Genomic DNA, 57,549 nt, shown 5'->3' with positions numbered 1-57,549 from the left:
GGCAGCTCGCGCTCGCCGCTCTTGCGCAGGTCGTTGACGACTTCGCGCACCGCCGCGTCCACCGCATCGCTGGCCACCGGCCGCTTCTGCAGCGCGCGTTCGAAGCTCACGCGCAGCTTGCGTTCGTCGAAACTCTCGCGCCGCTCGCCGCTCTTCACGATGGCCGGCAGTTTCAGCTCCGCCGTCTCGAAGGTGTTGAAGCGCTCGTTGCACCGCGGGCATTCGCGCCGGCGGCGCACGGTGGAGCCGTCTTCCGTCAGGCGAGAGTCGATCACGCGGGTGTCTTCGTGCTGGCAGAAGGGGCAATGCATGGTTAAAGCGTATAAGGCAGGCACGCCTTCGGTCGGTACTCGTTATCCAAGGTTCCACCGTCGCACGACCAATGACTGGCGGAATTCTCCTGTCGCGGTTTGAGAACCAGCGTTTTACCAGCAAGGCGCCCCTGATCCGCGCCGAACTGCAGAGTCAGTTGTCCGCCCGAAAAATCCACGTCAAACGCCACAGCACCGGCAACCACGTGCGGCTCCACGTGCATGTCGTAGACACTATCGGGCCAAGCCTTGTTGTCCTCGTGATAGTCCACGGCCTTCTGCTCGACCGCGGTGGCGGCGTTGATGGCCAGCTCGACATGCACTTTCGCCTGCGCCGTGACCGCCATCCGGTGCATAAAGTAAATCAGCAGCCCGCCGCAAAGCGCGGCCACAACCAGCATTTCGAAGCTCGAGTGTCCACGCATCCCCTGACGCCTGTTCATGAATCGCAAATCCTTTTATGGGTTCAGCCGTAGACGGGATATTTCCTGCACTGCGCCTCGACCTTGGCGCGCACGGCGGCGATCACCGCCTCGTCGTTCGGGGCGTCGAGCACGTCGCAGATCCAGCCGGCCAGTTCGATGCAATCGGCTTCCAGGTAGCCGCGGGTGGTGACGGCGGGGGTGCCCACGCGCAGGCCGGAGGTGACGAAGGGCTTCTGCGGGTCGTTCGGCACGGCGTTCTTGTTGACCGTGATGTGCGCCTTGCCCAGCGCGGCCTCGGCGGCCTTGCCGGTGATCGGCTTGCCGATCATGTCGACCAGCATCAAGTGGTTCTCGGTGCCGCCGGAGACGATCTTGTAGCCGCGCGCGATGATGGTCCTGGCCATCGCCTTGGCGTTCTTCACCACCTGCGACTGGTAGGCCTTGAAGGCCGGCTCCAGCGCTTCCTTGAAGGCCACCGCCTTGGCCGCGATCACGTGCATCAGCGGGCCACCCTGGATGCCAGGGAACACGATGGACTGCAGCTTCTTCTCGATCTCCTCGCCGGCCGGCCCCATTCCAGCATGGCTGGCGAGGATGATGCCGCCGCGCGGGCCGCGCAGGGTCTTGTGGGTGGTGGAGGTGACCACGTGCGCGTGCGGCAGCGGGCTGGGGTACACGCCGGCGGCAACCAGCCCGGCGACGTGCGCCATGTCCACGAACAGGTAGGCACCGACCTTGTCGGCGATGGCGCGGAAACGCGCCCAGTCCAGCACCTGCGAGTAGGCGGAAAAGCCCGCCACGATCATCTTCGGCTGGTGCTCCACGGCGAGGCGCTCGACCTCGTCCATGTCGACGATGCCGTTGTCGTTCACCCCGTACTGCACGGCGTGGAACAGCTTGCCCGAGACGTTCACCGCGGCGCCGTGGGTAAGGTGGCCGCCGTGCGCCAGGCTCATGCCCAGGATGGTGTCGCCGGGCTGCAGCAGGGCGAGATACACCGCCTGGTTCGCCTGCGAGCCGGAGTGCGGCTGCACGTTGGCGTAGTCGCAGTCGAACAGCTGTTTGACGCGCTCGATAGCCAGCTTCTCGGCCACGTCCACGTACTCGCACCCGCCGTAGTAGCGCTTGGCCGGGTAACCCTCGGCGTACTTGTTGGTGAGCTTGGAGCCCTGCGCTTCCATCACGCGCGGGCTGGCGTAGTTCTCCGAGGCGATCAGTTCGACGTGGTCTTCCTGGCGGCGACCCTCGTCGGCGATGGCCTGGGCCAGCTCGGAGTCGTAACCGGCAATCGTGCAGTCCTTGGGGAACATTCTGGCCTCGACGGGTAATGAGCGGATTGAGCCCGAAAGTGTAGCGCTGCCGGGCGTTTGCGGCCACCGTCGCCCACCACGGCAGCACCCCTGCCGCAGGCGGCGGCCACCGCTGCCGAGCGGTAGCCGCAACCGGCTACAATACGCGGTTTGACGATTCCCATACCGTGGCCGCCATGCCGGCGGCACGGTGCACGCCTTCGGAGGTTGCATGAGCTCGCAGTACATCTACACCATGAACGGGGTCAGCAAGATCGTCCCGCCGAAGCGGCAGATCATCAAGGACATCTCGCTCAGCTTCTTCCCCGGCGCCAAGATCGGCCTGCTCGGCGTCAACGGCGCGGGCAAGTCCACCGTGCTGAAGATCATGGCCGGCGTGGACACCGACTTCCAGGGCGAGGCGCGCGCGCAACCGGGCACCAAGGTCGGCTACCTGGCGCAGGAACCGAACCTGGACCCGGCAAAGACCGTGCGCGAAGCGGTGGAGGAAGGCGTCTCCGTGGTGCTTGACGCGCAGAAGCGCCTGGAAGAGGTGTATGCCGCCTACGCGGAGGAAGGCGCCGACTTCGACGCGCTGGCCAAGGAGCAGGAGAAGCTGGAAGGCATCCTTGCCGTCAACGACGCGCACGCGCTGGAGCGCCAGCTGGAAGTGGCCGCCGACGCGCTGCGCCTGCCGCCGTGGGACGCGGTCATCGGACCGCTGTCCGGTGGCGAGAAACGCCGCGTGGCGCTGTGCCGCCTGCTGCTGTCCAAGCCGGACATGCTGCTGCTGGACGAACCGACCAACCACCTGGATGCCGAGTCGGTGGACTGGCTGGAAAAATTCCTGCATGACTACCCCGGCACCGTGGTGGCGGTCACCCACGACCGCTACTTCCTCGACAACGCCGCCGAGTGGATTCTGGAACTCGACCGCGGCCGCGGCATCCCTTGGAAGGGCAACTACACCGAATGGCTGGAGCAGAAAGACGCTCGCCTGAAGCAGGAAGCCAACACCGAGAAGTCGCGCCAGAAAGCCATCGCGAAGGAACTGGAGTGGGTGCGCTCGGCCGCCAAGGGCCGCCAGTCCAAGGGCAAGGCCCGCCTGGCCCGCTTCGAGGAGCTGAACTCGGTCGACTATCAGCATCGCAACGAGACGAATGAAATCTTCATCCCGCCGGGCGAGCGCCTGGGCCAGGAGGTGATCGAGTTCAAGAACGTCACCAAGTCCTTCGGCGACCGCGTGCTGATCGAGGACCTGTCGTTCAAGGTGCCGCCGGGCGCGATCATCGGCGTGATCGGCCCCAACGGCGCCGGCAAGTCCACCCTGATGAAGATGATCATGGGCAAGGAGACGCCGGACACCGGCGAGGTCAAGCTGGGCCTCACCACCAAGCTGGCCTACGTCGACCAGTCGCGCGACGCGCTCGACCCGAAGAACAACGTGTGGCAGGAAGTGTCCGGCGGTTCGGACATCCTCACCATCGGCAACTTCGAGATCCAGTCGCGCGCTTACATCGGCCGCTTCAACTTCAAGGGCACCGACCAGCAGAAGATCGTCGGCAGCCTGTCCGGCGGCGAACGCGGCCGCCTGCACATGGCCAAGACCCTGCTGCAGGGCGGCAACGTGCTGCTGCTCGACGAGCCGTCCAACGACCTCGACGTGGAAACCCTGCGCGCACTGGAAGACGCGCTGCTGGAATTCCCCGGCTGCGCCATCGTGATCTCGCATGACCGCTGGTTCCTCGACCGCATCGCCACCCACATCCTCGCCTTCGAGGGTGACTCGCACGTGGAGTTTTTCCCCGGCAACTACAACGAGTACGAAGCCGACAAGAAGCGCCGCCTGGGCGACGAGGCTGGCCCGAAGCGGGTGAAATACAAGAAGCTGGCCTGAAGCTCCTGAGCCCCTCTCCCTCCGGGAGAGGGGTTGGGGAGGGGGCTCGGCTTCGCACAAACATCAGCGCAGGCCTCGCACCCTCATCCGCCCCTTCGGGGCACCTTCTCACCCACAAGGGGACTCCCAAGGTCGCCGAAGGGAGAAGGGAATCCCTTTACGGAGACCCCAATGCACTTCATGCCATCCCTGCAAGCCGCATGGAACCGCAACCACTCGCTGGTCTGTGTCGGCCTCGATCCGGAACCCGCAAAATTCCCGGCGCACCTGAAAGGCACGCCCGACGCGGTGTTCGACTTCTGCGCCGCGATCGTCGACGCCACCGCGGATCTCGCCTGCGCCTTCAAGCCGCAGATCGCCCACTTCGCCGCCTTGCGCGCCGAAGCGACCCTCGAACGGCTGATCGCGCACATCCACGACAAGCACCCTGGCGTACCGGTGATCCTCGACGCCAAGCGCGGTGACATCGGCTCCACCGCGCAGCACTACGCCACCGAGGCATTCGAGCGCTACCGCGCCGACGCGGTGACGCTGAACCCCTACCTCGGCCGCGACTCGATCCAGCCCTTTCTCGACCGCGCCGACAGGGGCGTGATCCTGCTCTGCCGCACCTCCAACCCCGGCGGCGCGGATTTCCAGGCGCTGGACTGCGGCGGCATGCCGCTGTACCTGCGAGTGGCCGAAACCGTCGCCCGCGACTGGAACGGCAACGGCAATTGCGCGCTGGTCACCGGCGCCACCTGGCCGGAGGAACTGGGTCGGGTGCGCGGTCTGGTCGGCGACATGCCACTGCTGGTGCCCGGCATCGGCGCGCAGGGCGGCGACGTGGAGGCCGTGCTCAAGCACGGCCTCACCACCGGCGGCACGGGCCTGCTGATCTCCTCCTCGCGCGCGATTCTCTACGCCGGCAGCGGCGAGGATTTCGCCCAGGCCGCACGTGCCGCCGCGCAGGAACTGCGCGATACCATCAACCGCCACCGCGCCGCCTGACGCGCCGGGGCGCCCCGTGCCCACACCGCCAAACACGCAGCTCGATCACAGCGCGCACCACGCCGCCCCCGGCAAGCGCACGCTGTGCCTGCTGGCGCACGACGTATACCGGCCCGCGAACGTGGGCAGCCTGTTCCGCCTGGCCGACGCCTTCGGCATCGAACAGATCTGGCTCACCGGCCACAGTTGCCTGCCGCCGCATCCGAAACTGCACCAGGCTGCGCGTTCCACCGAGCGCCGCGTGCCCTACGCCCACGCCGACGATCCCTTGCCCGTGGTGACCGCGCTGCGCAGGGGCGGCTACCGCATCCTCAGCCTGGAGCTGACCTCGTCCAGCATCGATCTGGCCAGCCTGCGCGTGGCGCCAGGCGAGCGGCTCTGCCTGATCCTCGGCGGTGAACGGGCCGGCGTCCCCCAATCCCTGCTGGACACCGCGGACGCGAGCGTGCACATCCCGATGCACGGCGCGAACTCCTCGATGAACGTGGCCAGCGCCTGCGCCATCGCTGTCTACGCCATCGCGCGCCAGTTGGGCTGATCCGCCGCTTTTTGGCGCACCGCGCCGGCGCCCTTACAATGGCCGTTTCGCCACCCGAACCGTGCGCCGCCAGCGGCGCGCCATCGCGAGTCCCCATGGAAAAGAGCTTCGAACCCGCCCAGATCGAATCCACCTGGTACGCCCGCTGGGAGGCCAGCGGCGCCTTCGGGCCATCCGGCACGGGCGAGCCCTACTGCATCCTGCTACCGCCGCCCAACGTCACCGGCACGCTGCACATGGGCCATGCGTTCCAGCAGACCGTGATGGACATGCTGGTGCGCCACCAGCACATGCGCGGCATGAACGTGCTGTGGCAGGTAGGCACCGACCACGCCGGCATCGCCACCCAGAAGATCGTGGAGAACCAGCTCGCCGCCGAAGGCAAGACCCGCCACGACCTGGGCCGTGAGCCGTTCGTGGAACGCGTGTGGCAGTGGAAGGAGGAATCCGGCTCCACCATCACCAACCAGATGCGCCGCATCGGCGCCGCCGCCGACTGGTCGCGCGAACGCTTCACCATGGATGAAGGCTTGTCGGCCGCGGTGCGCAAGGTGTTCATCGACTGGTATCGCGCCGGCCTGATCTACCGCGGCAACCGGCTGGTGAACTGGGATCCGGTGCTGGGCACCGCCGTCTCCGACCTGGAAGTGAACAACGTCGAGCGCGACGGCCACATGTGGTCGATCCGCTACCACGTCACGAACAGCGACGAATCGCTGGTGGTCGCCACCACGCGACCGGAAACCATGCTCGGCGACGTGGCCGTGGCCGTGCATCCGGAGGACGAGCGCTACGCGCACCTGGTCGGCAAGACGCTGACGCTGCCGCTCACGGGTCGCCAGATCCCGGTGATCGCGGATGACTACGTGGATCGCGATTTCGGTACCGGCTGCGTCAAGATCACCCCGGCGCACGACTTCAACGACTACGCGATCGGCCTGCGCCACCGGCTCGCGCCAATCACCATCTTCACGCTGGACGCGAAGGTCAACGGCAATGCGCCGGAGGCCTATCGCGGCCTCGACCGCTACGACGCACGCAAACGCGTGCTGGCCGACCTCGAAGCCGCCGGCCTGCTGGTCGAAACCAAGAACCACAAACTGCAGGTGCCGGTGAGCCAGCGCTCCGACGCGGTGATCGAGCCGATGCTCACCGATCAGTGGTTCGTCGATCTCACCTCGGACGTGCAGAAGGATGGCCGCCCCGGTGGCCGCAAGGCGATCACCGAGCCGGCGCTGGACGCCGTGTGCAACGGCGACATCAAGTTCGTGCCGGAGAACTGGAGCACCACCTACACGCAATGGCTGGACAACATCCAGGACTGGTGCATCAGCCGCCAACTCTGGTGGGGCCATCGCATCCCGGCCTGGTACGACGAGGCCGGCAACATCTTCGTGGGCGAGGACGAGGCGGACGCGCGTGCGCATGCGGCTGTGGCGCCAGTCGGCGCGCTGCGCCAGGACGAGGACGTGCTCGACACCTGGTTCAGCTCCGCGCTGTGGCCGTTCTCGACGCTGGGCTGGCCGCTGGACGGGCCGGTGAAGAACGAGCGTGGCGAGGTGGTCGCCAACTGGCAGGCCGACAAGATCTTCCTGCCCAGCGCCGTGCTGGTCACCGGCTTCGACATCATCTTCTTCTGGGTCGCGCGCATGGTGATGGCGACCAAGTATTTCACTGGCCGCGTGCCGTTCCGCGAGGTGTACATCAACGCCATCGTGCGCGACGCCGAAGGCCAGAAGATGTCCAAATCCAAGGGCAACACGCTCGATCCGCTCGACCTGATCGACGGCATCGAGCTGGAGGCGCTGGTGGCCAAATCCACCAGGTCGCTCTTGATCCCGCAGGTGCGCGAGAAGGTGGAAAAGCGCATCCGCAAGGAATACCCCGAGGGCATCAAGGCCATCGGCACCGACGCGCTGCGCTTCACCTTCGCCGCGCTGGCCAGCTACAGCCGCACCATCAACTTCGACCTCAAGCGCGCCGAGGGCTACAAGGCCTTCTGCAACAAGCTGTGGAACGCGGCGCGATTTGTGTTGATGAATGATGGCGGGGATCGGGACGCACTTGCCGGGACTCGGGGCGTACTTGCCGGGACTCGGGACTCGGGACTCGGGACTCGGGAAAAGCCCGCGACCGAGGCGGAGCGGTGGATTCTCACTCGCTTGTCGCAGACGTTGGCGGAAGTGGAACAGCATTTCGTTTCGTACCGTTTCGACCATCTGGCACAGGCGTTGTACGAGTTTGTTTGGAACGAGTATTGCGACTGGTTCCTTGAGCTCTCCAAACCCGCGCTCAACGGTGACGATGCGGAAGCCGCGGCCTCCACGCGCCACACGCTGCTGGTGGTGCTGGAGGCGGTGCTGCGCGCGCTGCATCCGGTGATCCCCTTCATCACCGAGGAGATTTACCAGAACGTGGCGCCACGGCTGGGCCTCACCGAAACCAGCGTGTACGCGCGGCCCTACCCGCACGCTGCGGACTTCGCGTCGGACGATGCGGCCAGCGCCGAAATCGAATGGTTCAAGGCGGTGCTCTCGGGCGTGCGCAAGATCCGTTCGGAAATGAACATCGCGCCGGGCAAGACCATCCCGCTGCTGCTGGCCGGCGGCGAGGCGACGGATCACGCGCGCGCCGCCAAGTTCGCCACGCAGATCGCCTTCCTCGCCCGCACCGAAGTGCCCGCATGGATCGAGGCCGGCGCGGAAGAACCCGCTGCGGCCGCCGCCGTGGTGGGCTCGCTGCGCGTGCTGATTCCACTGGCCGGGTTGATCGACCTCGGTGCCGAGCAGGCACGCCTGGCCAAGGAAATCGCCCGCGTCGAAGGCGAGATCAGAAAGTGCGAGGGCAAGCTCGGCAACGCGAACTTCGTCGCCAACGCACCGGCAGAGGTCGTGGCGCAGGAGCGGGCGCGCATCGTGGATTGGAATACCCAACTCGCAGCCATGCGCGAGCAGGCGGGGAAGCTGGGCGGCTAGCTTCCACTCCCCCCGCGCGGGGGATGGGCTGGGGAGCGGGCGCTCTTGCCCCCAAAGACAAGAGCCCCTTTACCTATTCCCCGCCATGGCCTTCGGCCATGGCGGGGGACACCGTCCACCCGCATCAGAACGACCAGCGGTAGCCCAGCGTGCCGGCCCGCGCGCTGTCGCGCTGGCCGAAATACTGGTCGTAGCCCAAGGTCAGGCGACTGCTCGCGTTCATGCTCCAATCCAGCGCGACACCGGCCACGCCACCGTAGCGCGACAGGCCGACGCCGCCCAGCGGCGCCCACTGGTTGATGCCGTTGAAGCTGGCGTCGAAGGCCTCGCCGCGCAGGCCGAAGGACTGCTGCCACGCCAGATGCCCCGAGAGATTGAGGCTGCCGCCATGGGCAAGCTGCCAGTCACGCGCGGCACGCAGACCCAGCCCGGCTTGCCAGCGTGCCGTGGTGAGTGCGTTGGATTTCAGGCCGAAGCCGTCGCCACCCGCTTCGTCGAAGCCGTCACGGTGGATCTGCGCATATTCGAGGCTCGCATAAGGCGTCACATGCGCGCTGCCCAACGAAAAACGGTAGCCGCTTTCGCCATAGGCCACGCCATAACGGCCACGATTGTCGCTGCCCACGCCGCTGTACGTTTCACCGAGCTGCAGCCGGCGCTGCATCAGCTCCTGGTAGCTGCCCACGCCAAGACGGCCCATCGCATACCAGGCACCACGCACGGTGCCGCCGTAGAACATGCCTTCCAGCGCGCGGCTGCTGCCTTGATCCACGCTCTGCGCAAGCCGTCCCAGGCCTTGGCTGCGCGCCAGCGCGAAGCCGGCCACGCCGGAGCCATCCACCCGGAAATCCTGCCCCACCATGAGCCCGGAAAGGTCATAGGCCACGCTGCCGTAACCACTGCGCGACAGGCTGCCGCCATGGCCCAGGTTGTGCACCCAGGCTCCGGGTTGCGGCGCATCCAGCCACTGGTCGAAGCGCTGGGTCAGCGCCCGCGTGCTGGCGTCGATGGCCTCGAAGGTCATCGCCGTACTGGCCGCATGCAACTGGCCGGAGAGGCTTTCCAGCGACTGTTGCAGGATAGCCGCGGTCTGCGCCTGTTGAATATTCGCCGCCGCACCAACAAATCCACTCGAAAATGCCTGCCCGGCCGCCCCGTTCAGCAGCATGCTGTTGATAGCGTTGAAGGCACCCTGCACTCGCCCAGCGGTGGCATAGGACACCGTCGAATACGGCAGCCCCCTGATCTGCGTCAGGTTCACCTGGCTCACGTCGAGCCAGACATCGTTGGCGTTGTAGTTCAAAGTCGCAGTGAGCGTAACCGCAGGTGCGGTGGTGAGGCTCGCGAAGGTTCCCGTCAGGCCGCCCTGGGCGGTCAACACCATGGTTTGCGAACTCATGATGTAACCGACATTGGCGCCATAAACATAGAGCCCCGCGTTGCCGGACAACGTGGCAGAACCGTACACGCCCAGCGAGGATCCCAAGGACAGCGCCAGCCGACCGCCCGATTGGGTGTAATTGCCGCCCACCAGCAACCCCGGCGTTTGCAGGCCAGAGTCGCCAATGACCAAGGTTCCGCTGTTGCTCACGTTGCCCTGGATCAGCGGCGTCTGTGGTGTGTTGGACGACATTGCCAGCGTGCCGGCAGCACCGATCGTCACCGCCGAGCCCAGCCCGACGGCATTCAACGTGCCGCCGGTCACCGTGGTGGTACCGGTGTAGCCGGCGGGTTGGGTCAGGCTGAGCGTGCCGGGCCCCTGCATGACCAGCCCCCCTGCGCCGGAGATCGGATTGTTCCAACTCGAGCTGCCGCTGAAGCTGACGGTGACGTCGCCCCAGTTGAACTGCATCGGCCCGTTCACCGCGCGGCCCACGTCCAGCTCGCCGTAGCCGAACACCGGATCGACGCCGGGTGCGCCCAGATCGTCGGCGGTACCGAGCAGGGTCTGCCGTACCAGGTCGTTGCTGAAATACGGATAGGCCTGCCACACCAGCGCGGCGGCGCCGGAGACTTCCGGCGTCGCGAACGAGGTGCCGCTGACTTGCCAGTAGGTGGGATTGGTGGTGCTGGATAACGTGCCCTTGTCCAGCACGATCACATCGCCCGGCGCGGCCAGGCAGTAGTTCATCGCCCGACCGCAGGCATTGGAGTAGCTGGCCAGTTGACTGGGGTTGTTGCTGTTCACCGCCACCGCCACCAGCCAGCCCTTGTCCAGCCCCAGGCCCGGCGCCACCGTGGGCAGGCTGGCGATGTCGCTGGGGTCGCTCTTGGACTCATTGCCCGCCGCGAACACCACCAGGCCACCCTGCTGCACGAACGGCTGGTAGGCCTGGCCGAAGGCCGAGTTGATCGAGGCGTTGGTGGTATCCCAATAGATGCCGCCCCAGGAGTTGTTCTGCACCTTCACCCCGGCCTGCATCAAGGCGGGATTGAGCGTCTGCGCAAAGAAGGCAGCGTCGGCGGCCGTCACCTGGTTGCCGTTGCCCGAACCGTCGTCCTTGGGCTCGGTGTCGCTGATGATGCGCGCCGACACCAGGTTGGCTCCCGGCGCGATGCCGCCGGGGAACTTGCCAAACGGCTGGCCGGCGGCGATCTCCGACACCCAGGTGCCGTGGCCGACCACGTCGTCCACGCTGGTGTTGTTCTGCGACGGGTCGACGTAGATCAGCTCCTGCGTCACCCGTCCGGCCACCGTCGGGTTGCTGCGCATGATGCCGCTGTCCACGATGCCGATGGTCACGCCCGCGCCGGTATAGCCCTGGGCATGGGCGGCAGAGGTGTTGGTGATCGAGAGCTGGGCGTCCAGCGGCGGCGGCGGCACCGATGAAGTCGGCGGCGGCACGGGCGGCGGCGATGAAGGGGTCGGCTTGAGATTGCTACTGCCACCGCCGCCACCGCATGCCGCCAGGCCCAAGGCCAAGCCAATCGCCCAAGCCAGCCGGAGCTGACCGGCACCCTGCCACGCCGGATTGCCTCGCGTTTCCATGATCGCCTCCATGAGTTGCCCCTCGCCGCCGGTTCACCGGCGCCAGAGCCCGTATCGTCCGGCGTACCACGCCGTTTGGCAACTACACGCGAAGCCAGGACGCCACCCCGGTTTGCCGCACTGCGCCATCGGCTGCGATAATCCGCCGGCTGCATCCCGGCGCGCCCGCGCCTTTCATGCTCAGTGGAGACTCCCATGTCCGACGTCAGCGTCGTCATCGTCGGTGCCAAGCGCACCGCCATCGGTTCCTTCCTCGGCCAGTTCACCGGCGTCCCCACACCCAAGCTGGGCGCCACGGCGATCCATGCCGCGCTGGAGCAATCCGGCATCGCCGCCGCCGACGTCAGCGAGGTCATCATGGGCTGCGTGCTGCCGGCCAACCTCGGCCAGGCGCCCGCCCGCCAGGCGGCGCTGGAAGCCGGCCTGCCCACCGGCGCGCCTTGCACCACCATCAACAAGGTGTGCGGTTCGGGCATGAAGGCCATCATGCTGGGCCACGACCTGATCCGCGCCGGCTCGGCGTCGGTGGTGGTGGCTGGCGGCATGGAGTCGATGACCAACGCACCGCACATGGTGCAGGCGCGCACCGGCATCCGTTACGGCGACGGCAAGCTGGTCGACCACATGGCCTGGGACGGCCTCACCAACCCCTATGACGGCAAGTCCATGGGCGTGTTCGGCGAGCTCTGCGCGGACAAGTTCCACTTCAGCCGCGAAGACCAGGACGCCTTCGCCATCGAGTCGGTGAACCGCGCCAAGGCCGCGCAGGCCTCCGGTGCCTTCGCCGGCGAGATCGTGCCGGTGACCGTGGCCGGTCGCAAGGGCGACGTGCTGGTGGATACCGACGAACAGCCTGGCCGCTCCGACATCGCCAAGATCCCGCAGCTCAAGCCTGCCTTCCGCAAGGAAAACGGCACGATCACCGCCGCCAGTTCCTCATCCATCTCCGACGGCGCTGCCGCCCTGGTGCTGCTGGCGGAGGGCGACGCCAAGGCGCGCGGTCTCCAGCCGCTGGCCCGCATCGTGGCGCACGCCACCCACGCGCAGGAACCGGAGTGGTTCACCACCGCACCGGTGGCGGCCATCCAGAAAGTGCTGGACAAGGCCGGCTGGAAAGTCGCCGACGTCGATCTGTTCGAGGTCAACGAGGCCTTTGCCGTGGTGGCGCTGGCGCCGATCAAGGAACTGGGCATTGCGCACGCCAAGCTCAACGTCAACGGCGGTGCCTGCGCGCTGGGCCACCCGATCGGCGCCAGCGGCGCGCGCATCGTGGTGACCCTGCTCAACGCCCTCAAGGTGCGCGGGCTCAAGCGCGGCGTCGCCAGCCTGTGCATCGGCGGCGGCGAGGCCACCGCCATCGCGGTAGAGCGGCTGGACTGACGCCCGCCCGGCTGAAAGCGCGTTGAACCGGCGCGCAACAAGGGCTGAAGCATCTCACGAAATTTGTGGCGCAATCCGCAGGAAAGCGCTATTAATAGACGGCCACACCATGGCATTCCACGGCATAGGAGATCTCTCATGAAGTTGACGCGTACCCTTCTCGCCTCTGCGCTCGTCGCGCTGCTGGCGGCTTGCAGCAACGGCGCGCAGGATTCCGCGCAGAACGCCCAGCAGTCGGCCGACCAGGCTCAGCAATCCGCTGACCAGTCGCAGAAGGCTGCCGAGCAGGCTGCTCCGGCTGCTGCTCCGGAAGCAGCTCCGGCTGCTGCCCCGGCGTCCACCGCCGCTGCCCCGGCTGCTGCCCCGGCCTCCACCGCTGCTGCCGCTCCGGCGGCTGCCGACGCCGCTGCTGCCGCTCCGGCCACCCCGGCTGCGGACGCCAAGAAGGACGACTCGCAGGGCAAGTGATCCACTTCGGTGGTTCGGGAAAAACGGCCGCTTTCGCGGCCGTTTTTTTATCGGCAAACCCAAGCCGTTTCCCGGTTGGCGACCAAGCCCTGTCGCGAAAGCGGCTCCCCATCGCCGCCAGGAACCGCACGCCGCCTTCGCCGACGCAAAGGCGCCCCGAGGCAACCACGTCGGGTCGCCCCCGACGCGGCCACCGGGGGCTCCGGATCAGGCGCCCAGCAACACCCGGTTCATGCGCTGCACGAAGGCTGCCGGGTCGGCCAGCTGCGCGCCGGCAGCGATCTCGGCCTGCTCCAGCAACAAGGTGGCCAGATCAGTGGCCTTGGCCGTGTCAGCCTCGGCCTCCACGCGCTTGAGCAGGGCATGGTTCGGGTTGATCTCGAGCGTCGGCTTGGACTCGGGCAGCTCCTGGCCAGCCTCGCGCAACAGGCGCGCAAGGTGCGGCGCCATCTCGACGTCGGAGAGCGCGAGGCAGGCCGGCGAATCGGTGAGGCGGGCGGACACCTTCACATCCTTCACCTGCTCGCCCAGGAGTTCCTTGAGCTTCCCCAGCAACGGCTCGGCGGCCTTGGTGGCCTCCTCCTGCTGCTTTTTCTCGGCCTCGTCCAGCGGCAGTTCGCCCTTGGCGACGTTCTTGAGCTGCTTGCCCTCGTACTCGGACAAGTAGCCCACCATCCACTCGTCGATGCGGTCGAACATCAACAGCACCTCGATGCCCTTGGCGCGGAAGGCCTCGAGCTGCGGGCTGCCGGCGGCGGCCTTGTAGCTGTCGGCGGTGATGTACCAGATCGCGTCCTGGCCCACCGCCATGCGGCCGAGGTAGTCGTCCAGCGAGACGTCCTGCTTGGCACCCTCGCCCTTGGTGGAAGCGAAGCGCAGCAGCTTGGCGATGCGCTCGCGGTTCGTGGCGTCCTCGCTGATGCCTTCCTTCAGCGTGTTGCCGAAGGCCTTGAGGAAGGTGGCGAACTTCTCGGGTTCGTCCTTGGCCAGTTTCTCGACCAGGTCCAGCACGCGCTTCACGCAGGCGGACTTGATGCGTTCCAGCTGGCGGTTGTGCTGCAGGATTTCGCGGCTGACGTTGAGCGGCAGGTCGTCGGCGTCGACCACGCCGCGCACGAAGCGCAGGTAGTTGGGCAAGAGTTCCTCGGCCGCGTCCATGATGAAGACGCGCTTGATGTAGAGCTTCAGCCCCTTGCGCTCGTCGCGCCCGCCCATCATCAGGTCGAACGGCGGCTGCGCCGGGAGATAGAGCAGCGTGGTGAAACTCTGGCTGCCCTCGACACGGTTGTGCGTCCACGCCAGCGCGTCGTTGAAGTCGTGGCCCAGCGACTTGTAGAAGCCCTGGTAGTCCTCGTCCGAGATCTCGGACTTCGGCTTGGCCCACAACGCGGAGGCGGCGTTGATGGTTTCCCATGCGTCGGTCGTTTTGCCGCCCTTCTCCTCGGGCACGCGGATCGGAAAGGCGACGTGGTCGGAGTACTTGCGGATCAGCGACTTGAGCTGCCAGCCCTTGAGGAACTCGTCCTCGTCAGCCTTGAGGTGCAGCACGATGGTGGTGCCGCGGTCGGCCTGCTCGATCTGTTCCAGCGCGTACTCGCCCTTGCCGTCGCTCTCCCACTTCACGCCCTCGCCCGCCGGCGCATCGGCGCGACGGGTGAACACGGTCACCTTCTCCGCCACCACGAAGGCCGAGTAGAAGCCCACGCCGAACTGGCCGATCAGGCGCGCGTCGGCCTTCTGCTCGCCGCTCATGGCTTCCAGGAAACGGCGCGTGCCGGAGCTGGCGATGGTGCCGATGTTGGCCACCACCTCGTCGCGGCTCATGCCGATACCGTTGTCGCGCACGGTGACGGTGCGCGCGGCCTCGTCCCAGCTCACGTCGATGTGCAGTTCGCCATCGCCGCCCAGCAACTCGGGCTTGCCCAGCGACTCGAAGCGCAACTTGTCGCAGGCGTCGGAGGCATTGGAGATCAACTCGCGCAGGAAGATCTCCTTGTGCGAGTACAGCGAGTGGGTGACCAGGTGCAGCACCTGGGCGACTTCGGCTTCGAATTTGCGGGTTTCGGTGGTGGTGGTCATGGCGATGGAAAGTCCGGTGGAATGTACGAAGGCAGGCTTGCTCCCCTCTCCCGCAAGCGGGAGAGGGGCCGGGGGAGAGGGCGCGTGGGCTTGCCGAAAAGCCCCTCTCCCCTACCCCTCTCCCGCAAGCGGGAGAGGGGATGTAATCATGCGTTCTGCAGCGCCGCGATGCGCTCGTCCAGCGGCGGGTGGCTCATGAACAGGCGCTGGAAGCCTCCGGCCAGCGGGCCGGAGATACCGAACGCCGCCAGCGTCTTGGGCAGGGTGTTCTCGCCATGATCGCCCTTCAAGCGCTGCAGCGCCGAGATCATCGCGCCACGGCCGGCGAGTTTCGCACCGGCGGCGTCGGCGTGGAACTCGCGCCAGCGCGAGAACGCCATCACGATCATCGAGGCGAACAGGCCGAACACCAGCTGCAGCACCAGCACGGTGACGAAGTAGCCGATGCCGGTGCCGCCGCGGTTGTCGTCGCGGTCGCCGGAAAGCCAGCTGTCCACCAGCCGCCCCACGATGCGCGCGGCGAGTATCACCAGGGTGTTCAGCACGCCCTGGATCAGGGTCATGGTCACCATGTCGCCGTTGGCGACGTGGCCGATCTCGTGGCCAAGCACAGCGCCGATCTGCTCGCGATCCATCTGCTCCAGCAGGCCGGTGCTCACCGCCACCAGCGCGCTGTTCTTCGTCATGCCGGTGGCGAAGGCGTTCATCTCCGGCGCGTCGTAGATCGCCACCTCGGGCATGCCGATGCCGGCGTTCTGCGCATGCCGGCGCACGGTGTCGATCAGCCAGCGCTCGGCCTCGTTCTGCGGCTGCTCGATCACCCGCGCGCCGGTGGACATCTTGGCCATCCACTTGGACATGGCCAGCGAGATGAAGGCGCCGCCCATGCCGAACACCGCGGCGTAGATCAGCAGGCCGGTGCTGCCGCCGAAGCCCTGCGCGGCGGCCATCTGATCCACCCCCAGCAGGCGGCAGACGATGCTGAGCAGGAACAGGACGGCGATGTTGGTACCAAGAAATAGTGCAATGCGACGCATGGCTGTCTCTTTGGCAGTCACGTGGAACAACGGATGTCCGATGGGTGGGGGCATCGTCGCGGGCTTTCAAGCGCGCCGCCTCACAGGCAGACTCGCCGGATGGACTACCGCGGACGCTTCGCCCCCTCACCCACCGGATCGCTGCACTTCGGTTCGCTGGTCGCCGCGCTCGGCAGTTGGCTGCGTGCGCGCCATGCCGGTGGACAATGGTTGCTGCGCATGGAAGACATCGACCCGCCGCGCGAGGTGCCTGGCGCGGCCGCCGCCATCCTCGCCGCCCTGCCGGCCTTTGGCCTCGTCGCCGACGCGCCGGTGCTGTACCAGTCGCAACGCCGCGCCGCCTACGATGCCGCGCTGGAGCGCCTGCGCGCGCTGGGCGAGGCCTTCCCCTGCTGGTGCAGCCGCAGCGAACTGGCCGCCACGGGGCTGCACCGCGACGGTTGCTGCGTGGCACCGCCCGATCCGCACCGCGAACCGGCCTGGCGCCTGCGCGCGCCCGACCGCGAGATCGCCTTCGACGATGCCTTGCAGGGGCCACAGCGGCAGAACCTGCGCGAAGCCACCGGCGACTTCGTGTTGCGCCGTAACGACGGTCTGTATGCCTACCAGCTCGCCTGCGTGGTGGACGACGCCTTCCAGGGCATCACCGAAGTGGTGCGCGGCCACGACCTGCTCGACTCCACGCCGCGGCAGATCCACCTGCAACGCCTGCTCGGCCTGCCCACGCCGCGCTACCTGCACCTGCCGCTGGCACTGGATGCACAGGGCCGCAAGTTGTCCAAATCGACGCAGGCGCTGCCGGTCGATCCCGCCGAGCCGCTGCCAGCCTTGCGCCGCGTGCTGGATTTCCTCGGACAGGGCGCACCGGCGGGCCTCGCCACCCCGGCCGAACTGCTGGCCGCGGCGCGCCGCCGCTTCGACCCGGGGCGTTTGCCACCACGCGGCGGTTGCTTTGTCACCTGTAGCGGATATAAACCATAGGCTGGGGCCAGCGCCGGTCGTCGACCTTCGCGCCACGCGCCCACCAGCCAATCCGAGGAGAGTGGACATGACGCAACGCACGGCTTTGGTCACGGGCGGCACCGGCGGCATCGGCAGCGCCATCGTTCGATACCTCGCCAAGCAAGGCCATCGCGTAGCCACCAACTACCGCAACGCGGAGAAGGCCGAGGCTTGGCGCCGCGCCATGGCCGCCGATGGCATCACGGTGTGCATGGTCCCTGGCGACGTGACCGATCCGGCTTCCTGCATCGCCATGATCGAGGCCATCGGGTCGCAGTGCGGGCCGGTGGACATACTCGTCAACAACGCCGGCATCACCCGCGACACCACCTTCCACAAGATGGATTACCAGCAGTGGAACGATGTCATCAACACCAACTTGAACGCCTGCTTCAACGTCACCCGCCAGGTGATCGAAGGGATGCGCGAGCGCAAGTGGGGCCGCGTGGTGCAGATCAGTTCGATCAACGGCCAGAAGGGCCAGTACGGCCAGGCCAACTACGCCGCCGCCAAGGCCGGCATGCACGGTTTCACCATTTCGCTGGCGCAGGAAAACGCCAAGTTCGGCATCACCGTCAACACCGTCTCGCCCGGCTACGTCGCCACCGACATGGTGATGGCGGTGCCTGAGGAAGTGCGCGCCAAGATCGTGGCGCAGATCCCGGTGGGCCGCCTCGGCAAGCCCGAGGAAATCGCCCACGCCGTGGCCTTCCTCGCCGGCGAGGAAGCCGCCTGGATCACCGGCGCCAACCTCGCCATCAACGGCGGGCATTACATGGGTTGGTGAAACGCGCGCCTTGAAGCTGCCAGTGGCAGCTTCAGCGGTTTTTACCCGGTGAGGCAGGGTGCCGAATGGGCGGCAGCGCGGGGATGCCTTCTCGCCATCCCCACGAACGAGGCCGGCCCAGTGGCAGCTGCCATCCGCCTTGCCCGACGAGGCGGCCTGCCGTCCACCTCACCCGTGATCCGCACACCCTGCATCGGCGGCAGCCTCGCCGTCTTCCAGCCGATCGAGGAAATCCACCGCGCGGCGCAGGTGCGGGATCACGATGGAGCCGCCCACCACCAGCCCCACGCTGAAGGTCTCGAAGAACTCCGCGCGCGTGACGCCGGCTTCCTTGCACTGCGCCACGTGGTAGCTGATGCAATCGTCACAGCGCAGCACCATCGAAGCCACCAGGCCGAGCAGTTCCTTGGTCTTGCCGTCCAGCGCGCCGGGTTTGTAGGTCTGCGTATCGAGCGCGAAGAAGCGCCGCACCACCTGGTTGTCCTCGGCCAGGATGCGCTCGTTCATGCGCTGCCGGAAGGCGGTGAACTCGGCCACGCGATCCTTTTCGCCGCTCATGCGCCGGCTCCCAGCAGTTCGGCCAGCTTGCCGCTGCGGTCGGCGGCGACCAGGTCGTCGTAGCCGCCCACGTGCTGGTCGTTGATGAAAATTTGCGGCACCGTGCGGCGGCCGCCGCTGCGCGCCAGCATCACGTCACGCTGGGCGGGATCGGTGTCCACGCGCACCTCGTCCCAGCCGAGCCCCTTGGATTTCAGCAGGTTCTTGGCCGATATGCAGTAAGGGCACACGGCGGTGGAATAAATTTCGATTTTGGGCACGGGAGAACTCCACAATCGGGGAACCGGGAAAATGGTGGCGCGCGGCGGCAAAACCAAGGTGAACTGCGGCAGCGGCGCAAGGTCGAAGTGTTATTGTCGCCGACCTATGCCCATGCCGCCACGCCGCCGCACCACGCGCCTCCGCCTCGCCCTGATGCTGGCCGGCCTCGCCTTCGCCGCTGGTGCACAGGACAACGTGCGCCTGCCCGACCTGGGCAGCTCGGCGCAAGCGCTGATCTCGCCGCAGGAGGCGCGCGACTACGGCGCGTCGATGCTGCGCCAGATGCGCGCGCTGGACATGGTGGTGGACGATCCGCTGCTGGACGGCTACATCAACGATCTCGGCTTCCGCCTGGCGGCCGCCAGCGCCAAGCCGCAGGATCGCTTCAAGTTCTTCATCGTCAGGGACGACGAGATCAACGCCTTCGCCGCGCCCGGCGGCTACATCGCGGTGAACTCCGGCCTCATCACCATCACCCGCAACGAGAGCGAGCTGGCCGGCGTGATCGCGCACGAGATCGGCCACATCACCCAGCACCACCTGGAGCGAGCCTTCGAAGCCTCGAAAAAGGATGCTCCGCTGATGGCGCTGGTGCTGCTTGGCGCCATTGCCGCCGGCGCCGGCGGCAAGAGCGGCGATGCCCCCATGGCGGTGCTGGCCGGCGGCCAGGGCCTGCTCGCGCAGAAGCAGATCAACTTCACCCGCAAGGACGAAATCGAAGCCGACCGCGCCGGCATCCAGACGCTGGCCAATGCCGGTTTCAACCCCGACGCCATGGCCGCCTTCTTCGGCCACATGGAAGACGTGATGAGCGCCGGCGCCGGCGGCCAGGCGCCCTCCTTCCTGCAGGATCACCCGGTCACCTCCGACCGCATCGCCGACGCCAAGGCGCGCGCCGGCGCGCTGATCGCCGCGCAGAAAGAGCGCCCCGCCAGCCCCACCCTGCTGCCAGGCCAGTGGGAAAAGGTCGCCGCGCCGATGGCCTTCCTGCACGGCCCGATCCAGCTCGACCAGGCCACCGGCGAAGTGGACGGGCTGGACACCTACGCCCTGATGCGCGAGCGCGTGCGCGTGCTCACCGGCGACGCCACGCGGCTCACCGGCTACTACCGCACCAACCTGAAGAACCAGCCCGGCTTCGACACCCCGGCCAACCGTTACGGCTACGCGCTGGCGCTCACCCGCAGCGGGCACGGCAAGGAGGCTGCGGCGCAGCTCGAACCGCTGCTCAAGGCACGCGCCGACAACCTGATCCTGTCGCTGGCGCTGGGCGACGCCGAGCTGCAAGACGGACAACGCCACGCCGCGCTGGCCGATTACGAGCGGCTCAATCAGCGCTCGCCGCGCAACCGCGCGGTGGCGCTGGCCTATGCCCGCGCGCTCACCGACGGCGGCGACAAGGCGCAGGCCGCCACCGCCGCCGAGCTGCTGCGCCCGCTGCTTGAGGGCAGCGACCAGCCGGAGCTGTACGACGCCTACGCCCGCGCCAGCGACAAGGCCGGCGATGGCGAACGCGCCGGTGAAGCCTTTGCCGACGCCAGCTACTACGCCGGCCGCCCATTCGACGCCATGGAACAGCTCAAGCGCCTGCTCCAGCGCAACGACCTCAGCTACTACGCCCGTGCCCGCATCCAGGCCCGCATCACCGAGCTCACCCCGCTGGTGCTGGAGCTGAAAAAGCGCAAGATCGCCACCCCGGACAATCCCTCCACACAAAGCGACCCGCCGGGACAGTAAGCGCCTCGGCGGCGCGACACACCGTCGCCCCGCCTGCCGCAGCGCCAATGAATGCGGCATGATGAGCGCCGTGGCGCGCCGATGCGCCGACCGGGGAGAGTGCGCTTGAGCCAGGCCGACCAGACGCCACTGCGTGACGGCGAACTGCTCGCCGCGGTGGACATGGGCTCGAACAGCTTCCACCTGATCGTGGCGCGCATGGAACACGGCGAACCCCGGGTGATCGACCGCCTGCGCGACAGCGTGCGCCTGGCCGCCGGCCTGCGCAGCGACGGTTCGCTGGATACCGAACGCCGCACCCGCGCCATGGCCTGCCTCGCCCGCTTCGGCCAGCGCATCGCCGGCCTGCCTTCGCAGCAGGTGCGCGCGGTGGCCACCAACACGGTGCGCCAGCTGGCCACGCCGCAGGCCTTCCTCGGCGCCGCCGAAGCCGCGCTCGGGCACCCCATCGAAGTCGTGTCGGGTCGCGAGGAAGGCCGCCTGATCTTCCTCGGCGCCGCGCACGACCTGCCCGTCTCGCGCGAACCGCGGCTCATCATGGACGTGGGCGGCGGCAGCACCGAATTCGTGATCGGCCGCGGGCTTGCCCCGCTGCACACCGAGAGCGTGCAAGCCGGCTGCATCGCCTCCACGCTGCGCTTTTTCCCCGGCGGCAAGCTCAGCCGCAAACGCTGGCAGCAGGCGCGCGGCGAAATCGGCGTGCTGCTGCAGCAGTTCGCCGAGGACTACCGCGAATCGGGCTGGCAGGAGGCCTACGGCTCCTCCGGCAGCGCCAAGGCGATCGACGCGGTGGTGCAGGCCATGAAATTCTCCGACGACGGCGTCACCCCGGCGGCGCTCACCGCCCTGCGCGAGGCGATTCTGGCGCAAGGATCGGTCGCCACGCTGGCCCTGCCGGGCCTGAGCGAAGAACGCGCGCCGGTGCTGGCCGGCGCGGTGGTGATTTTCGAGGCTGCCTTCGAGGCGCTGGGCATCAACCGCATGCGCGTGTGCGAAAGTTCGATGCGCGAAGGCCTGCTGTGGGACCTCATCGGCCGCGCCGCCGGCAGCGACCCGCGCACCGGCAGCATCGACGCCCTGGCCACCCGCTACGGCGTGGACCGCGCACAGGCGCGGCGCGTGGAATCCACCGCACTGATCCTGTTCGACCAGGTAGCCAAGGCGTGGAAGCTCGACGGCGAAGCGCGCGAGTGGCTCAGCTGGGCCGCGCGCGTGCACGAGATCGGCCTGGCCATCGCGCACAGCCAGCACCACCGCCACGGCGCCTACATCCTGCACCACGCCGACCTCGCCGGCTTCTCGCGGCAGGAGCAGCAACTGCTCGCCGCCGTGGTCGAGCTGCACCGGCGCAAGCCGGACAAGACCGTGGTGGCCGCGCTGCCGCGCCGCTACCGCCAGCTCGCCGAACGCTGCACCGCACTGCTGCGCCTGGCCGTGCTGTTCCGTCGCGCGCGACGCGCCGAATCGCTCCCCCCGATGCGGCTCAGCGCCACCCGCCAGCGCCTGCGGCTCACCCTGCCCGCCGCCTGGCTGGCGCAACACCCCTTGAGCGAAGCCGACCTGGAGCAGGAGCGCGCGCCGATGGCCGAGCTGGGCATCGAGCTGGAGATTTGCTGACCCACGCCACGGCGGCGCCGCGTATCATGGCCGGATAGCCACGCCAGATACCACGCCATGCCCAAGCTCGCCCTGTTGCTCGCCGCCCTCCTGCTCACCCCCGCGTTGCGGGCGCAGGTCGCCGCGCCGGCCACCACCGCGCCGCACCCCGCCGTGCTGCTGCACACCTCGCAGGGCGACATCACGCTGGAGCTGTATCCCGACAAGGCACCCAAGAGCGTGGCCAACTTCCTGCGCTACGTGCACGAGGGCTTCTACGCCGGCACGGTGTTCCACCGCACCATCGGCGGTTACCTCATCCAGGGCGGCCTGTACGACCGCGAGCTGGAACCGCGGCGCACCCACCCGGCGATTTCCAGCGAAGCCGACAACGGCCTGTCCAACCTGCGCGGCACCATCGCGGTGGCGCGCGGCGCCGATCCCAACTCGGGCACCGCGCAATTCTTCATCAACCTGGTGGACAACCGCCGGCTCGACTTCGTCGGCAACCAGAGCGGACTCACCTGGGGCTACGCGGTCTTCGGCAAGGTGGTGAAGGGCATGAACGTGGTGGACAAGATCGCCGCCCTGCCCACGCGCGGCCTCGGCCCCTTCGCCGCCGACGTACCCAACCCGCTGGTGGTGATCGAAGGCGCCCAGGTGATCGGCGAGGCCGCGCCCACCGCTGCCGCCAGCGCGCCCATGCCGGCGGAACCCGCCGCTGTCACCACCAAGCCGGCCAGACGCACTGTGCGCAAGCCCGCGCAGGGCGGTCGATGAGCACGCTGTTCATCGCCGACCTGCACCTGGACGACAGCCGGCCGCAGATCACCGCGCTGTTCGAGCGCTATCTCGCCAGCCCCGAGGTGCGCCGCGCCGACGCGCTCTACATCCTGGGCGACCTGGTGGAAGCCTGGATCGGCGACGACGACGACGCCGAGCTGCCCGCGCGCATCGCCGCCGCCACGCACGCCGTGCGTGCCGCTGGTGTGCCGGTGTACTTCATGGTGGGCAACCGTGATTTCCTGCTGGGCGAAACCTTCGCCCGCCGCGCCGGCTTCGAGCTGCTGGAAGACGGCAGCGTGCACACGCTGTACGGCCACCCCACCCTGCTGATGCATGGCGACGCGCTGTGCACCGACGATACCGCCTACCAGGCCGTGCGCGCCCATGTGCGCACGCCGCAGTGGCAGGCGCAGATCCTCGCCATGCCGCTGGAAGCACGCCGTGCCTTCGCCGCCAAGTCGCGCGCCGAAAGCCGCGCCCACACCGGCAGCACCATGGAAGCCATCATGGACGTCAACGCCGACGCCGTGACGGCGGCGATGCGCACGGCCGGAGTCACCCGATTGATCCACGGCCACACCCATCGCCCCGCCATCCACCGCTTCACGATGGATGGCCAAAACGCCGAACGCATCGTGCTGGGCGACTGGTACGAGCAAGGCTCGGTGCTGCGCGTGGATGGTGACGGCGCAACGCTGGACACCTTGTCACCCGCAACCTGACCGCAGGGGCGCACCCTGTGCGCGATGATCCCGGCGCCTGACGAGGCCAAGGGCTTTCGCGCACAGGGTGCGCTCCTGCACAACATCACCCTCAGCGCCGCCCCACCTTGCTCTTGGACACATACCAGGTGCCCAGGATGAAGTCCCACAGCGGCGTGGTGACGCCGTAGTTCTTGTCCGGGTGGAAGTGGTGCACGTTGTGCACGGCGGCCCACTTGCGCCACAGCGTGCTGCGGAAGCGGTGGCGATGGATGATGTAGTGGCTGAAGCCGTACAGCGCGTAGCCCAGTGCGATGGCGCCCATGAAGAGCGTGGCCGCGCCCGGCGGCAGTACCAGCATCAGCACGCCGGCACCCAGCAGACAGATGGCCGGCGCGAAGAAGAACGGCAGCGAGTCGTAGCCCAGCGGGCGTTCGTGGTGCAGCGTGTGGCCGCGCTCGAACAGCGGCACCTGGCCATGAAACAGCCAGCGGTGGAAGGCGTATTCGATGAAGCTGAAGGCAAACAGGCCCGCCAGCATGAGCACTGCCGCCACGAACGGGTGCGCGACCACATAGCGCCAGGAAGCGGTCAGCAGCACGAGCGCCACCAGGAAATCGGCCGCCTGGCCAACGAGGTAATTGCTGCGGGTGGCCGACATGCGATTGATGGCGTCCAACGCACGCTTGCCGTAGCCAGGCCGCGGAGCCGACGTCTCAGCCATGCCGCAACCCCACACCGACACTCGCATGGATTCGATCCCGCTGCATTCCCGTGGCTCTCCCGCACGCGCGAAACGCGCCGCTGCCAAGCTTAGCGCGTGCCGGGCAGCGGCGACTGACCCCGCAGGCGCAGGCCTCACGCCATATTCAGCCACCCGCCAGCATCTGCTCGATGCGCGCATCCTGCTCGCGCCACAGCGTGTTGACCCAGGCCTGGAAGCGCTGCCGGAAGTCGGCGTCGCCCTCGTAGTCACCGCGCAAACCGGCGTCGACCCGGCGCTGGCGCAGGCTCACCCGCACCTCGCGCAATCGCCCCGCGATCAGATCCAGCATGGTGCATGGCCCACCGGGGTAGACCACGGCCACATCGAGGATGCGCTGGAGGCCATCGCCCATGGCCTCCAGCACAAAGGCCACACCACCCGCGCGCGGCTTGAGCAGGTGCCGGTACGGCGAGCCCTGCGCAGCGTGCTTGGCCGGCGTGAAGCGCGTGCCCTCCACGAAGTTCATCACCGACACCGGCAATTGGCTGAACTTGGCGCAGGCGCGGCGCGTGGCGGCCATGTCGCGGCCGGCCAGTTCGGGACGCCTGGCCAGCGTTTCGCGCGAGTAGCGCCGCATGAAGGGGAAATCCAGCGCCCACCACGCCGGCCCGAGCAGCGGCACCCAGATCAGCTGGCTCTTGAGGAAGAAACGCAGGAACGGAATGCGCCGGTTCAGCACCTTCTGCAGCACGGCGATATCCACCCAGCTCTGGTGGTTGGCCAGCACCAGATAGTTGGCGTCGCGACGCAGGCCATCGAGCCCGTCCACCTGCCAGCGGATGCGGGTGAACAGCGCGAACAGCACGTTGTTGCCGCCGATCCAGCTCTCGGCCACGACCACCAGCGCACGCGAGCACAGGCGGTGCCACGCCGGGATCGGCAGCAGCAGTTTCAGCAGGGTCAACGCGAATAACGGCACGCAGTGTCCCAGCAGATTGAGCGCCAGGAACAGCACGACCAGCGGCACGCGGATCAGGCCAGGCAGAAAGGCAAACATGGGAAAACCAGCAGTAGAAACTGCCGCCAGTTTACCGGCTCGCCGCGGCCTCAACGTAGCAGCTTGCGTACCTTCAGCAGCGCCGCCATGAAGGCATCCACTTCCGCCCGCGTGTTGTAGAAGGCTAGCGAGGCGCGCAGCGTGGCGGGCACACCGAAGTACTGCATCAAGGGATGCGCGCAGTGGTGGCCCGAGCGCACCGCCACGCCCTCGAGATCGAGCAGGGTGGCCAGATCCGTGGCCTGCGCGCCGTCGATCAGGAAAGAGATCACCGGCTCCTTGTCCGCCGCCGCGCCCACGATGCGCAGGCCGTCCACTTCGCGCAGGCGCTCCGTGGCATAGGCCAGCAGCGCGTGCTCGTGCGCGCGGATCGCATCGAAGCCCAGCGTGTCGTAGTAGTCGATGGCAGCGGCCACGCCGGCGAAGCCCGCGATGTTGGGCGTGCCGGCCTCGAACTTGTGCGGGGCGTCGGCGAAGGTGGTGCCGTCGAAGCGCACCTCGCGGATCATGTCGCCGCCACCGAAGAACGGCGGCATCGCATCAAGGTGTTCCTTCTTCGCCCACAGCGCGCCGGTGCCGGTGGGCGCCAGCATCTTGTGGCCGGTGAGCGCGTAGAAATCGCAGCCCAGCGCCTGCACGTCCACCGCGCGATGCGGCACGGCCTGCGAGCCGTCAACAAACAGGGGAATGCCGCGCTTCCTGCACTCGCGCGCGAGCTCGCGCACCGGGTTCACCGTGCCCAGCACGTTGGAGACATGCCCCACGCAGGCCAGCTTCACCTCGGGCGTGAGCAGCGCGATGTATTGCTCCACGATCAGCTCGCCACGCGCGTCGATGGGCGCGGCCTTCACCGTGGCGCCCGCACGCTGCGCCACCAGTTGCCACGGCACGATGTTGGCGTGGTGCTCCATCGCCGTGGTGAGGATGGCGTCGCCAGGCTTGAGCCGCGGCAGCGCGTAGCTGTAGGCCACCAGGTTGGCCGACTGCGTGGTGCCGGAGGTGAGGATGACCTCGTCGCGCGAGGGCGCGTGGATGAAGCGCGCCAGCGCGTCGCGCGCGCCTTCGTAGGCGGCGGTGGCTTCCTCGCCCAACTGATGCACCGCGCGCGCCACGTTGGCATTGTGCTCGCGGTAGTGGCGATCCACCGCCTCGATCACCGCTCGCGGCTTCTGGCTGGTGTTGGCGTTGTCGAAATACACCAGCGGCTTGCCGTGCACGGTGCGCGACAGCAGCGGAAAATCCGCGCGGATGCGTTCCACGTCGAGGCTTGCAGGCGTATCCAGTGACATGTTCATTCCCGTGTCATTTCGTGTTGTTGCCTGTAGGAGCCCGCTCGCGGGCGATGACGCTTTTCGCAGAGAGCCTGATCGCCCGCCAGCGGGCTCCTACCAAGAGCCATCAAACCGGCAACCGCATCGCCAGCCGTTCGGCAAAGTGTTCGCGCAGCGCCGCATTGGGCAGGTCGCCCAGCACCGCATTGCAGAAGGCCGCCGTGAGCAAGGCGCGCGCTTCGGGCAGCGCGATGCCGCGCGAGCGCAGGTAGAACAGCGCCAGCTCATCCAGCTGGCCCACGGTGGCACCGTGCGCGGCCTTCACCTCGTCGGCGTAGATCTCCAGCTCGGGCTTGGTGTCGATTTCAGCCTGGTCGGACAGCAGCAGGTTCTTGTTGCTGAGGTTGGCGTCGCTGCCGTCGGCGCCGGGCGCCACCAGGATCGCGCCACGAAACACGCCGCGCCCACGCTGGTCGGCCACGCCGCGCCAGGTGGAATCCGAAGCGGTATTGAGCGCGCGGTGGCGAATCGAAAGCTGGGTGTCCGCGTGCTGGCGCGCGTGCACGGCGAACACGCCGCGCGTGTCGAAGCGCGCGCCATCGCCCACCAGTTCGGCTTGCAGGTCGTGCCGCGACAACGCACCGCCCAACTCCAGCACATGCGCCGTGGCGTGCGAGCGCGCGCCCAGTTGCAGCTGGCTGCGGCGGATCAGGCTGCTGCCTTCGGCGGCGTCCTGATACAGCGTGTGATGCAGCACGGCGCCATCGCGCAGCAAGATGTCCGCGCAGGCCGTGCCCAAGTGCCGCTGCTCGCCGCTGCTGGCATAGTGCTCGACCAGCGACAACCCGGCGCCTTCGCCCAGTTCGATCAGGTGGCGCAGATGCCAGGCCACATCGCCCTCGGCCGGCGCGCCGACAAACACCAGCTGCACCGGCGCAGAGAGCTTTACGCCGGCGTCGACACGCAGCAGCACGCCGTCGCCAGCCAAGGCCGCGTTCAGACGCACCAAGGCGTCGCCCTTCTCCGGCTCGTGGCGCGACAGCAGGAAACGCAGCGGCTCGGCATCCTCGCGCAACGCCTGCGACAGCGGGCGCAGCGACAGGCCTTGCGGCAGGTCGCCCAGTGCGGAAAGGTCGACGCGGAACACGCCGTTGACGAACACCAGTCGCGGGCCATCCACGCCCGGCAAGGTGTAGACGGACGCATCCACCGCGCGCGTGGCGGCCTGCGCATCGCCGGTGACGAAGCGGCGCTGGCCCAGCGCGCGCAGCCCGGTGTACTTCCATGCCTCCACACGCGTGGTGGGCAGGCCGGCTTCGGCGAACGCGGCGAGGTGCTCGCGCCGCGCCGCGTCCAGCCAGGCGATGCCACTGGCGGGCAGCGGCGCGAGCTGCGACTCCACGAATGGCGACAGCGCCAGCTGGTTCATGCCCGCGCTCCAACCGCCACCGGCTCGCCATGCTCGCGCACCCAGGCATAACCGTGTTCTTCCAGTTTCAGCGCCAGCGTCTTGTCGCCGCTCTCGACGATACGGCCGTCGGCCAGCACGTGCACGAAATCGGGCTCGATGTAGTCGAGCAGGCGCTGGTAGTGGGTGATGACCAGGAAGGAGCGCTCGGGCGAGCGCAGTGCGTTGACGCCGGCCGACACCTGCTTGAGCGCGTCGATGTCCAGGCCGGAATCAGTTTCGTCCAGCACCGCCAGCCTGGGCTCAAGCAGCGCCATCTGGAAAATCTCGTTGCGCTTCTTCTCGCCGCCGGAGAAGCCCTCGTTCACCGCGCGGTGCAGCAGCTCGTCGGAGATCTGCATCACCTTGAGCTTCTCGCGCACCAGCTTGAGAAAGGCCATGGAATCCAGCTCTTTCTCGCCGCGCGCCTTGCGCTGCGCGTTCAGCGCGGTGCGCAGGAAATAAGTGTTGTTGACGCCGGGAATCTCCACCGGGTACTGCAGCGCGAGAAACACGCCGGCGGCGGCGCGCGCCTCGGGCTCCAGCTCCAGCAGGTTCACCCCGTCCAGCATCACGCTGCCCGCAGTCACCTCGTAACCCGGCCGCCCGGACAGCACGTTGCCCAGCGTGGACTTGCCCGCGCCGTTGGGCCCCATGATGGCGTGCACCTCGCCCGGGTTCACCGTCAACGTGAGGCCCTTGAGGATTTCCTTGCCCGCGACGCGGGCGTGCAGGTTTTCGATTTTGAGCATGGTCGTTCCTGTTCTTGAGCCCCCCTCCCTTCAGGAGAGGAGTTGCCTATTCTTGAGCCCATCCCTCTTCGGGAGCGAGCCTGCCTGTTCTTGAGCCCCTCTCCTTCCGGGAGAGGGGTTGGGGAGAGGGTTCGGGGCTGGCGGGGAGTCCGCGCAAGTTCCGTACTCTCATCCGCCCTGTACTTGCGCCGTCCCTGTCGCTCGCCCCTTCGGGGCCAGCTTCGCCGTTCCGCAGGCGCATCCTGCGCCTGCAGGTGGGCACCGCCTCCCACAGAGAGAAGGAAAACGCGTCAACCCACGGCGCCTTCCAGCGAAACTTCGAGAAGCTTCTTGGCCTCCACCGCGAACTCCATCGGCAGCTCGCGGAACACCTGCTTGCAGAAGCCGTCGACGATCATCGACACCGCGTCTTCCTCGCGGATGCCGCGACTGCGGCAGTAGAACATCTGGTCGTCGGAGATCTTCGAGGTGGTGGCCTCGTGCTCGACGATGGCGGTGGGGTTCTTCACTTCCATGTAGGGGAAGGTGTGCGCGCCGCACTGCTTGCCGATGAGCAGACTGTCGCAGGAGGTGTAGTTGCGCGCGCCGCTGGCGCCCTTCTCCACCTTCACCAGGCCGCGGTAGCTGTTGTTGCTCTTGCCGGCGCTGATGCCCTTGGAGACGATCTTGCTCTTGGTGTCGCGGCCAAGGTGGATCATCTTGGTGCCGGTGTCGGCCTGCTGGTGGTGATGGGTGAGCGCCACCGAGTGGAACTCGCCTACCGAGCGGTCGCCGCGCAGGATCACCGACGGGTATTTCCAGGTGATCGCCGAGCCGGTTTCCACCTGCGTCCAGGTGATCTTGGAGTCCGCGCCGCGACACTCGCCGCGCTTGGTCACCAGGTTGTACACGCCGCCCACGCCGTTCTCGTCGCCGGGGTACCAGTTCTGCACGGTGGAATACTTGATCTGCGCCTTCTCCAGCGCGACCAGTTCCACCACCGCCGCGTGCAGCTGGTTCTCGTCGCGCTTAGGCGCGGTGCAGCCTTCCAGATACGAAACGTGCGAGCCCTCCTCGGCGATGATGAGGGTGCGCTCGAACTGCCCGGTGTTCTGCGCGTTGATGCGGAAATAGGTGGAGAGCTCCATCGGGCAGCGCACGCCCTTGGGGATGAACACGAAGCTGCCATCGGAGAACACCGCCGAGTTCAGCGCGGCGAAGAAGTTGTCGCCGGTGGGCACCACGCTGCCCAGGTACTGCTGCACCAGCTCCGGGTATTCGCGGATCGCCTCGCTCATCGAGCAGAACAGCACGCCGACATCGGCGAGCTGCTTGCGGAAGGTGGTGACCACCGATACCGAGTCGAACACCGCATCCACCGCCACGCCGGCCAGCGCAGCGCGCTCGTGCAGCGGCACGCCGAGCTTGTCGTAGGTGGCGAGGATTTCCGGATCGACCTCGTCCAGCGACTTCGGCTTTTTCTTCGGCGCGGCGTAGTAGCTAATCGCCTGGTAGTCCTGCCGCGCCATCCTGAGCTTGGCCCAATCCGGCTCGTCCATCGTCAGCCAGTGCCGGTAGGCTTTCAGCCGCCACTGCGTCATCCACTCCGGCTCGCGCTTGATCGCCGAGAGCTGGCGGATGGTTTCCTCGCTCAGCCCCGGCGGCAGGCCGGTGGTTTCGATCTGGGTGATGAAGCCCGCGCTGTAGCGCCGGCCCAGCGCCGCGGCGACCTCGGCGTTGTCGCGCAGCGCGCTGGCGGTGCTGTCGATGGTTTGGCTGCTCATGCGGTGGTTCTGCCTTTCAGTGAGCCGGCTTTGACGAAGGGAGGAATCGCGCGCGGCGGCGCGGGGCGCAGCATGTCGGCCAGGCTCACCGCGCGCAGCGCCTGTTCCAGCACCACGTTGATGCGCTGCCAGCTGCCACGCACGCCGCATTGCGACTCGCGCTCGCACTGGCCTTCGCCGACGCCGCACTCGGTCATGCCGATCGGGCCTTCCATCACTTCCACGATGGTGGCCAGGCTGATGAGTTCGGCCGGCCGCGCGAGGCGGTAGCCGCCGTTGACGCCGCGAAAGGACTCCACCAGGCCGGCGTGGCCCAGCGTCTTCAGGAGCTTGCTGACGGTGGGGAGTTCCAGATGCGTCTCGTCGGCGATCTGCGCCGTGCTCAGCACGTCGCGCGGATGGGCGGCGATGCAGGTCATCACGACCGTGGCGTAATCGGTGAGGCGACTGACGCGGAGCATGGGGAGGGCGGGCGCGCTGGCTGGTTAATCCAGACCAAAATGGTACAGATTACGTACGGGCGGGTCAAATCCCGTCTTGCACCAAAAGCAGGCGTGGCTTGCACCAGCGACGCCTATCGCCCACTTGTTTGGCCATCCAAACACGACAGAACGCGCTTTTGGCGCTGGCACGCATCCTGCTGTGCCCATGGCACAACCAGCAGGGGAACCGCCACATGCAGTGGATTACCGCGATCATCAAACCGTTCAAGCTGGACGAAGTGCGCGAGGCGCTGGCCGAGGCTGGCGTGCAAGGCATGACCGCCACCGAGGTCAAGGGTTTCGGCCGCCAGCGCGGCCACACCGAGCTGTATCGCGGCGCCGAATACGTGGTGGATTTCCTGCCCAAGCTGCGCATCGAGCTTGCGGTGCGCGACGACCAGCTCGACCGTGCCATCGAAGCCATCGGCAACGCCGCGCGCACCGGCAAGGTGGGCGACGGCAAGATTTTCGTGAGTCCGCTGGAACACGTCGTCCGCATCCGCACGCAGGAGGTGGACGATGATGCACTCTGAACCGGCGGGACGCGGGGCGCGGAACGCGGGGCGCGGAACGCGACGGCTGCGACGGCTTGCCGCACTCGGCGTCACCGGGCTGTTCGCCGCGCCGGCGTTCGCGCAAGGCACATCGACGATCAACAGCGGCGATACCGCGTGGATGCTCACCGCCGCCATGCTGGTGCTGATGATGACCTTGCCCGGCGTGGCGTTGTTCTACGGCGGCATGGTGCGCGCCAAGAACCTGCTCTCGGTGCTGATGCAATGCCTCGCCATCACTGCGCTGGTCACCGTGCTGTGGGTGGTCTACGGCTACTCGCTGGCCTTCAGCACCGCAGGCATGCAGGCGGGCATCCGCAACTGGCATTCGATCATCGGCGGGTTGGATCGCGCGATGCTGGCCGGGCTCACGCCGGACTCGCGCTACCAGCGCGTGCCCGAAAGCGTGTTCGTGATGTTCCAGCTCACCTTCGCCATCATCACGCCCGCGCTCATCATCGGTGCCTTCGCCGAGCGCATGAAATTCAGCGCGATGCTGTGGTTCTCCGCCCTGTGGCTCACCCTCGCCTACCTGCCGATGGCGCACATGGTGTGGGGCGGCCCCGGCGCGCTGCTGGGCGACATGGGTGTGATCGATTTCGCCGGCGGCACCGTGGTGCACATCAACGCCGGCATCGCCGGCCTGGTCGCCTGCCTCATCATCGGCAAGCGCCGTGGCTGGCCGCAGGCACACATGCCGCCGCACAACCTCGGCTACACCGTGATCGGCGCCAGCCTCCTGTGGCTGGGCTGGTTCGGCTTCAACGCCGGTTCGGCGCTGGCCGCCAACGGCAGCGCCGGCATGGCCATGCTCACCACCCAGGTCGCCGCCGCCGCCGCCGCCATCGGCTGGACGGTGGTGGAATGGTTCGTGCACAAGCGCGCCAGCGTACTGGGCGCCGCCTCGGGCGCGGTCGCCGGCCTGGTCGCGGTGACGCCCGCCGCCGGCACCTGCGGCCCTGGCGGTGCGCTGGCAATCGGCCTCATTACCGGCAGCGTGTGCTTCTTCACCGCCACCCGCCTCAAGCATCGCCTCGGCTACGACGACACGCTGGACGTGTTCGGCGTGCACGCGGTGGCCGGCATCCTCGGCGCCCTGCTCACCGGCCCCTTCGCCGCCGCCAGCCTCGGCGGCTACGGCCACGTCAGCTCCACCTGGGGGCAGCTGTGGATCCAGGCCAAGGGCGTGGGCTTCACCATCGTGTGGAGCGCGCTGCTGAGCACGGCGATACTGAAAGTGCTCGACCGCACGATCGGCCTGCGCGTGGATGCGGAACAGGAGCAGATGGGCCTGGATCTGGCCGAGCACGAGGAGCGGGCATACAACCTGAGCTAGGAGCTTGGGGGGCAACAGGGCCTTTGTACAACCCGGGCAAGACGCCACCACGGGTCATCCGTGCGATTGCCGGCTGCACTACGCCATTCCGCCTGGGCGCGCCGCCCGACGACATGCCACCGCAAGACGAGCTTTTGTCGGCGTTCCCCTACAAGGATTTCAGCGTATCAACCCACAGTTCACGAGACGCGCACACCTTAAGATGGCCAACGTTCCGTTTTGGAATGCACTCGACAAAAAAAGCGTGCGCCTCGAAACGGTCTGACCGCATTGCGCGTGATACGGTTCACTTGGCACGGGCGTACAGGGGCGCACCGACCAAATCCAACCAGGCAAAGCTCCCACGGCGCGCAACGTCGTGTGACCTTTGTCGCACCAAATTTTGGATGACATGCACAAATGGACATTGAGGCATTGGCACAACACCACACTACCCGGCGCGCCGCCCTGCAGGCTTCGGCAGCCAATCAAGCACCGGCCAAACCATCGTTCAAACCTGTCTGCCGATAGCGGCGTTCCGTCGTGCCTGCACCAGGCACGAGCAGCCATAACGCCCTTCGACCGGGCCACTTTCTCCAACTCCAACCAGCGGATCCGACGTGGACAAGGGCAAACCGAACACCCTGCGTATCAGCATCATGGCGCTAGCCATCACGACGCTCGCCGCCTGCGGCACGCCGCCAGCCAAAAATTTCAGCGGCCCATGGTTGCCGGTCAACCGGTTCCGTAGCGCACCCATCGAAATCCCGCTGAATCCGGCCTACGCGTACTACGCGTCGCCGATGGACGAAACGCTCAAGACCATGCTCACACGCTGGTCCAAAGATTCGGGGCGCGAGCTTTCGTACAAGCTGCCCTTCGACGTGACCCTGTACCAGCCGGTAGCCGGGATTCACACCACCGACATCGACGACGCCGTGGCGCAGCTCAACACCATCTATGCGGCGCAGGGGGTTTCCATCAAAGCCAGCCCGCGGCGCATCGAAGTCGATCCGGTGGCGGCGGGCGCAATTAGCCCTCCCCAGCACCAGGACGTCGCCGCATCGCCCTCCCCGGCAGTCAGCCAGCCATGACTACGCACACCATCAACCTCGTAAAAGGGCCGGAAATTCGTCCATGCTGAAGAAAATTTCATCCAGCCAGAAGGTGGACGAAGCAGTCGCCAGGTCGGTCAATTTCGAATTAACCATCGCCGACCTGGCAAGGCGCAGCGAACGTCGGGCATGGATGGTCGCATTCGGCGCCATCGGCATGTCGCTGATACTCGCCGGCGGCTATTTCTACATGCTGCCGCTCAAGCAGAAGGTTCCCTATCTCGTGATGGCCGATGCCTATACAGGCACCAGTACGGTCGCGCGCCTCACGGATGACATGAGCCACCGCCGGATCAGCACCAGCGAGGCGATCAATCGCAGCAACGTCGCGCACTTCGTGCTGGCGCGCGAATCGTACGATTTGGCCTTGCTCAACCTGGGCGACTGGACCACGGTGCAGACCATGTCTTCGCCTGGTGTCCGCGCCGCGTACACCCGGCAGTATTCGTCGATCAATCCGGACAGCCTCTTCAAGAAATACGGCAGGGACACCGCTATCCGGATCAAGTTGCTGAGCATCGTGCTCAACGGCGGCGGGCCCGGCATGACGCCCAAAGGCGCGACTGTGCGTTTCCAGCGCAGCCTCTACGACAAGCAATCGGGAGCCACCCGCCCGCTGGATAACAAGATCGCGACGCTGTCGTTCACCTACAAGACCAATCTGGACATGGACGAACAGAGCCGGATCGAAAACCCGCTCGGCTTCTGGGTCACCGACTACCGTGTCGACGACGATTACTCGTCTGCGCCGCCCGCCGAAGTGCAAGGCGCCAATTCCGAAGCGCCGGGCATGCCCGGTGCCCCCGCCATTGCCGCACCGACCATGGACTCCGCGGCAATCCCCCGGCAGGCGAACACAACACCGCAACCAGCGCCCGCGGCCGCCGTTGCACAACGCCTGCAAGTGCCTGGACAAGCAGCCCCTGGAGTAGGCCGCCCATGAAACGAACCTATCGCCACGGCCCGTCCATTGCCATGTGCATGGCCTGCGCCGTCCTGCCATCGCTGGCAAACGCGCAAGTCGTAGAGCAGTACGAATACCAGCCCGACCGCATCTACACCATACGGACCGGGTTGGGCATCACCACGCAGGTCGAGCTCAGTCCACAGGAGAAAATCCTCGACTACAGCACCGGCTTCAGTTCCGGGTGGGAGTTGACGCGCCGCGACAACGTCTTCTACCTCAAGCCGAAGAACGTCGACGTTGACACCAACATGATGATTCGCACGGCGACGCACTCCTACATCTTCGAACTGAAGGTGGTCGCTACCGACTGGAAGACGCTCGAACAGGCGCGCAGCAAGGGCGTGGAATACAAGGTCGCCTTCAGGTATCCGGCCGACACCAGCTTCGCGAAGGAGATCAAGAACGACACCAAGGCGTCGGCGCTGAACACCAACCTCGTACCTGGGCGCAGCTACAACTTCAACTACGACTACGCAACGCGCAGCAAAGCCGCGCCCTGGCTGGTGCCAGCCAATGTCTATGACGATGGCCACTTCACCTACATCCGGATGAACGACCTCAAGCAATTCCCGACGGGCGACTTCCCGGCGGTATTCATGCGCGAGCAGGAAAAGGGCAAGGACTCATTGGTGAATACCACGGTCGAGGGCAACACCGTCATCGTTCACGGCACGTATCCCTACTTGGTCATCCGCCACGGCAACGACGTCGTTGGCCTGCGAAGGAACACCACCAAGTGAACACTCATCTCCCCAACCAACCCGATGGCGAGTCCATGCCTCCGCAGGATGCACATGACGCGCACCACCCGTCGGATCCGCTGGCCAACAACCCTTATTCCGCCCGCTATGAGCAGGCCGCCGTACCCGACCTGGATGCCAGTGCACCGCAATTGCGCTCACACGAGCTGCGCCGCATGAACCAGCGCGCGCTGCTGCTGCTTGGCGCCGTCGTGTTGCTATTGCTGTTTGTCGCCTACTGGATGATTACCGGCACCGGCAAGCACAGCGAGCTGACCAAGCCCCGTGAGGAAAAGATCACCGTCGCGGAGCCGCCCAAGGCGTTGGTCATGCCCCCACTGCCAGCGCAACCGGCAACCCCCCAAGCGACTCAGCAAGCCGCCGCGATACCGCTCATGCCACAACCGACGCCACCACCGCCCCAGGCACAACTCACGCCGGCAACGCCGCCGCAGGCTTCGTTGGTGCAACGCCGTATCGCCGGGCTGGAAAATACCGATGCCAGCGCAAATCAGCCCAGCGCAGCCGCGCTAGTTCCTGCTGGCCTTGCGCCCCGCGGCAGTCTGAACGATTCCACGACCACCAGTGCCCAACCGCTGCACCACCCTGACAGCCTGATGCAACGCGGCACCTATATCCGCTGCGTGCTGGAAACACGCATCGTCTCCGATATCCCGGGCTACACATCTTGCCTGGTCACTGAACCGGTCTACGCCTTCAACGGCCAGCGCCTGTTGCTGCCCAAAGGGTCGAAGGTGCTTGGCACCTACGACAAGGGCCCAATGGGCGATCGCATGGCGGTGATCTGGGATCGCATCATCACGCCCAATGGCATCGACGTGAACATGGCCAGCCCAGGCATCGACAATCTGGGCGGTGCCGGCATTCCCGGTCATTACGACGCTCACTGGGGCCAGCGCATCAGATCGGCTCTTCTGATCAGCATGCTCAGCGACGCCTTCAAGTACGAAGCGGCCGAGCACGGCCCACGCACCACATCCATCGCCGCGGGCGGTGTAGCGGTTCAGCAACCGTTCGAGAGCAACACTGCGCAAACCGTACAAAACCTCGCCAACCAGGCGGTCCAGGCCGCTGCCAACCGCGCCCCGACCGTGACCATCAACCAGGGCACGATCATCTACGTCTATGTCGCCAAGGACGTCGATTTCAGCGGCGTCGTGGCCCGTTTCTGATACGCCCCATCGAGCAGCCGTGCAGGAACTGGACGCCAACATCTCGAACGAATTCCTCGCCTACCAGTACGACGTGCTGGGAGTCGGGGAATTCATGTCCTCGCCGGACGTCACCGAGATCTGCATCAACCGTCCGGGCGAGCTGTACCTGGAAAGCCGCGGCGCCTGGCGCCGTGTCGAAGTGCCCACTCTCACGTTCGAACGGGCGCGCCAGTTCTGTACCGCCGTCGTCAACGAAAGCAACACCGGCCAGCGCATCACCGACGCCGATCCGGTGGTGTCCCTGACCTTTCCCACCGGTGAGCGCGCGCAGTTCGTGATACCGCCAGTCTGCGAGGCGGGCAAGGTGTCCATCACCATCCGCCTTCCTTCCAAGCAGACGAAAACGCTGGCGCAGTACCAGGAGGATGGTTTCTTCGACGAGATCGTCGAGGCCGGTGGCGGCATCGGCGACGCCGACCGCAAGCTGCTGGAACTGCGCGCCAACCGCAACTATGCAGATTTTTTCCGCCACGCGGTGCTCAGCAAAAAGAACATCGTCGTGTCCGGGGCTACCGGCAGTGGCAAAACCACCTTCATGAAATCGTTGGTGCATCACATCCCGGACAACGAGCGGCTGGTGACGATCGAAGACGCGCGCGAGTTGTTCATCGCGCAACCCAATATCGTCCACCTGCTCTATTCCAAGGGCGGCCAGAGTGCCAGCAACGTCACCGCCAAAAGCTGCATGGAGGCCTGCCTGCGCATGAAGCCGGATCGCATCATCCTGGCCGAGCTGCGCGGCGACGAGTCGTTTTATTTCATCCGTAACTGTGCCTCGGGCCACCCCGGCTCGATCACCAGCTGCCACGCCGGCAGCACGGAGCAAACCTGGGATCAGCTCGCCCTGATGGTGAAAGCCTCCACCGAAGGCGCCGGGCTGGAATTCGCCACCATCAAACGCCTGCTGATGATGACCATCGATATCGTCGTGCACATCAAGGCACATGCCGGTCGCCGTTGTATCACCGGCATCGATTTCGATCCGTCCCGCAACTTCTCGCAATCCTGAAGCGCACCGGCACGGGAGACCACGATATGTTCGCCGCAATCGGATTGATGACTTGCCCCAACCTCGCCGTGCCAGCCGCGGTGATGAGCCATGTGGTCGACGTCGAATCCGGCGCCAATCCTTACGCGATAGGCGTAGTCCACGGCCAACTGGTGCGCCAGCCGAAGAACCTGACCGAGGCGCTGGCCACCGTGCACATGCTCGACGCCAAGGGCTACAACTACTCGCTGGGGATCGCCCAGGTGAACCGCGCCAACCTGGGCAAGTACGGTCTCGATACCTATGAAAAGGCTTTCGATGCCTGCTCCAACCTGGCTGCCGGAACCAAGATACTCGCTGCGTGCTATGCCGGCTCAGGTAACGACTGGGGCAAGGCCTTCAGTTGCTACTACTCCGGCGATTTCGTCACCGGCTACCGCGACGGCTATGTGCAGAAGGTATACGACTCGATCAACCGCGACCGCATAGCGACTGCCCGCGTCAACGAAAGTCACGCCATCCCGCTGGAGCCCAGCCCACTCGCCGACACCCACGATGACGTGACGACCGCGCCAACACGCGGCCAGCCCGGATACCGAGTGTCGATACGCAGCGAAGCGTTCCGGACGGTACCGTCAACTGCCACGCCACCCTTGGACGCCAAGCCCAAACTTCCCATCGCGGCCATGCCGGCGTCCGACGCCGCCGCCAGCGCACAAGAAAACGGCGCTAAGTCGTCGTCGATCTTCATACCCCAGGTCACCGGGCCGAACGACTCTCCCGCCCAGCCCGAACGTGAGCGCAGCCTTCCCCATGCCCCGCAGATCGCAACTGCGATCCAGGGTGACGGCGCCCCCTCTTTACCCGCCCCAGCATCGCACGATGCCGCCTTCGTCTTTTAGTCCACATCGCCCACGTCCATACAACCGCTTGCCAGCAGGCAGCTACCCCAATCCGACTGCGCCCTGAGCAGTCGCCACTGAAGCGGCCAACGCCAAACAGCCGCGACCGTCACCACCACCAAGGAACTTCGACATGGCAGCAAACTCCTCCCTCACCAACTGCTTCGCCAGCCGCAACCGCGCGCGCCTTGGCGTCTGCCTCTACCTGGCCGTGTTCGCGGCGTTGATCCTGCCCAGCATCGCCTTCGGCCAGGATGCCACCGACACCATCAACACCACCTGCAAGTTCGCCAGCAACATCAACAAGATCCTCAACGCCGTATCCGTCATCGTGGTGACCATCGCCGTGGTCTTCTCCGGCTACCAGATCGCCTTCGCGCACAAGCGTATCGGCGATGTCGCCCCCGTGCTGATCGGTGCCGTGTTGATCGGCGCCGCCGGCCAGATCGCCAAGATGTTCCTGGCCGGAAGCACCACTGCCTCCGGCGCCACCGAATGCACGGCAAGCCTCGTCTCGCATGTGCTGAGTCACTATGCATAAGAACGCACTGTTCCGCGGCTGCACCCGTCCGCCCATGTTCATGGGTGTGCCCTACGTGCCATTTTTCATGGCTGCGGGCGGGTGCCTGCTGCTAGCGATGTACTTCAACCTGTTCTTCCTGCTGTTGATTCCACCGGTGATCTTCGTGATGCGCCAGATGGCGCGCCGCGACGAAATGATCTTCCGGCTGCTCGGCCTGCGGCTTCAGTTCCGCACCCGCGTGCGGAACCTGCAGGAGCACGACGGGATGTGGGTGTTCACACCCAACAGCTACCGCGGGCAATCGCGAGACAAGAAGTAGACCACCCAGACGCCCCGGTTCGCCGGGGCGTCGCCACGGAACCGAGCCATGCCCAAGCCCAGCTTCACCCCCGACACTGCCATCGGCGAATTCGTCCCGTTGTCCACCCACGTATCGCCCACCGTGCTCAAGACCACAGGCGGCGACTACCTGATGGTGTGGCGCCTGGGCGGCTTGCCCTTCGTGGGACGCGAGGAATGGGACATCGAGCACCGCCACAACACCTTCAACCGCATGTTGCAGACGCTACGTGCTCCTGACTTCGTCAACGTGGCGTTCTGGGTGCACGACGTGCGCCGCCGACGCCGCTTCAAGGACCAGAGCCGCTTCGCGCAGGCCTTCAACCAGGGCATGTCGGATGCGTACTACAGCGCACTGTCCGCGCAGAAGCTGATGCAGAACGAGCTATACCTCACCCTGATCTATCGCCCCATCGTCGAAGGTAAGCGCTTCGCCGAAAAATCCGGCGACGTCGCCCGGCTGGAATCCGAGCAGCAGCAGGCCATCAGCACCTTGCTCGAACTGGCTGGCAACGTCGAGGCCGTGCTGAAGGACTATGCGCCATATCGCCTCGGCATGTACGAGGCCGCCAACGGCGTGGTGTTCTCCGAGCCGCTGGAGTTCTACGGCTACCTGCTCAACCGCATCGACGAGCCGGTGCCCGTACTGCCCGCCCCCATCCCCAACTACCTGCCGGTGAGCAAGCATCGCTTCTCGGCCAAGACCGGCGACTTTGTCGTCACCACACCTGACGGAACCAACCAGTTCGGCGCCATCCTCAACATCAAGGAATACACCGACGGCACCTATCCGGGCATCCTCAACGGGCTGAAGTACCTGGACTTCGAATACGTCATCACCCATTCCTTCAGCCCCATGGGCCGCCACGACGCGCTCAAGGCGCTGGACCGCACCAAGGGCATGATGATCTCCTCCGGCGACAAGGCCTTCAGCCAGATCGCCGAGATGGATCACGCCATGGATCAACTGGCTTCCGGCAACTTCGTGCTGGGCGAATACCACTTCACCATCGCGATCTTCGCACCGACCCAGGAAACGCTCTCCCAGCAGATCGCCACCACGCGCGCGGAGCTGTCCAACGCCGGCTTCGTCTCGGTGAAGGAAGATCTCGCTGTCACCGCCGCGTTCTACTCGCAGCTGCCGGCCAACTGGAAATACCGCACACGGCTGGCCAACGTCAGCTCGCTGAACTTTCTCGGCCTCTCGCCGCTGCACAACTTCGCCACTGGCAAGAAAGAGCACAACCCCTGGGGCGACTACGTCACCACGCTGCAGACCACCAACGGCCAGCCCTACTACTTCAACTTCCACGCCACCCACCCCGCGGAGAACTCGCTGGGCGAGAAGGCCATCGCCAACACCATGGTCATCGGCAAGTCCGGCACCGGCAAGACCGCGCTGATCAACTTCCTGCTCAGCCAGGTGCAGAAGTACACGCCCGTACCCACCATCTTCTTCTTCGACAAGGATCGCGGCGCCGAGATCTTCGTGCGCGCCTGCGGCGGCAACTACCTCGCGCTGGAGAACGGTCAACCCACCGGCTTCAACCCGTTCCAGTGCGAGCGCACCGAGGCCAACGTGCAGTTCCTTGCCGACCTCGTCAAGGTGCTCGCCGGCAAAAGCGTCTACAGCTCGCGCGAGGAGGAGGACATCTTCCGCGCCGTCGAGAGCATGCTCGACACGCCGATGCGCCTGCGCAACATGACCAACTTCCAGAAGAGCCTGCCCAACATGGGCGACGACGGCCTCTACGTCCGCATGCGCAAATGGACGGCCGGCAACTCGCTGGGTTGGGTGTTCGACAACCCCGTCGACACCATCGATCTGACTCGCGCCAGCATCATCGGCTTCGACTACACCGACATCATCGACAATCCCGAAGTGCGCGTGCCGGTCATCAACTACCTGCTGCACCGGCTGGAGGCGCTGATCGACGGGCGTCCGCTGATTTACGTGATGGATGAGTTCTGGAAGATCCTCGACGGCAAGGGTGGCCTCAAGGAATTCGCCAAGAACAAGCAGAAGACCATCCGCAAGCAGAACGGGCTTGGCATCTTCGCCACCCAAAGCCCGGAGGACGCCCTGGCCAGCGACATCGCCGCCGCGCTGATCGAGCAGACCGCCACCATGATCCTGCTGCCCAACCCCAACGCCAGCCGCGAGGACTACGTCGAAGGCCTCAAGCTCACCGAAGCCGAATACCAGGTGGTGGTGAGCCTCGACGAACGCTCGCGCTGCTTCCTCGTCAAGCAGGGCCACGCCAGCGCGGTTTGCCAGCTCAACCTGCGCGGCATGGACGACGCGCTCTCCGTGATCTCCGCCTCCACCGACAACATCGAGATCATGCATCGGGTGCTGCAGGAGCGCGCCACGGCCGAAGGCGTGAACGTGGATGATCTGCGCCCCGAGCAGTGGCTTGGCGATTTTTACGAAAACCGTAAGGGCAGTGGTAAGAAACCCACACCATCACCCCTGTCCACGCGACCATCGCGTTCTGCAGCGGTGTAATCCCTGGCATTCACAGAGGAGCCTGCGTCATGCAACGTCCAGCCAAGTTTACCTCTCCCGACCGCCGCGCCTCACGCACGCTGACGCTCGCCTTGATCGCAGCCCTCGCGGCGGGCAGTGTTCACGCACAGACCGGTGTCTTGGTTCAAGACGCCATACAGGAAAAAACCTCCACGGCGTCGTATCTGTTCCAGAAGATCACCCAATACGCCAAACAGGTGCAGCAATACGAAACACAGGTTCAGCAATACCAGCAGATGCTTACCAAGGCCATGAACCTTGGCACCGACTTCAGCATCATGCCGAACACCATGACGGAAATGGATGCTGGCCCGCTGATTCAGGCCAACTGCAGCAGCAACACCGGCTCCATCATCGGTAACTTCGTCAATCAGATCACGACTTCACTGATGAGCCAGTCCGTCGTCAAAAGCCAGCTGCAAAACGCCAGCCGGTTAACCACCTTTGCCACAGCGATTGACCGCGGCCGGCAACCCAGCTGACCACCGTCGCCTGCGGCGCTATCCAGCTTCGCCAACAGACTATCCACCGCCGGCACCTCGCTGCCCGGCGCAGGCAGTCTACTGACCGCTGCGGTTTTTCACCCGCCGCATGGATTCGCCCTTCAGATCCAGCTTAACGCTGCTGTGGACGAGCCGATCGAGGATCGCGTCGGCCATTGCTGGATCGTTTATGTAGGAGTGCCAATCCTTGACGGGCATTTGACCCAGGATGATGGTGGCGCCGCTGCCCACCCGATCATCCAGCACTTCGAGCAGATCCGAGCGCCCGCGATTCGTCAGCGCGGTCAACCCGAAGTCGTCGAGGATCAGCAGTTGCGCCTTGCTGAGCTGGTTGCGCTGTCGCGCGATGGTTCCGTCCTCGTGCCCGATGGCCATCTCTTCCAGCAGCCGGGCGGTTCGGCGGTACGCAACCGTGAAACCCAAGCGCGCGGCCTGGACGCCGAGGGCGCAGCCGAGCCAAGTCTTGCCAGTGCCGGTGGCGCCGGTGATGAGCACATTCCGGTGTGCGCCGATCCAGAAGCCGGTCAGCAGATCCGCCATCACGGCTTTGTCCAAACCACGCCCCGGCCGATAGTCGATCTCCTCGGGTGCGGCGATGACCTTGAGCTTGGCGTTCTTCAGAAGGCGCTGATAGCGTTGGTTGTCACGTTGCGCTTTTTCGGCCTCGACCAGCATTTGTACGCGCTGCTCGAAAGCCACGCTGGCGAACACGGTATCGCTCATCTGGTGGGCGAACGCCTCGGCCATGCCGGCGAGGTGCAAGTCGCGCAGTTGCTCGATGGTTTGCAGGTGTGACATGAGGTATCCCCTATTCGTAGTCGGTGGCGCCGCGCACGTTCTGGTGCGGTGCGATGGGGTCGTTGGCCGCCGCGTCGTCTTGCAGCGGTGTGTTCTCGATGCCGCGCGACAACATCGAGCGGACGGAGGTGATGGTGATCGCGCGCATGCGCAGGGCCCGCGCGCAGGCTCGGTCGAGCCGTTCCGTGCCGAAGTCTCGGGCCAGCCGTTTGAGCCCGCGGAAGGCCTGCATCGAGGCGGCAGCGGAATGGGCTTGCTGGTGTTGCTGCATGAACTGGTGGACAGACGGCCCGACGGTTTCCGCCCAGGCGACGAGCTCTGCCATCTGCTCTTCACCGTACAGCCGGTGCGCAGGCGGTTGGTGCTCCTTCTTGATGAACACGCCATCGACACCGAACGAACGGCGATGCGTGGCCACCAACTGCCCGCGGTGATACGCCTCGACCGTGGTCGTCGTGACCCGCAGATTGACCTTGCGCGCCACCAGGCTGAAAGGCACTGAGTAGTAGTTGCGCTCCCAGACGACGCAGTAATCCTGCGGAACCGTGACGCCAATCTTCCACTCGGCATACTCGTAGGGCTGCACCGGCAGCGCGCGCATCGCTGGCCGATCCAGCTCCTCGAACAACTCGTTTCGGCTCATGCCGCCACGCGTGCGCATTCCTTTGCTGTTGAGGCGTACCAACAGCTCGTCGATTGCCTGGTTGAGTTCGGGGAGCGAAAAGAACGTGCGGTTCCGCAGCCGCGCAAGGATCCACATCTGGGCCAGGCGAACACCACCTTCGACGGCCGCCTTGTCCCGCGGCTTGCGCGCGCGGGTGGGCATCACCGTCAGGTTGTAGTGGTCGGCAAAGGCCTGGTAGGTGGGGTTGATGTAGTGGCCATCCTTGCGGGAGATGCTGACCACGGCGGACTTGAGGTTATCGGGGACGAGGTAGAGCGGGACGGCACTGAAGAACGCCAACGCGTGCACATGCGCATCGATCCAGTCGGGCAACTGCTGCGTCGCCGTGCAATAGGCAAAGGTCTTGCGGCTGGAGCCCAGGACGCCGACCCACAATTCCGCCGGCGTCTTCACGCCGGTGTCGGGATTTGTGATCGAGGGGCGCTTGCCCGAGTAGTCGACGAAGAGTTCTTCGCCCGGGCGTCGCACCTGGCGCATGACCACGCCGAGCGTGCGCTTGTAGCGGTCGTGGCGTCGCCGGAATTCCCGATCGGACATGGGCTCGGTGTCGAGTGAGGAGGCGTATTCCTCATACAGCAGCGTGATCGTCACCCCGGGGCGGGAAAGCTCCTGATGGACGTGAGACCAGTCCGGTTCCACGAACTTCTTTCGTATCCGCTCACGGCCGTTGTTGAGGCGCGCATCGAGCGCTTCTTCGGAAAGTTCGCTCACACGTTCCCAGGTCAGCCCTTCTTCTCGCAGGCGGTCGCGGTAGCGGCCGGCGGTGTGATGGTGCACATGGCAGATCTGTCCGACCTTGCGGTTGGACAGGTCGGTGATCAGCAATAGCCGGCATAAGCTCTTCAGAACCATGTCAAATTCTCATGCGGAGGGGATCGGGCGAGCGCTGCCGTCCGTCGCGCCGCCGTTCAGGGCGGCGCGGTTGACAGGATCGGCGGGGGCGCATGAGAATGCGTACGTCGGTGGTCACTCGACAATGGCAATCTCAAAGGGCTGGCGTTTGCAGACGCTGGCCCTTTTTGCGCTCGCGGTTCGGGGTGGGTTAACCGATGGCGGTTCCGGGCGAGGCGTTTCCTGTGGGCGAAGGCGGGGCGGCGCGCTGGAGCACCGGGTAGCGATCCGGCCAGAGCTGATCGGGTGTCGTCGAGAGCGTGGTCGCGATCTGTGCCTCTATACGCTGCGAGCGCCGATATCCTTGGCTCACCGAGGTGACAGTCGTCGGCTGCACGCCGAGTTCTCTCGCCACTTGCGCCAATGAACTGCCCGCCTGCCGCAGGCGTGCCTTGATCCGTTCATGGCGTTTCCTTTCGTGGCGCAAGTCGTTACCCTCTACGGCATGTATGAGACTCAATATAGGCATATATGAGTAGCATTGCAACGCCAGAACAAAACGCTGCTATGGGTCAACGACTGGTAGCTGTGCGGGCCAGCACCGGCCTGAGCCAAGGCGCCTTCGCCGATACCCTGGGATTGTCACTGCGTGCGTATGCCAACTACGAGCGCGGCGAACGTGAGATGCCGGTCGCGTTGTTTCGTGCCTTGTACGAGACCTACGGTATCGATCCGGTCTGGCTACTGGCTGGTCCCGGTGAACAGCCGATCAAAGCGGCCACGCGCACGATGGACTTCGCGCTCGTCGATCAGATCATCCGATGCGTTGATACCGAGCTAGCCACATTGAGCAAGAAGCTCAAGCCAGCCATGCGTTTGCGGATACTGAAGGCTGCCTATGCTCTGAGTACCGAGAAGGGGCGTGTGGAGCCGGGACAGGTGAAGGAACTACTCGCCATCGCGGTGCGCCGATGAACGAACGACCCGAGCAAGATGGGCACTCGTACCGTTCCGTCATTCTTTTTCCCAGGAGTAGTTCGTCCATGAAAGAGCACGACATCAAGTGGAACCAATTGAAGTCCGAGTTGGTGGATGCCGTCCGCGAAGGCGCGGCGGATGCGGAGGTGCTCTCGCTGGAGGCTCGTGACCGCTTGGCACAGGAAGAAGAACGGGCCTTCCGTACGCGCTTCCGATGTGATCGGCCTCAACTGGATCGGCAAAACCTGATCCGTCTGAAGCATGAAGCCGACCTCACGGATCGGGAAATACGCCTGCTACTGTTTACACACTCGCTTCGTTTTGGCAGCGAAAGCGTGCACTTTGCGGCATCCCTGCGCGGCTTGGCCTTGTTCGGCCGTATCGTCATGGGCTTCCTGGGATTCGAATTGCTTGAGGCATGGTACCTGGCCTCGCATTCGCCGCTGCCCGTACCGGTTTTGCTGCTTCGTCTCGTCGGCGTCATGGCCATGATGCTGGCGATGGGCTGGGGTGTGCAGCAGATCTACCTTAGGCCGCGACAGATTCAGTGCCGTGTATCTGTGCGGTGCGGCGGGGCTACGGACGAGGGCTTGTGGCGTCGCCTATGGCGTTGCCGATGAGGCACTGAGGTCGATGAGACGATAGCAGGACAGTTCATCTCGGCGCAAGATCTTGCTTGTTGACGTCTATGCGCAGGCGAAGAGATAGTGCGTGTGATCGCCTGCCGCGATGCGGCTCATGGCGACATCATCGAATCAGGGCCTGGGGAGTCGCTGATGTCAGGGAAGACAAGGGGCATGAAATCGTTCCGTAGCCCGGTCAAGACTACAGGTCTTGAGGTTTGTGGACGCCATTGGCGCAAGGTGACCACAGGTCTGGCGCTCACCTTGTTGCTTTTGCTCAACCGCGCTGCACGCGCGGCGGATGGCAAACCTTTGCAGCCCATTTGCAGTGCTGATCGTTGTGGCCTGCTCGTCGACGGCGCTTATCCTCACCTGGTCATTGGCCGGCTCGCGAGCGTGGGCACGCCGGCGGACATGAACCAGGTTTTCCACTGGGCCAAGTCGCACGGCTACTGGAAAAGCCTGCCCGTTTCGATAACACCCTACCTGCACGATGTGCAGATGGTGACGATCAACGTGCCCAAGGGAACAACCAACCAGTCGTTAACGCTCTTCATGCTGCGCACCGAATTCACCGCCGCGCCGTATCACGTGGGCGATCTGGTGCGTTACGCCCCGCACGACGCCGCGCACGACGAAGCCGCCACCGGCAGTGCCGACGACCTCACGCTCTTCCACGATCTGACCGGTTGCGTGGCAGTGCTTTGCCAGAAAGGCGATGGCGCCTGTTTGGCGCGCTACCGGCAAGGTGCGTTTCGTCACACCGACGGCCAGCAGGTCAGCACCACCTCGGGGCGGCCTGTTTCTCCCAGCACACGCATCGATCCGATTTCGCTTCTCCCCCTTCACTGATTCAACGGCGTTGGTTCACCGAACGTCGCTCGCATGGATAGAGAGAACCTTATGAAGACGCTGAGCAAGCTACTTTTAACGATGATCCTGGTCATTACCACGATGCAAGCGTGGGCTGGCGTCACACAGGCCAACGATCCCAATGCCAACGCGCCGTGCGACAGCGCCGACAGCAATAGCTGCGGGTCTGCCCATGGCATGCCGGTGTACTCCTTCAAATCGCTGCTCGCTGGCCTCAACATCCGCGATACACCGATTGGCTACACCCCGCCGCTGGGACCGACGGTGGAGACCACGATTGCCTACAACGAGCGCGAAGCCGACCAGCCGGTAGTGTTCGATACCTTCAGCGTCGGGCAGAAGTGGACGCTCAACTGGATCAGCTGGATCCAGGATGATCCGAGCAACCCAGGCAGTCAGGTGCTGCGCTATGTCTCGGGCGGCGGCGGCTGGCCCTACAGTGGATACAACGCAACCACCGGTGCGTTTTCGCCCGAACCGGACAACGGCGCGGTGTTGGTCATGACCTCCAGCAACCCGGTCAGCTACGAACTGCGCTACGCCGATGGCAGCAAGGACGTCTTCGCCATGCCGGACGGCGCGACTACCTACCCGCGCAAGGTGCTCCTCACCCGGATCGTCGATGCGCAGGGCAATGCCCTCACGCTAAGTTACGACAACCAGCATCGCCTAGTCACAGTGACCGACGCGATCGGCCAGCAGACCACCTTCACCTACGGCAACAGCACCGCGCCCCTGCTCGTCACCGGCATTGCCGATCCGTTCGGTCGCCACGCAACCCTGGCCTACGACAGTCAAGGGCGTCTAGTGTCGATCACCGACGCGATCGGCATGACCTCCACCTTCACCTACGACAGCGCCCTGTTCGTGCAGGCGATGACAACGCCCTACGGCACCACCACCTTCGCACACACCGAAGGCGCCAACGGCAATGCCACGGAGTTGTCGATCCAGGCGACCGATCCCGCCGGGCATACCGAGCGCACCGAATACATGCCCGGTGCGCCCGGTGCACCTTTCAGCGTGTCGCAGGCGCCGAGCGGCATGAATACCTTCAATGCCTACCTCAACTACCGCGACTCGTATTACTGGGACAAGAATGCGTTCGCGGCGGCCTGCACGGTGAGCAATGGCACGACCAGCTGCGACTACAGCAAAGCGCGCATGAAGCACTTCCTGCACGCCTATCCGTGCTGCTACTACACCTCGCGCGTGCTGGAGAACGTCAAGTATCCGCTGGAAGGCATGATCTGGTACGACTATGCCGGCCAGCCGGGGCCGTACTATCCCGGCACGCTGAACCTGCCCAGTGACGTGGGTCGGGTGCTGGATGACGGCAGCAGTCAGGTCACTCACTACACCTACAACGCGTACGGCAAGGTCACGTCCAAGATCGACCCCGATGGCCGCGAAACCACCTATACGTACGCACCCAACGGCGTTGACCAGATCCAGGTGCAGCAGAAGACCGCGAGCGGTTTCGATACGCTGGCGAGCGCCACCTACAACGGCCAGCATCAGCCGCTAACCACGACCGATGCGGCGGGCGGTACCACCACCTACACTTACAACGCCCGCGGCCAACGCACCTCGGCCACCGACCCTCTGGGCAACATGACGCGCTACCAGTACGACAGCAACGGCTACTTGTTGGCCGTCATCGACGCGCTCGGGCATGTGTCGCAGCGGTACACCTACGATGCCGAAGGCCGCGTCGCCACCAGCACTGATGCTGCGGGCTACACGCGCCAGTTCCAGTACGACGCGCTCAATCGCGTAGTATCCGTCAGCTATCCCGACCACACCTCCACCCGGTACACGTGGAACCGCCTAGACCTCGTGGCCGTCACTGACCGCCAGGGCAACACCACCCACTACGGCTACGACGCCGTACGCAACCTCATCGCGGTCACCGACCCGCTGGGCCACGTCACGCAGTGCACCTACTACGCCAACGGCAAGCGCCACACGATGACCGATCCGAACGGGAACGTCACCACGTGGACGCGTGACCTTGAAGGCCGGGTGACCGCCAAGACCTATGCCGATGGCAAGGGCTCGACGTACGCATATGACGGTGTTGGCCGTCTGATTAGCCAGACTGATGCGTTGGGGCAGACCATGGCGTACAGCTATGACCTGGCTGACCTGCTTACTGGAGTGCAGTACCTGCATGCCGTGAACCCCACGGCGGCGGCATCCTACCGCTACGATCCCTACTATTCCCGCCTGACTGGCATGACGGACGGCTTGGGTAACACCGGCTTCAGCTATGTGCCAGCCGGTCAACCTGGCGCCCTCAAACTGGCACAGGAGACGGGGCCGTTCAGTGCGAATGACAGCGCGCAGTATGCCTACGATGCGTTGGGCAGGGTCATTCACCGCACCACGGACGTGACGGTGAGCGATACCTACGATGCGTTGGGTCGGTTGAGCGAAGAAACCAACCCGCTTGGCAACTTCCAATACAGCTACCTCGGCGACACCGACCAGCTGACGTGGCGGGTGCTGATGACGCCCTCCGGCCAGCCCGGCCTTGCGTTGAACATGGAGTACGAGTCCAACCGTGGTGACCGGCAACTGCATCGTCTGATGTACCTGGACGTCAAGGGGCGGCGCCTGGAGGCCTTGCAGGAATATGCTCACAGTCCCGAGCATCTGCTGACAGCCGCCAAACTTGAGTGGCCGCGGCTGCGCGAAGGGAGGGATCACGATGGTGACGGCAATCACGACGATCGGGCCGATACCATTGATGCGGAACAGGCGGTAGCGAACGATTTGCAGCACGACTACGGTCACGATCGCGACGGATGGGGCCATGACGGTCGCGATGACGGGAACAACGAAGATGGTCGTGGTGACAGCGAGCGGTATCGCTACGATGCGGCATACCGACTCACGGATGTGCGCGGTGACGATCGGGATGCCAGCCGCTTCGACTACGACGCGGCCGGCAATCTGCTGAAGGCGGCGGGTGCCTCGTTCTCCCTCACGGCCTCTGCCAACGCGCTGAACCAGCTCAGCACGGTCAACGGCATGTCATGGCAGTACGATGCGGATGGCAATCTGATCAGTGATGGCGTACATCAGTACACATGGGACGCGGCTGGTAGGCTGGTCAGCCAGACCAATACCGCAACCGGTGAAGTCACCCGTTACGGTTACGACGGCTGGGGCCGGCGCTTGATGATCACCCACCAGAACGGCGCTGCCAGCACGCAGGCTCGCTATCTGTGGTGTGGGTCGGCGGTTTGCCAGGTGCGTGATAGCAACGACGTGGTGATGGCGGACTACTTCGACCAGGGTGAAATCCATGGGGTGCAGGCGCTGTACTACGTGCGCGACCAATTAGGCAGTGTGGTTGGTGCGACGGACGCCAACGGCAAAATGCTGGGCACTGCCAAGTACGGTGCGTATGGCGTCACAACACGGGCAAGGGGTATACATCCCGACTACGGGTATGCAGGTATGCTGCATGACCAAGGATCAAGTCTGTTTCTGACGCAGTACCGTGCTTATGATCCAGCCGTAGGCCGCTGGCTCAGTCGCGATCCGATTGGGGAAGAGGGAGGGGAGAACATTTACGCCTACGTAGATGGAGATCCGTTGGGCTCGATCGATCCATTGGGCCTAGCTTCGTCGGGACAGACATGCCAAGCCGCGTGGGCGGCCGCTGGGGCCACATGTGGTGGAGTTCTAGGAGGAGTGCTTGGCGGGGCGGGCGGCGCAGTGGGTGGTGGTGCTGCATGCACGCTGGTTGCGCCTGGTGTAGGTACTGTTGGATGTGGCGTTGCTGGAGGAGAGTCTGGTGGTTCTGCAGGTGCTGCAGGTGGTGCTGTTGCGGGCGGTGCCGTCGGCAATTGGCTTGGCGGAAAAATGTGCAATAAGGCTGATAACTCCTGCCCACCGTGTTCGCCCCAAGTGGGCACGATTGGTTACCGCCTTGATAAAGTTCCCCCAAGCAAACCCCATTACCCTTTCCCGGGTGATCACGTACACCTGTATCGAATGAACCAGAATCCCAATAACTGTCAGTGCTTTTGGTCTGCGATTGGCGTGACAGAGCCGCCGCCGCCACCCGGGGCAGTGCCTCTGTGAGAAAGGGAGGCGGCGCGTAATGAAATATGCAGATGGGAAAGAAGTCAGGCTAGGCGATCATGTGGCATTAGGGGGGGGGCGCGTAGGAGTTGTTGTATGCTCTATCGACACGAATGAGTACACCACGCTCTTTCCACAAGAACAGTGGAGCTATTTGCGTTCCGGTGTGATAGTCAGAATGGCTGGGGCTGGATTAATCCACTACCTTGAGCCAGATGAAGACTTCGAACAATTGCCGGGAAGTTCGGCACCGCGTGAATGACCTGAGTACCGAACAAGGCGCCTCTGGAGGCGCCTTGTTTATTTCATTGGTGTTCGTCCATCACTGGATCCTCTCGCCTCCCAATGAGGGGAGGCGGTGGACTCTATGGCTGCGAGGCGCCACTCAGTGTCGCCACAGTCGAGTTCACCGCCTTCGGCTCTACCAGGGCGGCGGGTGTCGGCTGCGCTACCTGCAGAAGCAGCAATAAGGAGGCGGAGGAAATTAATTTGCAACCGTCACAGACATGCTGGGCCACGTCACGCTGCACGCCTACTACGCCAACGGCAAGCGCCACACGATGACCGATGCGCGCCGTCAACCAGAACCTTGCGGTTAGAAAAAGGGCTGCAGGGAAATATGGGGTAAAACCTCACTGCCAAGCTGGGGCACATGCATCGAACGCCCGCCTCATGCGGGCCTTCGATGCATGACGTTTGGCGGTAGGCAAGACATAGCGGTTCATGGTCGGCCACGTCAGTGACGCGGTCGCGTGTTGAACGACGACAGCAGCAAGATCACGCATTACAGCTACGACGTTCACTGGTCAAAAAGCTGCTGCTGCTGGTCAGTTCACTTGCCTGAAATGGTCAGCCGTGTTGGCAACAGATGGTCAGCTCGATGGCAATACGCAGCCAGCAGCAGATCTGCGCCGCAATCATCACCACCCAAGTCGACAAGTACAACACGACCGTACAGATGATGCAGCAGATCCAATCAAACCTTCCGGCGGTACAAAAGTTCACCGATCTCGCCGGTAGTTTCAGCAATATGGGCGAAAGCAGCTCTACTACCACCGAGATAAGCAGCTACAGCGGCCAGTTGTCCACCAAAATGAGCCATTGGAAAGCACACATGGACGCCGACGACGCCTACATCGCTTCGCTGCAACAGATGCAGGGCGTTCTGGCCAAGAAGGCATTGAACGGCAGCAACCACATTTTAGGTGATGTCGTGCAGGCCGGAGCATTCGCGGCTGCATTCAACTGAACCACTGACACCGGTTCATATCAACAAGTATCACGCGACTTCGCCAAGGATCACGCGCGTCATGGTCTATTTCGTCCTTATCTACAACTGGCTGCATGACAGGATCGACACCTTCGGGGTCAACCTGTTGGGGGCCGTGACGCACTGGATGGCGGCCATCGCCCTGGTTCTGGTAACCCTCTGGATCATGTTCCAAGGCTACCGCGTCCTCACTGGCCAGATGCGCGAGTCGCTGATGGGCCTGGTTCTCAACATGGCCCGCGTTGTCGTCATCGTCTCTGTCGCCACGACAGTCGGCATCTTCGCTCCCAACCTGCACACCCTCGCCACCAGCACGCTCTCCACCGACATCAACCAGCTCTTTACCGGCGACGATTCCACCCTCGCCCACACCATCGATACCAACTTGGCCGAAACCCAACTGGCCTTGTCCGCCATCGACACCGTGCAGGTACCCTCCGGCGACACCGAAGACGCCGCCGCCAAAGCCCGGGCCCAGACCTTTGCCATCTTTGGCACCGCCAGCCCGCCCATGGCCGCCGCCGCCATGCTGCTGCTCTACGACGTTACCCTCGCCCTCATCATCGGTCTCGGGCCGTTGTTCATCATGTGCCTGCTCTTCGAGCAGACCAAGCCGCTGTTCCAGAAATGGCTGATGTACGGCATCGGCACCCTCTTCTCCATGGGCATGCTCGCCTTCATCAGTTCACTGGTGCTCCAACTCACCTTGCGGGTGGCCGGAGCCCTGTGGTCGGCCGACGTCATCAACGGCATCACCGGCATCGGGGCCGAGGGCTTCACTAGCCAGTCCATGCAGCAGGCCGGGCTTGGGCTGCTGATGACCTTGCTGGTCATTTCCGTGCCTCCCATGGCCGGCAATTTCTTCTCGGCTACGTTGGGCAACTTCAGCCCCTACAACGTCTTCAGCCCAAGAGACCAACCGGGGGCGAATGGGCAACCGGCGGGGGCGTTGGGGTATGGGGGGCATGGGCCGGCGCTGGCCAACTTAAATCCAGCCGCAGCAGACACTCGATCTACCGGCGTCTATAACACAGCCCCCAACTCCGCATCCTCTAGCGGAACTCGTATGGGCGTCTCAAGCTATAACCCCATCACCGATGTCACCAAGCAAGGCGGTGGCTTGGCAAACCCACTGGTAGGAAGGTGATATTCATGCAAACCTCTTACTTACTCGTGCTTTTATTGGTCGTGGCCACTGCTCATGCTCAAGACTGTGGTGGCATGGCGAACGCGGGAGGCACATGTGTTCCTCCCGACGTGGCGATGCCAAGCTATCAGCAACAAACCAAACAACCGCCGCCAGAAATCTGGGTAGATCATTATGGAGCGATGGTATCGGATGACTCTCTAGGAAAACTTGGCGTCTCTGTAGATGACACAAGCGAAGCCAAAGCTTGGCAAGCCGCAGAAGTAGATTGCCAAGCCAAAGGCGGCTTGAATTGCATACGACTAATTTCATATCGCAATGCATGTGTCGCGATGGTTTCAGGCGCTAAATCGTATAGCTTCTCTGGCGGATCAACGTTGGCTGATGCAATAAAAAAAGCAACTATAAAGTGCACAGCCAGCACGTCTAACTGCCACGTCTACTACTCCGCCTGCAGTCTGCCCGTTCGGATCCAATAACCATGCCCATCATGAAGCCAGTCTTTGCGCACGCCTGCGTCATGCTAATTTCAGGTGCGTTGCTGTGCGCATGCGACCCCGCCGGCTCAACCGCAAGCACTCAAGCAATCTCTGCATCGAGCACATCAGCAACATCTGCATCCGAAACTTCATCGTTGCCCGCAAGTACCAGTCCCACGTCACCCTCGCAAAATCTGGCCAAGGCTGACCTGAACGTACCAGTGCCATCCAGCCCCGATGTACCACCCACCTTGACCAAAGGCGTACAAAAGGGCCTTTCCTATGCCACATCTCGCCAACAACTGCTCGCGAGCGGCTGGCAGCCAGTCGTTACGCCCATGTGCCTGGCAAACGTCGCTGGCGGCAACCACACCGATCTGTGCAGCAAGCATCCCGAATTTGGCCAGTGCCATGTGTGCGACGAATTGCCGGAACTGAACAGTTGCAGCAGCGACGGCTATTGCACGATGCAGTTCAGACACCATGGCACATCCGAGATTATGCAGATAACCACTTACGGCGATATAGACAACTGGAAGGACAACCCTTCGCGCCTGATGGTGACCGACTTTGGCTTTTCCAAAACACCCGAGAAATAATTTCCACCCTGTTCGCAGCGAAACAAGGATATTTCGATGAGCAACCCACTGTCAGATTTGATCCAACGCGGTGAGTCAGGCTCCACAAGCTACAATGCTTACAATCGCGGCACGCAGGGCGGAAGAATTCTCGGACCGGATCACTCGATCGATTTCTCGAAGCTGACGGTAGGCCAAGTACAGGACATGCAAAACAAGGGAGAGATGTTTGCCGTCGGCAAATATCAAGTCATCCCTTCAACCATGAATGGCGCCATCGCCAGCTTGAACCTCGACCCGAATCAGGCATTCACACCGGAATTGCAGGAAAAGATTTTCTCCGACTATCTGATTGGCGACCAACGCCCCGCGATCCGTGGCTACATCATCGGCAAGTCGAACGATCTCGACGGCGCGCAACTGGCTGTAGCGCAGCAATGGCGCAGCGTGGCCGATCCCCGCACCGGTGAAAGCTATGTCAGCTCCCATCACAAAGGCTCCAATCCCAACCACGCATCCATCACGGCGGACGAAGTCGCCGGCGCACTCAATACGATGCGCGCCGAATACCAAGCCGACATCGCCAAGGACATGAAACCCGACGAGGCATGGAACGCCGTTACCCATTCCATGGCCTCTCACGAACAGGCTGCATCCACTCATGCCACGCACCCGCACGCCGCGCACAATCACCCTGTGCCCCACCAAGGCGCACACGGCCCTGCCGTACACGACCTGCAAACCCAACTGGCCGGTTTGGGCTACCTCAACGCCAAGGGTATCGACGGTGACTTCGGAATCCGCACTCGCCATGCCGTGGAACGCTTCCAGCACGACCATCACCTCACCGTGGACGGCAAGGTCGGCCCGCTGACGCAACAGGCTTTGCACGCAGCCCGGCGGGAACACGCCACGACACACGACCTAACCAACCCACGCAACCCTGACCACGCCCTGTTCGAGCAGGCCATCATCGGCGTGCGCACGCTCGATGCCAAGCACGATCACATTTCGGATCAGCACAGCCTCAATCTCGCCGCCGCGCTCACAGTCGAAGCCAAGCGCGAAGGGCTGACCCGTATCGACCAGGTTGCCTTGAGCGAGGATGCCAGCCGCACCATCGCCATCCAGCTGCCCAGCTTGCCTACGGAAATCGTGCCCCGCTACGCCGGCGTCGTGACGATGACGGGCTTGCAGACGTCCTTGGCCGAGAGCGCGGCTCGTGCCGCCGCCGTCCCGCCACCGGTCGAGCCTGTGGCCCAAATTCACATTCAGCCGCACGCGCAAACCCACGCCCTTCCCATGTGAGGCATGCCGACGTGGAAACGAGCTTGGCAATGATGAGCGACTGGAGCAATGGGGTAGAAACGCCGCATTGCGGCGCATTCCTCGGTGTGAGCTACCGCGTCCTCACTGGCCAGATGCGCGAGTCGCTGATGGGCCTGGTTCTCAACATGGCCCGCGTTGTCGTCATCGTCTCTGTCGCCACGACAGTCGGCATCTTCGCTCCCAACCTGCACACCCTCGCCACCAGCACGCTATCCACCGACATCAACCAGCTCTTTACCGGCGACGATTCCACCCTCGCCCATACCATCGATACCAACTTGGCCGAAACCCAACTGGCCTTGTCCGCCATCGACACCGTGCAGGTACCCTCCGGCGACACCGAAGACGCCGCCGCCAAAGCCCGGGCCCAGACCTTTGCCATCTTTGGCACCGCCAGCCCGCCCATGGCCGCCGCCGCCATGCTGCTGCTCTACGACGTTACCCTCGCCCTCATCATCGGTCTCGGGCCGTTGTTCATCATGTGCCTGCTCTTCGAGCAGACCAAGCCGCTGTTCCAGAAATGGCTGATGTACGGCATCGGTAGCCTCTTCTCCATGGGCATGCTCGCCTTCATCAGTTCACTGGTGCTCCAACTCACCTTGCGGGTGGCCGGAGCCCTGTGGTCGGCCGACGTCATCAACGGCATCACCGGCATCGGGGCCGAGGGCTTCACCAGCCAGTCCATGCAGCAGGCCGGGCTCGGGCTGCTGATGACCTTGCTGGTCATTTCCGTGCCTCCCATGGCCGGCAATTTCTTCTCGGCCACGTTGGGCAACTTCAGCCCCTACAACGTCTTCAGCCCAAGAGACCAACCGGGGGCGAATGGGCAACCGGCGGGCGCGTTTGGGCATGGCGGGCATGGCCC

The 57,549-nt window shown here is 64.9% G+C and carries 53 protein-coding genes (2 of these 53 running past the window's edge); 35 read left to right on the top strand and 18 right to left on the bottom strand.

The genetic code is table 11. From position 1 onward, the window contains the following. The 3 genes in view from nrdR to glyA are tightly spaced (at most 23 nt apart) and all read right to left on the bottom strand, a layout consistent with a single transcriptional unit that may run on beyond the window. A protein-coding gene (gene nrdR, locus AC3WQA_RS15115; protein WP_492675860.1) for a transcriptional regulator NrdR crosses the window boundary here: on the bottom strand, positions 1-311 show its 5' portion. 217 nt of this gene lie to the left of the window's left edge; 311 of the gene's 528 nt are visible here — the first part of the coding sequence; it begins with the start codon at positions 309-311; the stop codon falls past the left edge of the window. Positions 312-313: 2 nt separating this feature from the next. Next, a complete protein-coding gene (locus tag AC3WQA_RS15110) occupies positions 314-754 on the bottom strand; it encodes a pilin (protein ID WP_492675859.1) in 441 nt (146 codons plus the stop codon). Positions 755-777: 23 nt separating this feature from the next. Then, entirely contained in the window at positions 778-2,046 is a 1,269-nt protein-coding gene (gene glyA, locus AC3WQA_RS15105; RefSeq protein ID WP_492675858.1) for a serine hydroxymethyltransferase, read from the bottom strand. Positions 2,047-2,257: 211 nt separating this feature from the next. Here glyA and ettA point away from each other — a divergent pair, with 211 nt between their 5' ends. The 4 genes from ettA to AC3WQA_RS15085 all read left to right on the top strand — a co-directional run bounded on the left by ettA (position 2,258) and on the right by AC3WQA_RS15085 (position 8,425). Then, positions 2,258-3,922, top strand: coding sequence for an energy-dependent translational throttle protein EttA (ettA, locus tag AC3WQA_RS15100; RefSeq protein ID WP_492675857.1), 1,665 nt, complete (start codon positions 2,258-2,260; stop codon positions 3,920-3,922). A gap of 171 nt (positions 3,923-4,093) precedes the next feature. Beyond that, positions 4,094-4,912: an orotidine-5'-phosphate decarboxylase gene (gene pyrF, locus AC3WQA_RS15095; protein ID WP_492675856.1), complete on the top strand. Its 819-nt coding sequence runs from the start codon at positions 4,094-4,096 to the stop codon at positions 4,910-4,912. 16 nt (positions 4,913-4,928) lie between these two features. Then, a complete protein-coding gene (locus AC3WQA_RS15090) occupies positions 4,929-5,450 on the top strand; it encodes a TrmH family RNA methyltransferase (protein ID WP_492675855.1) in 522 nt (173 codons plus the stop codon). 95 nt (positions 5,451-5,545) lie between these two features. Further along, entirely contained in the window at positions 5,546-8,425 is a 2,880-nt protein-coding gene (locus AC3WQA_RS15085) for a valine--tRNA ligase (protein WP_492675854.1), read from the top strand. 124 nt (positions 8,426-8,549) lie between these two features. On the opposite strand, the gene AC3WQA_RS15080 is transcribed toward AC3WQA_RS15085, so the two are convergent. Beyond that, positions 8,550-11,414 (bottom strand): S8 family serine peptidase, encoded by a 2,865-nt coding sequence (locus AC3WQA_RS15080; protein ID WP_492675853.1) that lies wholly within the window; start codon positions 11,412-11,414, stop codon positions 8,550-8,552. A gap of 195 nt (positions 11,415-11,609) precedes the next feature. Here AC3WQA_RS15080 and AC3WQA_RS15075 point away from each other — a divergent pair, with 195 nt between their 5' ends. Both AC3WQA_RS15075 and AC3WQA_RS15070 read left to right on the top strand, forming a co-directional pair. Beyond that, positions 11,610-12,794 carry a thiolase family protein gene (locus AC3WQA_RS15075; protein ID WP_492675852.1) on the top strand — a complete coding sequence of 395 codons (1,185 nt, stop codon included), beginning with the start codon at positions 11,610-11,612 and terminating at the stop codon, positions 12,792-12,794. Between the two features lie 138 nt (positions 12,795-12,932). After that, positions 12,933-13,262, top strand: coding sequence for a hypothetical protein (locus AC3WQA_RS15070; protein WP_492675851.1), 330 nt, complete (start codon positions 12,933-12,935; stop codon positions 13,260-13,262). Positions 13,263-13,469: 207 nt separating this feature from the next. Here AC3WQA_RS15070 and htpG read toward each other — a convergent pair whose 3' ends face one another. Together htpG and htpX are read right to left on the bottom strand one after the other, a co-directional pair. Next, the gene (gene htpG / locus AC3WQA_RS15065) at positions 13,470-15,341 is read right to left on the bottom strand and encodes a molecular chaperone HtpG (RefSeq protein ID WP_492675850.1); all 1,872 of its coding nucleotides are present in this window, start codon (positions 15,339-15,341) and stop codon (positions 13,470-13,472) included. A gap of 146 nt (positions 15,342-15,487) precedes the next feature. Beyond that, positions 15,488-16,378, bottom strand: coding sequence for a protease HtpX (htpX, locus tag AC3WQA_RS15060; RefSeq protein WP_492675849.1), 891 nt, complete (start codon positions 16,376-16,378; stop codon positions 15,488-15,490). Between the two features lie 99 nt (positions 16,379-16,477). Between htpX and gluQRS the strand changes: the two genes are divergently transcribed. Both gluQRS and AC3WQA_RS15050 read left to right on the top strand, forming a co-directional pair. After that, a complete protein-coding gene (gluQRS, locus tag AC3WQA_RS15055; protein ID WP_492675848.1) occupies positions 16,478-17,359 on the top strand; it encodes a tRNA glutamyl-Q(34) synthetase GluQRS in 882 nt (293 codons plus the stop codon). A 67-nt stretch (positions 17,360-17,426) separates the two neighbouring features. Then, positions 17,427-18,167, top strand: a complete 741-nt coding sequence (locus AC3WQA_RS15050; protein ID WP_492675847.1) for a beta-ketoacyl-ACP reductase — start codon at positions 17,427-17,429, stop codon at positions 18,165-18,167. Positions 18,168-18,335: 168 nt separating this feature from the next. Here AC3WQA_RS15050 and AC3WQA_RS15045 read toward each other — a convergent pair whose 3' ends face one another. Both AC3WQA_RS15045 and grxC read right to left on the bottom strand, forming a co-directional pair. Beyond that, positions 18,336-18,725, bottom strand: coding sequence for a carboxymuconolactone decarboxylase family protein (locus AC3WQA_RS15045; RefSeq protein ID WP_492675846.1), 390 nt, complete (start codon positions 18,723-18,725; stop codon positions 18,336-18,338). After that, on the bottom strand, positions 18,722-18,985 hold the full coding sequence (gene grxC, locus AC3WQA_RS15040) for a glutaredoxin 3 (protein ID WP_492675845.1): 264 nt from the start codon (positions 18,983-18,985) through the stop codon (positions 18,722-18,724). Before grxC ends, AC3WQA_RS15045 begins: the two co-directional genes overlap by 4 nt. 106 nt (positions 18,986-19,091) lie before the next feature. On the opposite strand from grxC, the gene AC3WQA_RS15035 reads away from it, so the two are divergent. From AC3WQA_RS15035 to lpxH, 4 genes are all read left to right on the top strand, one after another. Then, positions 19,092-20,723 carry a M48 family metalloprotease gene (locus tag AC3WQA_RS15035; protein WP_492675844.1) on the top strand — a complete coding sequence of 544 codons (1,632 nt, stop codon included), beginning with the start codon at positions 19,092-19,094 and terminating at the stop codon, positions 20,721-20,723. A 105-nt stretch (positions 20,724-20,828) separates the two neighbouring features. After that, positions 20,829-22,340 carry a Ppx/GppA phosphatase family protein gene (locus tag AC3WQA_RS15030; RefSeq protein WP_492675843.1) on the top strand — a complete coding sequence of 504 codons (1,512 nt, stop codon included), beginning with the start codon at positions 20,829-20,831 and terminating at the stop codon, positions 22,338-22,340. A 57-nt stretch (positions 22,341-22,397) separates the two neighbouring features. Then, entirely contained in the window at positions 22,398-23,099 is a 702-nt protein-coding gene (locus tag AC3WQA_RS15025) for a peptidylprolyl isomerase (protein WP_492675842.1), read from the top strand. Further along, complete coding sequence (lpxH, locus tag AC3WQA_RS15020) at positions 23,096-23,827, top strand: UDP-2,3-diacylglucosamine diphosphatase (RefSeq protein WP_492675841.1); 732 nt, start codon at positions 23,096-23,098, stop codon at positions 23,825-23,827. Before AC3WQA_RS15025 ends, lpxH begins: the two co-directional genes overlap by 4 nt. Before the next feature lie 91 nt (positions 23,828-23,918). Here the strand turns inward: lpxH and AC3WQA_RS15015 are convergent, their stop codons facing one another. From AC3WQA_RS15015 to AC3WQA_RS14985, 7 genes are all read right to left on the bottom strand, one after another. After that, entirely contained in the window at positions 23,919-24,530 is a 612-nt protein-coding gene (locus AC3WQA_RS15015; protein WP_492675840.1) for a sterol desaturase family protein, read from the bottom strand. A 145-nt stretch (positions 24,531-24,675) separates the two neighbouring features. Then, entirely contained in the window at positions 24,676-25,569 is an 894-nt protein-coding gene (yihG, locus tag AC3WQA_RS15010) for a 1-acylglycerol-3-phosphate O-acyltransferase, YihG family (RefSeq protein WP_492675839.1), read from the bottom strand. Between the two features lie 50 nt (positions 25,570-25,619). Continuing rightward, on the bottom strand, positions 25,620-26,858 hold the full coding sequence (locus AC3WQA_RS15005; RefSeq protein WP_492675838.1) for an aminotransferase class V-fold PLP-dependent enzyme: 1,239 nt from the start codon (positions 26,856-26,858) through the stop codon (positions 25,620-25,622). Between the two features lie 109 nt (positions 26,859-26,967). Then, positions 26,968-28,269, bottom strand: coding sequence for a Fe-S cluster assembly protein SufD (sufD, locus tag AC3WQA_RS15000; protein WP_492675837.1), 1,302 nt, complete (start codon positions 28,267-28,269; stop codon positions 26,968-26,970). Further along, positions 28,266-29,039, bottom strand: coding sequence for a Fe-S cluster assembly ATPase SufC (gene sufC, locus AC3WQA_RS14995; RefSeq protein ID WP_492675836.1), 774 nt, complete (start codon positions 29,037-29,039; stop codon positions 28,266-28,268). Before sufC ends, sufD begins: the two co-directional genes overlap by 4 nt. 290 nt (positions 29,040-29,329) lie before the next feature. Further along, entirely contained in the window at positions 29,330-30,802 is a 1,473-nt protein-coding gene (gene sufB / locus AC3WQA_RS14990) for a Fe-S cluster assembly protein SufB (RefSeq protein ID WP_492675835.1), read from the bottom strand. After that, positions 30,799-31,263: an SUF system Fe-S cluster assembly regulator gene (locus tag AC3WQA_RS14985; protein ID WP_492675834.1), complete on the bottom strand. Its 465-nt coding sequence runs from the start codon at positions 31,261-31,263 to the stop codon at positions 30,799-30,801. The genes sufB and AC3WQA_RS14985 overlap by 4 nt, the downstream gene beginning before the upstream one ends. 215 nt (positions 31,264-31,478) lie before the next feature. Here AC3WQA_RS14985 and AC3WQA_RS14980 point away from each other — a divergent pair, with 215 nt between their 5' ends. The 12 genes from AC3WQA_RS14980 (at position 31,479) to AC3WQA_RS14925 (ending at position 42,974) form a co-directional block, all read left to right on the top strand. Next, the gene (locus AC3WQA_RS14980; protein ID WP_492675833.1) at positions 31,479-31,817 is read left to right on the top strand and encodes a P-II family nitrogen regulator; all 339 of its coding nucleotides are present in this window, start codon (positions 31,479-31,481) and stop codon (positions 31,815-31,817) included. Further along, positions 31,804-33,174 carry an ammonium transporter gene (locus AC3WQA_RS14975; RefSeq protein WP_492675832.1) on the top strand — a complete coding sequence of 457 codons (1,371 nt, stop codon included), beginning with the start codon at positions 31,804-31,806 and terminating at the stop codon, positions 33,172-33,174. Before AC3WQA_RS14980 ends, AC3WQA_RS14975 begins: the two co-directional genes overlap by 14 nt. 599 nt (positions 33,175-33,773) lie before the next feature. Continuing rightward, positions 33,774-34,247 carry a hypothetical protein gene (locus AC3WQA_RS14970; protein ID WP_492675831.1) on the top strand — a complete coding sequence of 158 codons (474 nt, stop codon included), beginning with the start codon at positions 33,774-33,776 and terminating at the stop codon, positions 34,245-34,247. Positions 34,248-34,290: 43 nt separating this feature from the next. Continuing rightward, the gene (locus AC3WQA_RS14965; RefSeq protein ID WP_492675830.1) at positions 34,291-35,211 is read left to right on the top strand and encodes a VirB8 family type IV secretion system protein; all 921 of its coding nucleotides are present in this window, start codon (positions 34,291-34,293) and stop codon (positions 35,209-35,211) included. After that, the gene (locus AC3WQA_RS14960; RefSeq protein ID WP_492675829.1) at positions 35,208-35,975 is read left to right on the top strand and encodes a TrbG/VirB9 family P-type conjugative transfer protein; all 768 of its coding nucleotides are present in this window, start codon (positions 35,208-35,210) and stop codon (positions 35,973-35,975) included. The genes AC3WQA_RS14965 and AC3WQA_RS14960 overlap by 4 nt, the downstream gene beginning before the upstream one ends. Next, on the top strand, positions 35,972-37,168 hold the full coding sequence (locus tag AC3WQA_RS14955) for a TrbI/VirB10 family protein (RefSeq protein ID WP_492675828.1): 1,197 nt from the start codon (positions 35,972-35,974) through the stop codon (positions 37,166-37,168). Before AC3WQA_RS14960 ends, AC3WQA_RS14955 begins: the two co-directional genes overlap by 4 nt. Positions 37,169-37,187: 19 nt before the next feature. After that, complete coding sequence (gene virB11, locus AC3WQA_RS14950) at positions 37,188-38,219, top strand: P-type DNA transfer ATPase VirB11 (RefSeq protein ID WP_492675827.1); 1,032 nt, start codon at positions 37,188-37,190, stop codon at positions 38,217-38,219. Between the two features lie 26 nt (positions 38,220-38,245). Next, positions 38,246-39,100, top strand: coding sequence for a lytic transglycosylase domain-containing protein (locus tag AC3WQA_RS14945; protein WP_492675826.1), 855 nt, complete (start codon positions 38,246-38,248; stop codon positions 39,098-39,100). Between the two features lie 133 nt (positions 39,101-39,233). After that, positions 39,234-39,641: a TrbC/VirB2 family protein gene (locus AC3WQA_RS14940; protein ID WP_492675825.1), complete on the top strand. Its 408-nt coding sequence runs from the start codon at positions 39,234-39,236 to the stop codon at positions 39,639-39,641. Next, positions 39,634-39,942, top strand: coding sequence for a VirB3 family type IV secretion system protein (locus AC3WQA_RS14935; RefSeq protein ID WP_492675824.1), 309 nt, complete (start codon positions 39,634-39,636; stop codon positions 39,940-39,942). Before AC3WQA_RS14940 ends, AC3WQA_RS14935 begins: the two co-directional genes overlap by 8 nt. A 48-nt stretch (positions 39,943-39,990) precedes the next feature. Then, positions 39,991-42,471, top strand: a complete 2,481-nt coding sequence (locus tag AC3WQA_RS14930; RefSeq protein WP_492675823.1) for a VirB4 family type IV secretion/conjugal transfer ATPase — start codon at positions 39,991-39,993, stop codon at positions 42,469-42,471. A 29-nt stretch (positions 42,472-42,500) separates the two neighbouring features. Next, complete coding sequence (locus AC3WQA_RS14925) at positions 42,501-42,974, top strand: hypothetical protein (protein WP_492675822.1); 474 nt, start codon at positions 42,501-42,503, stop codon at positions 42,972-42,974. Between the two features lie 78 nt (positions 42,975-43,052). Here AC3WQA_RS14925 and istB read toward each other — a convergent pair whose 3' ends face one another. The 3 genes from istB to AC3WQA_RS14910 all read right to left on the bottom strand — a co-directional run bounded on the left by istB (position 43,053) and on the right by AC3WQA_RS14910 (position 45,838). Beyond that, entirely contained in the window at positions 43,053-43,793 is a 741-nt protein-coding gene (istB, locus tag AC3WQA_RS14920) for an IS21-like element helper ATPase IstB (protein WP_492673247.1), read from the bottom strand. A gap of 10 nt (positions 43,794-43,803) precedes the next feature. Then, positions 43,804-45,330 (bottom strand): IS21 family transposase, encoded by a 1,527-nt coding sequence (gene istA, locus AC3WQA_RS14915; RefSeq protein ID WP_492673248.1) that lies wholly within the window; start codon positions 45,328-45,330, stop codon positions 43,804-43,806. A 190-nt stretch (positions 45,331-45,520) separates the two neighbouring features. Next, on the bottom strand, positions 45,521-45,838 hold the full coding sequence (locus AC3WQA_RS14910; protein ID WP_492673249.1) for a helix-turn-helix domain-containing protein: 318 nt from the start codon (positions 45,836-45,838) through the stop codon (positions 45,521-45,523). A gap of 38 nt (positions 45,839-45,876) precedes the next feature. On the opposite strand from AC3WQA_RS14910, the gene AC3WQA_RS14905 reads away from it, so the two are divergent. From AC3WQA_RS14905 to AC3WQA_RS14855, 11 genes are all read left to right on the top strand, one after another. Next, the gene (locus AC3WQA_RS14905) at positions 45,877-46,284 is read left to right on the top strand and encodes a helix-turn-helix domain-containing protein (RefSeq protein ID WP_492673250.1); all 408 of its coding nucleotides are present in this window, start codon (positions 45,877-45,879) and stop codon (positions 46,282-46,284) included. A 68-nt stretch (positions 46,285-46,352) separates the two neighbouring features. Next, complete coding sequence (locus AC3WQA_RS14900) at positions 46,353-46,907, top strand: hypothetical protein (RefSeq protein WP_492673251.1); 555 nt, start codon at positions 46,353-46,355, stop codon at positions 46,905-46,907. A 177-nt stretch (positions 46,908-47,084) separates the two neighbouring features. After that, positions 47,085-47,762, top strand: a complete 678-nt coding sequence (locus AC3WQA_RS14895) for a hypothetical protein (RefSeq protein WP_492673252.1) — start codon at positions 47,085-47,087, stop codon at positions 47,760-47,762. Positions 47,763-47,813: 51 nt separating this feature from the next. Continuing rightward, positions 47,814-51,881, top strand: a complete 4,068-nt coding sequence (locus AC3WQA_RS14890; protein WP_492673253.1) for an RHS repeat-associated core domain-containing protein — start codon at positions 47,814-47,816, stop codon at positions 51,879-51,881. Positions 51,882-51,900: 19 nt separating this feature from the next. Beyond that, positions 51,901-52,143, top strand: a complete 243-nt coding sequence (locus tag AC3WQA_RS14885; protein ID WP_492673254.1) for a hypothetical protein — start codon at positions 51,901-51,903, stop codon at positions 52,141-52,143. A 618-nt stretch (positions 52,144-52,761) separates the two neighbouring features. Beyond that, entirely contained in the window at positions 52,762-53,130 is a 369-nt protein-coding gene (locus tag AC3WQA_RS14880; protein WP_492675821.1) for a hypothetical protein, read from the top strand. A gap of 61 nt (positions 53,131-53,191) precedes the next feature. Continuing rightward, positions 53,192-54,298, top strand: a complete 1,107-nt coding sequence (locus AC3WQA_RS14875) for a TrbL/VirB6 family protein (RefSeq protein ID WP_492675820.1) — start codon at positions 53,192-53,194, stop codon at positions 54,296-54,298. Between the two features lie 5 nt (positions 54,299-54,303). Beyond that, positions 54,304-54,777 (top strand): DUF4189 domain-containing protein, encoded by a 474-nt coding sequence (locus AC3WQA_RS14870; RefSeq protein WP_492675819.1) that lies wholly within the window; start codon positions 54,304-54,306, stop codon positions 54,775-54,777. Positions 54,778-54,779: 2 nt separating this feature from the next. Next, positions 54,780-55,376, top strand: coding sequence for a hypothetical protein (locus tag AC3WQA_RS14865; RefSeq protein WP_492675818.1), 597 nt, complete (start codon positions 54,780-54,782; stop codon positions 55,374-55,376). Positions 55,377-55,412: 36 nt separating this feature from the next. Then, entirely contained in the window at positions 55,413-56,663 is a 1,251-nt protein-coding gene (locus AC3WQA_RS14860) for an XVIPCD domain-containing protein (protein WP_492675817.1), read from the top strand. 32 nt (positions 56,664-56,695) lie between these two features. Continuing rightward, positions 56,696-57,549 carry the 5' portion of a TrbL/VirB6 family protein gene (locus AC3WQA_RS14855; protein ID WP_492675816.1) on the top strand. 184 nt of this gene lie beyond the right edge of the window, so 854 of the gene's 1,038 nt are visible here — the first part of the coding sequence; it begins with the start codon at positions 56,696-56,698; the stop codon falls past the right edge of the window.

The organism is Rhodanobacter sp. FW106-PBR-R2A-2-24, assembly GCF_058789615.1.
Note: the sequence above shows the minus strand (reverse complement) of the source record. Positions and strands in the feature narration are given on the sequence as shown.

Bases quoted from the DNA above. Each gene is read 5' to 3' on its own strand.
- AC3WQA_RS15110 (WP_492675859.1), bottom strand. From the start codon at position 754: ATGAACAGGCGTCAGGGGATGCGTGGACACTCGAGCTTCGAAATGCTG.
- glyA (WP_492675858.1), bottom strand. From the start codon at position 2,046: ATGTTCCCCAAGGACTGCACGATTGCCGGTTACGACTCCGAGCTGGCC.
- ettA (WP_492675857.1), top strand. From the start codon at position 2,258: ATGAGCTCGCAGTACATCTACACCATGAACGGGGTCAGCAAGATCGTC.
- pyrF (WP_492675856.1), top strand. From the start codon at position 4,094: ATGCACTTCATGCCATCCCTGCAAGCCGCATGGAACCGCAACCACTCG.
- AC3WQA_RS15085 (WP_492675854.1), top strand. From the start codon at position 5,546: ATGGAAAAGAGCTTCGAACCCGCCCAGATCGAATCCACCTGGTACGCC.
- AC3WQA_RS15080 (WP_492675853.1), bottom strand. From the start codon at position 11,414: ATGGAAACGCGAGGCAATCCGGCGTGGCAGGGTGCCGGTCAGCTCCGG.
- AC3WQA_RS15075 (WP_492675852.1), top strand. From the start codon at position 11,610: ATGTCCGACGTCAGCGTCGTCATCGTCGGTGCCAAGCGCACCGCCATC.
- AC3WQA_RS15070 (WP_492675851.1), top strand. From the start codon at position 12,933: ATGAAGTTGACGCGTACCCTTCTCGCCTCTGCGCTCGTCGCGCTGCTG.
- htpG (WP_492675850.1), bottom strand. From the start codon at position 15,341: ATGACCACCACCACCGAAACCCGCAAATTCGAAGCCGAAGTCGCCCAG.
- htpX (WP_492675849.1), bottom strand. From the start codon at position 16,378: ATGCGTCGCATTGCACTATTTCTTGGTACCAACATCGCCGTCCTGTTC.
- gluQRS (WP_492675848.1), top strand. From the start codon at position 16,478: ATGGACTACCGCGGACGCTTCGCCCCCTCACCCACCGGATCGCTGCAC.
- AC3WQA_RS15050 (WP_492675847.1), top strand. From the start codon at position 17,427: ATGACGCAACGCACGGCTTTGGTCACGGGCGGCACCGGCGGCATCGGC.
- AC3WQA_RS15045 (WP_492675846.1), bottom strand. From the start codon at position 18,725: ATGAGCGGCGAAAAGGATCGCGTGGCCGAGTTCACCGCCTTCCGGCAG.
- AC3WQA_RS15035 (WP_492675844.1), top strand. From the start codon at position 19,092: ATGCCCATGCCGCCACGCCGCCGCACCACGCGCCTCCGCCTCGCCCTG.
- AC3WQA_RS15025 (WP_492675842.1), top strand. From the start codon at position 22,398: ATGCCCAAGCTCGCCCTGTTGCTCGCCGCCCTCCTGCTCACCCCCGCG.
- lpxH (WP_492675841.1), top strand. From the start codon at position 23,096: ATGAGCACGCTGTTCATCGCCGACCTGCACCTGGACGACAGCCGGCCG.
- AC3WQA_RS15015 (WP_492675840.1), bottom strand. From the start codon at position 24,530: ATGGCTGAGACGTCGGCTCCGCGGCCTGGCTACGGCAAGCGTGCGTTG.
- yihG (WP_492675839.1), bottom strand. From the start codon at position 25,569: ATGTTTGCCTTTCTGCCTGGCCTGATCCGCGTGCCGCTGGTCGTGCTG.
- AC3WQA_RS15005 (WP_492675838.1), bottom strand. From the start codon at position 26,858: ATGTCACTGGATACGCCTGCAAGCCTCGACGTGGAACGCATCCGCGCG.
- sufD (WP_492675837.1), bottom strand. From the start codon at position 28,269: ATGAACCAGCTGGCGCTGTCGCCATTCGTGGAGTCGCAGCTCGCGCCG.
- sufC (WP_492675836.1), bottom strand. From the start codon at position 29,039: ATGCTCAAAATCGAAAACCTGCACGCCCGCGTCGCGGGCAAGGAAATC.
- sufB (WP_492675835.1), bottom strand. From the start codon at position 30,802: ATGAGCAGCCAAACCATCGACAGCACCGCCAGCGCGCTGCGCGACAAC.
- AC3WQA_RS14985 (WP_492675834.1), bottom strand. From the start codon at position 31,263: ATGCTCCGCGTCAGTCGCCTCACCGATTACGCCACGGTCGTGATGACC.
- AC3WQA_RS14980 (WP_492675833.1), top strand. From the start codon at position 31,479: ATGCAGTGGATTACCGCGATCATCAAACCGTTCAAGCTGGACGAAGTG.
- AC3WQA_RS14975 (WP_492675832.1), top strand. From the start codon at position 31,804: ATGATGCACTCTGAACCGGCGGGACGCGGGGCGCGGAACGCGGGGCGC.
- AC3WQA_RS14965 (WP_492675830.1), top strand. From the start codon at position 34,291: ATGCTGAAGAAAATTTCATCCAGCCAGAAGGTGGACGAAGCAGTCGCC.
- AC3WQA_RS14960 (WP_492675829.1), top strand. From the start codon at position 35,208: ATGAAACGAACCTATCGCCACGGCCCGTCCATTGCCATGTGCATGGCC.
- AC3WQA_RS14945 (WP_492675826.1), top strand. From the start codon at position 38,246: ATGTTCGCCGCAATCGGATTGATGACTTGCCCCAACCTCGCCGTGCCA.
- AC3WQA_RS14940 (WP_492675825.1), top strand. From the start codon at position 39,234: ATGGCAGCAAACTCCTCCCTCACCAACTGCTTCGCCAGCCGCAACCGC.
- AC3WQA_RS14935 (WP_492675824.1), top strand. From the start codon at position 39,634: ATGCATAAGAACGCACTGTTCCGCGGCTGCACCCGTCCGCCCATGTTC.
- AC3WQA_RS14930 (WP_492675823.1), top strand. From the start codon at position 39,991: ATGCCCAAGCCCAGCTTCACCCCCGACACTGCCATCGGCGAATTCGTC.
- AC3WQA_RS14925 (WP_492675822.1), top strand. From the start codon at position 42,501: ATGCAACGTCCAGCCAAGTTTACCTCTCCCGACCGCCGCGCCTCACGC.
- istB (WP_492673247.1), bottom strand. From the start codon at position 43,793: ATGTCACACCTGCAAACCATCGAGCAACTGCGCGACTTGCACCTCGCC.
- istA (WP_492673248.1), bottom strand. From the start codon at position 45,330: ATGGTTCTGAAGAGCTTATGCCGGCTATTGCTGATCACCGACCTGTCC.
- AC3WQA_RS14910 (WP_492673249.1), bottom strand. From the start codon at position 45,838: ATGCCTATATTGAGTCTCATACATGCCGTAGAGGGTAACGACTTGCGC.
- AC3WQA_RS14905 (WP_492673250.1), top strand. From the start codon at position 45,877: ATGGGTCAACGACTGGTAGCTGTGCGGGCCAGCACCGGCCTGAGCCAA.
- AC3WQA_RS14900 (WP_492673251.1), top strand. From the start codon at position 46,353: ATGAAAGAGCACGACATCAAGTGGAACCAATTGAAGTCCGAGTTGGTG.
- AC3WQA_RS14895 (WP_492673252.1), top strand. From the start codon at position 47,085: ATGAAATCGTTCCGTAGCCCGGTCAAGACTACAGGTCTTGAGGTTTGT.
- AC3WQA_RS14890 (WP_492673253.1), top strand. From the start codon at position 47,814: ATGAAGACGCTGAGCAAGCTACTTTTAACGATGATCCTGGTCATTACC.
- AC3WQA_RS14885 (WP_492673254.1), top strand. From the start codon at position 51,901: ATGAAATATGCAGATGGGAAAGAAGTCAGGCTAGGCGATCATGTGGCA.
- AC3WQA_RS14880 (WP_492675821.1), top strand. From the start codon at position 52,762: ATGGCAATACGCAGCCAGCAGCAGATCTGCGCCGCAATCATCACCACC.
- AC3WQA_RS14875 (WP_492675820.1), top strand. From the start codon at position 53,192: ATGGTCTATTTCGTCCTTATCTACAACTGGCTGCATGACAGGATCGAC.
- AC3WQA_RS14870 (WP_492675819.1), top strand. From the start codon at position 54,304: ATGCAAACCTCTTACTTACTCGTGCTTTTATTGGTCGTGGCCACTGCT.
- AC3WQA_RS14865 (WP_492675818.1), top strand. From the start codon at position 54,780: ATGCCCATCATGAAGCCAGTCTTTGCGCACGCCTGCGTCATGCTAATT.
- AC3WQA_RS14860 (WP_492675817.1), top strand. From the start codon at position 55,413: ATGAGCAACCCACTGTCAGATTTGATCCAACGCGGTGAGTCAGGCTCC.